We start from the raw sequence: 57,671 nt of genomic DNA, 5'->3' as shown, positions 1-57,671 counted from the left end.
TCACGCTGTGAACCTTGTTGAAATCGATACCGCTGGCGCGTGCTGCAGATGCCGCGTCAGTCGGCCCTTGCGCAGGGCCAGTGACATACGCCAGGCAGATCATGCCCAGCGCGGCAACGGGCAGGGTCCAGGCGAATGTGTCGCTGTTATGGCGGGTATTGAAGTAGTGGCGAACCAGAACCGCCAGTACCGAGATTCCGGCCAGGATCAGCCAGTTGTATTGACTGCCGTAAGTGCTAGGGAAGTGGTTGCTGATCATGATGAACAGCACGGGCAGGGTGAAGTAGTTGTTGTGCCGGGAGCGCAGTAAGCCTTTGGCGGGCAGGCTGGGGTCCGGCGTGCGGCCAGCAGCGATGGCGGCCACCAATGCGCGCTGGGCGGGCATGATGATGCGGAACACGTTGCCGACCATGATCGTGCCGATGATGGCGCCCACATGCAGGTACGCGCCGCGACCGCTGAACACTTTACTGAAACCGAACGCGGCGCCAATCAGCAGCACGAACAGAATCAGGCCGAGCAGGGCGGGGCGCTTGCCCAGTGGCGAGTCGCACAGTACGTCATAGATGAACCAGCCAGCGATCAGCGAACCGATACCGATGGCGATACCTTCGACGCCCGAAAGACTGCTGCCAGGGGCGAGCAAATAAAGCGTCGGGTTGGAGTAGAACACCACACACATCAATGCTACGCCGGACATCCAGGTGGAATAGGCTTCCCATTTGAACCAGTGCAGGTTGTCGGGCATGGTCGGCGGGGCGAGTTTGTATTTTTCCAGGTGGTAGATACCGCCACCATGAATGGCCCATAAATCGCCGGCCAGCCCGTCACGCGGGTTGACTCGGTTGAGGTTGTTTTCCAGCCAGACAAAATAGAACGACGCCCCGATCCAGGCCACGCCGGTAATCATATGAACCCAGCGCACGCTCAGGTTCAGCCATTCCATTAAATGTGCTTCCACAGAATTGACCTCTTGCCTGTCACCACTTAAGGGCGCTCAGACCTTCCTTGTTGGTGGGGGTCGAGGAACAGGCACTGGTCCTCATCGAAAAAATGCTCATCGCAGTTATTGCCAGTTCCGCTGCGATCAACCACCAGGAAATCATCCCGCTTTTCGATCGTCAGCACCGGGTGGTGCCAAACGCCGCGATGGTAATTAATGCCCTGCCTGCCATTACTGATGAAGGCGCGGACCCACTCTGATTCAGGTGCATCGCCACGTGGCGCGACCACAATCAGAAAAGGATTGCCGAGCAGCGGTATGAACGCCTGACTGCCCAGTGGATGTCGTTCCAGCATGCGCACGGTCAGTGGCATCTGCAACGCTTCGGCGCGGAAGATGCTGATGATCGCCTTGTCATCCGGCGCGGCGGTTTCAACCTCGGCCAGACGATGGAAACGCAGGGTCGAACCGTTGTTGATCATGAAGTGCGCGCTGCCATCGGTTTCAATTACGTCACCGAAGGGGGCGAAAGCTTCTTTGGTCAGGGGTTCGATCATCAGTGTGCGCATGCTATTTCTTCTGTTCTAAGGTTCACGATTAATCTGTAGGGGATTGTATTTATTTCGCGACTTTACCCAGCACGCGAAGGCGACTCACGCCCCCATCCGGGAACACATTCAGGCGGATATGAGTAATCGGGCCCAAGGCTCTTATCTGTTCGGCGAATGTGTGTTCGGCGTGCATTTCCAGCTTCTGGGCCGGCAGCAGTTCGCGCCAGAACAGGCTCTGGGTTTCGATCTGATTGTCCGTGCCGCCTTTGACGAGCGCGGCCTGAATCGAACAGGTGTCCGGGTAGTTGCCCTTGAAGTGCAGGGTGTCGACGATGACTTTTTCAATTTCGCCAGCATGGCCCAAGGCGACGATCACCCAGTCATTGCCCGGCGTGCGTCGACGCGCGGTTTCCCAACCATCGCCCATGTTGATCCCGCGGCCCGGGTTCAGGATGTTGCTCATACGCCCGTAATGCTCGTCGGAGCAGGCCAGCGCCCGGCCGCCATTGAGCGCTGCAGCAAGGTCGAGTTGTTCGTTGTCACTCACGGCCGACCAATCGCGGAACGGAACGCCATACACCCGCAGACGTGCCACGCCGCCGTCCGGGTAGATGTTGAAGCGCAAGTGGCTGAACGCTTGAGTGTTGCTGATCTCGTGGAAGTGGTGGCTGTTGCCTTGCAGTTCGACGGCCGACAGCACTTCAGTCCATGGGGTGTTTTCGTCCGGCTCGCCAGTGGTCAGGAAGCACGCTTCCAGCGAGGCCGAGGGCGGAAAGTTGCCGGTGAAAAATGAGGTGTCGATGTCCACGCCCTTGATCGAGCCCGGCACGCCCAGGCGGATCACGGCGCTGTCATAACCTTCGAAGCGTTTGCGGCGTGACTCCCAGCCGTCCATCCACTTGCCGTTGTCATCGAACACGCCCTCCTTCCAGACGGCCGGGGTCGGCTGGAACAGACGGTTGGCGTCGGCGAACCAGTCATCGGTGACCGAGATGATTTTGGTGCCCAGACGGGCGTCGGCCAGGTTGACGAACTTCTCGAACGGTGCGGCGTAAGCTTTCATTGTTCTTGTCTGCCTCTGCAAAAACTGGCGTGGGATAGGGCGACTATAAGTGCTGCAAACGGAACATCGCGATCTTGTTGATTTCCGCCAGCGCGCAGGCGAACTCGGTGTCGACCGGGTTATGAATGCGTGTTTCGAAAGCGGCGAGGATCTGATGTCGGTCACTGCCTTTCACCGCCATGATGAAGGGGAACGCGAACTTGGCCTTGTAGGCGTCGTTCAGCTCGGTGAAGCGCTGAAACTCTTCGGCCGAGCATTGGTGGATACCGGCGTCCGCTTGCTCGTACGTGCTGGCTTCAGTCAGTTGGCCCTGCACGGCGGCTTTGCCGGCAAGGTCCGGGTGGGCGTTGATCACAGCCAGTTGCCGGGCATGATCAGCGTTCAACAGAATGTCGCTCATAAGGGCATGCAAGGTTTCGACATGGTCCAAGTCTGCGCCCTGGCCCATGTCGTAGGCCTGCTCGGCCACCCACGGTGAATGTTCATAAATATCAGCGAAGGCGGCGACGAACGCTTCACGGCTCAGAGACGATGGCGTCAGTGTCTGAAAGCGGCTCATGGCGTGATCTCGGTATTCTGATAAGGATGTTCGGTGTGCCAGTGCCGGGCGATATCGACGCGCCGACTGAACCAGACCTGCTCGTGGCCCTTGGCGTACTCGATAAAGCGCTTGAGCGCTGCCAGTCGCGCCGGGCGTCCTATCAAGCGGCAGTGCAGGCCGATGGAGAGCATTTTTGGCGCCTCGGCACCTTCGGCGTACAGCACGTCGAACGCATCCTTGAGGTACTGGAAAAACTGCTCTCCATTGTTGAAGCCCTGCGCCTGGGTAAAGCGCATGTCGTTAGTGTCCAGGGTGTACGGGATCACCAGGTGCGGCTTGCCGGTGGGGGTGTTCGGTTCCCAGTAGGGCAGGTCATCGTCATAGGTATCGGAGTCGTAGAGAAAGCCACCTTCCTCCATCACCAAACGGCGGGTATTGGGCCCGGTACGGCCGGTGTACCAGCCCAGCGGGCGTTCACCGCTGATCTCGGTGAGGATGTGAATCGCCTTGAGCATGTGTTCGCGCTCCTGAGCCTCATCCATGTACTGGTAGTCGATCCAGCGATAACCGTGGCTGCAGATTTCGTGACCGGCCGCAACCATGGCGCGGATCACTTCCGGGTAACGCTGCGCGGCCATGGCCACGGCGAAAACTGTCAGCGGGATATCGAATGCTTTGAACAACTTGAGCACGCGCCACACGCCGACACGGCTGCCGTATTCGTAGAGCGATTCCATGCTCATGTTGCGCTCGCCCTGCAGCGGTTGGGCTGACACCATTTCCGACAGGAAAGATTCGGACTCTTTATCACCGTGCAGAATATTGCGCTCGCCGCCTTCTTCGTAATTGAGCACGAAGGATAGCGCGATGCGGGCATTTCCCGGCCAGTGAGGATGGGGCGGGTTGTTGCCGTATCCGATCAGGTCCCGTGGGTAGTCAGCACTCACAGCAGGCTTCCTTATGTGCGTATTGTCAGTGGCGGCGGTTGCCAGGGCAATCAAGGCCGGCGCCATCGCGATGGCTCGATTGTATACAACTCTTAAATCGTTTTGTAAGCCTGGTTTTTAGCGTTTTTCCAGGAGCTAGTGCCTGCAAGAAACTTGCCTGAGCGATCAGCTTATATCTGCAAGAGGGCTTAATCGCCTGATTGTTGGCCGAAACAGATGTCTCGATGTAATCCTCGTCATGCCGCTCTAGAAAGCGATATTTATTGTGTACAATTTTTTTAGCAAATGTCTTAATTACGGCTCGCCGCTCTCAATCCTGGCACCATAAGGGGGCAGCCTGATCTTTCAACTGACTGCGCGAGGGGCTGACGAGCAATGGGACGATTGACGACGCATGTATTGGATGCCGCCCACGGCTGCCCGGGCAGCGCTATCAAAATCGAGTTGTACCGGGTCGAAGGTGAACGCCTGGAGCGGGTTGCCACTGCGGTGACCAACGCCGATGGCCGATGCGATGGTCCTTTGTTACAGGGCGATGATTACCGTTCGGGCGTCTACCAATTGCAATTTCATGCCGGTGACTACTACCGGGCACGGGGCGTGGATTTGCCTGATCAACCGTTCCTTGATGTGGTGGTTCTGCGGTTCGGGATTGATGCCGCGCAGGACCACTATCACGTGCCGTTATTGATTTCGCCCTACAGCTACTCAACGTATCGCGGCAGTTAGTCGCTGCCGGGTAGCTTCCCTCGTCATCTCTTGCCCGCTCACGTTGCGGGCTTTTTTCTGTCCGGAAAACAGGTAGCCGATATTTATGTAGTCATTGCGCGCCGGCGGGCTTGGGCACACTTCCGGGTCTAATCAATTCTGGAATAATCCATGATTTCAATGACGCTAGCCCCCGCAGACCTCCTGACACAAGAGGGCGAAGACATTCCGTCTGTCGACGCTTTGCTGTACCGCCGGATCGTATCGTTTGGCAGTTTGCCGCCCGCGCGTTTCGTCGCCTTGTGCGAAGAGAAAGTCGCGCTGTATGGCAACCGTATTCAGGCATGGATCGGGGAGGAGGGCGAGCGCGTAAAGCCCTTGGCCGAGTACCGCCGTTTTCACGCTGCATTGCATAGCGCCTCGGTGTCGATGCAAGCAATTACGAGCACCCTGGGTGCCAGTACAGCGCAACTTATCAATGAAAACACTGCCGGGTTGATCGCGCATCGCGAGCAAGCGTTGCTCAGTGAAGCGCAGCTTCAGGCCTATGAGGGCTCGATCAGCGCTGTCGAGCTGACGCACATCCAGCAAGCGGTTGGCACGCTTGACCCTGTTGCCGAGTCAGTGCGGGTGACTGACCTGTGCATCGCTGTCGGCGAAACGGTTCATGCCTTGAGCGGCGTCCTGATTTTTACCACGCAACAGGCGCTCGATACACCTGATGCCGAAGAGTCCGCGTTGTTATTCATGCCGGGGAAAGGTGGTGGACTGCAGAAGTTCTCGTCTTTGCAGGCGCTCAAAGATGACGTGCAGTTCACCTTGCAGTCGGGCCTGGACACGCCGTTCTGGCGGCATGTGTCTGCCTCATCGCGAGGTGCGGCAATGGGCGCGGCCAGGACCGGCCCTCTGGAGTTGATTACCCGTGTCACCACTGCGCCAGCCATGACCCACAGCGTGCACGTGCAGATTGAAAGCCTTGAAGCCTCCATTCGCGCGGCCACCGATGGTCAACGATTTTTTGATGACGCCAGCAACGAGGAGGCCACGCTGAGTCGTTTGTATCTGGAGTCGGCTGACAACCTGCAGGTCCATCGCAACGACGCGCGGGACCAGGCCATCGACCGTGTGGCAGAGCAGCAGCGAACCGGTGAATTAGTTGCTCAGATGCCGCAATGGCTGTTGCACGCCCCGGTCGATATTCGCCGTGAGCATGGCCAGCGATTGAGCGCATACCATGCAGCGGCGGCCTTGCTGGAACGCGAGTTGGACGCAGTGTTGCCGTCATTCGAGGCATTCACCCGCCAGACGCTCGCGGCTCGGATCAAGGACGATCTGGGCATTGATGTCGACGCCGATCAGGTCTTTATCGATCTGCCCGAAAGCGCGACTCGGGATTTCGATATCGATCCGCAGTACGGCGTGCTTCGCCATGGCAACAGCTGGAGTGCAAGTGCCGGGCGGGTAAGGTTCTCCGTGGCTGAGTGGGCTCGTTATAACATCGATCCCAAGGATGAAGAGATGACGGCGCGACTGACCTTTGCCCGGATCGATTCGCCTGCCGGTGACCTTGGAACGGCGATTGGCCTGACAGTCGATTACATCAGCCGAATCATTCCTCTGGTCAATATCGCCGCTCAGTACCGGGCGTTGCTGGGCCGCGTGTTCCAGACGCGTACGGAGACGTCGCCGCTGATCACGCCCGATGTTTTGCTCAAACCCTATGAACTGGAAATTCTGCTGGAAGGTTTTGCTGCCCTGCAAGAAAAACGCTTGAGCGCTCATGGCTATCGCGTGCTTGAGCAGGCGGTGCAGGCACGTTCCAATGCGGACTTGCACGCAGCCCAACTGCGAATGAGCTGGGTCGTTTTAAACCCGGGTCATGCGGTAAGCGGTGAAACCAAAAGCGCGACGCTTTCAGGTCTCTGCGTTATCCATCACGAGACAACAGGGACCACATTGGTCTATTTGCCCCAGGCACCCACTGGCGTTTCGCTGATAGAAGCCATGAGTCTGCAAGAAGCCAAGGCGCGGCTGATTAACAAACTCATCAATAACCCGCCGCTGATCGAGTACCTGGTTTCGCGTGCTGGCGAAGAGGGCAGCCAAGCGGCTAATACGCGTTATATCGAACAGGCATTGCTACGCAAATTCGACGGTTTTATCACCTTCACCCCAGCTCTTTTTCTAAAAATAGCGGCTCAGCAGGTGGATGTACGTGCCTGGCTGATCCATGTACACACCAAGCTTGATGCGCGTAGCAACGCCGACATCCGCAGTGGACACGACCTTCGTGAAAGCCAGGCATATATGGCGTACTTCAAGGCAATCCTGTCGTTCTTGCCCGGTATGGGGACCCTGTTCAGCGTGCATGACGGCTGGAATGACGGCCACTCCGCAGCTGCAGCTTTCAGAGAGGGCAGAACGTTCGAGGGCGAGGTGCTGACGGCAAGCGCATCCCTGAGCGTTCTGGACATCCTGCTCTCAGTGGTGCCCGGTGTCGCCACGGTTGCCGCCTTCGCCAAGGTCGCCCGCCGCGCGACAAAATTGCGCCAGGCTGCCCGGTTGACGGGCACCCTGCCCTCGGTCACGCGCAAGCGCTACGTGCTCACGTCATTCAAAGGGTATGAGGCCGACGTTTCACCGGTCGGAGCAAGCAAACAGAACGGGGTCAACGCGGGCACGGCGTTGAAAGACGGGCAGCTCTGGATACAACGGCAAGGCAAGTTTTACAAGGTCTACAGGCGCAAAGGCGAGCAGTCACTTCGTCTGCAAAAGACGGTGGGTCAGGGGTATGAACCTCCGGTGCGTCTCGACTCGCAGGGGGACTGGGTTTATCACATGGATGTCGGCCTCAAGGGCGGGGTGAAATCGAGTATTGCCGAGACGCTGATTAGTGAAGCCCATCCCGATGGCAGCTTTACGCGCAAGCAGGCGCGCGAGTTGCTTGATCAGTTTGCGTTTCCCGTCGATCAACAACGACGGCTTGAATTGGACGTGGCCGTACATTACCAAAGCCATAGAGCAGTTCCAGGCTGGGCAGAGGCCCATCGACGCCAACCACAAGGTGAGACGGTCGCGCCCCTGCCCATTCCCGTTGCAAGCAAACGCAAGCAGCCAGCACCCTCAACCAGCGAAACCAATCGCCAGCCGCCGCAACCGGTTCCGGGTACCAGTCGGAGCATCGCTGTGCCAGCAGATAATTGGAAAGGCTGGGGCCAGGAGCTGGACGAGCTGACTGTTCTGGAGCCCATCGGGCAACAACCGCCGATCTTCCGGGTGACCGGTGCGCCTGAGCGCGAAGTCGTTGTCATCGGCCGCGAGTGTTTCGATATCCTGCCTGCCGGTTCGACACAAAGCCCGAGCATGGTATTTCTGCGCAACCCGGCAGCGGGGAACTCCAGAGGCAGCTTCGCAGAGTTGAACGAGGTCATCAGGGTCAATCCGTTCGATCAACCGGAGATGGCTTCTTTCAAGGCAGGCCAATGGACGGTTCATGGGCCTTTGTTTTCGAAAAAAATCCAGAGCCTCATTGCTGATATTCGCCCGGCATTTACCCCCATCTCCCAGCGAGTGCTGGCGGAGAAGCTTTATCAACTGGCCGACAGTACCAGCCTCAGCATGACGGCGACCCGGTTGATAAATATGAAAGCGACGCTCAATGCCTGGAGGAAGGGGCACGCTGCGCCATTGGCAAAACTCAACGATCCGCTGACCATGCTTGATGGGGCAAGGCCTACAGGCAGCACCTATCAAAGCATGAACATCAGCTATGAAAGTTCGCTCGACACCTTTCATCGGCTGGACTTCCTGCCCGGCGATCCGTCAGACCTGGCAAAGCTTAGAGGGGGGGCGGATGCGATGAGTGCCCAGGAACTGAGTGAGTTGATGACCCGCCAGTTGACGTCGAGCGGTTACGAGCTATTACCCGGCGGGGACTTGATGCACTTCACGCCCACGTTGACGTTTCAGCGGCCCGGACTGGATAAGCTGTACATGATGAGTGTGCGGCGAGTCCACAACAGTCAGGTGGCGCATGAGCTACAACCTCTACCGTTGGGATTTCCGCTGTCCAGCACGTGGCTTGATGCCTTTTTGGACCGCTATGCCGGTACGTCGGTAGCGACAAGAATCGCGGCCGCCCAAGAGCAGGGGAGTCTGATTAGGCTGGTGGGCGGGACAAACACCACGAGGGTGTCGGGTGTTAGAACACAATTGTTTGTCGTCAGGGTCGCCGATGATATTTGACGGAGGTTGATTTTCAATACGCTTTTGCGGGAACGCGTTGGCCGAGTTTGCTTTGCAATAACGCGCCGAGCTGTCGGATTTTTTGACCGCCAGCTCAGCGCCTCGCAATAAGCGAAGTCGTGATTTTGTGTACAAAAAACCTAATAATTTTTTTAAAGTTGTACGTAATGTGTTCGATGTTGTGTGCGTAAAGCTGTAGACAAGACCGCACCTATTCACCCCCCATGCACTGTGTACAATGTGGCGGTACTTTATCTGTGATTTGCACACGAGCGCCCATGAACGAACCGTTGCAGCCCCTCAAAAAACAGCCGAGAACCGTCAAGGCTGGCCGTGTCGGCACGCAGGACGACAGGGTCTACGCGCATATTTTCGAGGCGATTCTCGAACAGCGTCTGGCCCCCGGTACGAAGCTGAGCGAGGAGGCTCTCGGGGAGATTTTCGGCGTCAGCCGCACGATCATTCGTCGTGCCCTGTCACGCCTGGCCCACGAAGGAGTCGTGTTACTGCGGCCCAACCGTGGCGCGGTGGTTGCCAGTCCGAGCGTCGAGGAGGCGCGGCAGGTATTTTTTGCCCGACGCATGGTGGAAAAAGCGATCACTGAGTTGGCGGTCGAACACGCTACGCCTGAGCAGCTTGCCCAATTGCGGCAAATGGTCAGTGATGAACGCGACAGTTTTTCACGTGGAGACCGAGGTGCCGGGATTCGCTTGTCGGGCGAGTTCCATCTCACGCTGGCGGTGGCCGCGCAGAATGCGCCGCTGATCAGCTTCCAGCGCAGTCTCGTTTCCCAGACATCGTTGATCATCGCCCAGTACGAAAGCGGCAACCGCTCGCACTGCTCCTACGATGAACACACCCAGTTGATCGACGCCATCGAGGCGCGTAACACCGAGCTGGCCGTGAGCCTGATGATGCATCACATAGATCACATCGACAGCAAACTCAACCTTGACGAAGAGAGCGCCTCAGACGACTTGCACGCGGTGTTTTCGCACCTGCTGCAAAGCAAGAAAAAGCCGGGGCGCAGTCCGACGATTTAAGCGGTGGGACTGCAAGATCGCTGATGCACCAACTGCCCCGCCGAGTAGGTCTCCAGCACCGCGCGGTCGTCCCCCAGCGTCGTCAGTACAAATAACGTCTCTTCGATATCCTTGGTCTGTTTCAGGCGATAGGAGAGCAGCGGGGTGGCGTGGTAGTCGAGGATCAGGAAGTCCGCCTCATTGCCAGGGTGCAAACTGCCAATTTTGTCTTCCAGGCGCAGTGCTCGCGCGCCGCCCAATGTCGCCAGGTACAGCGACTTGAACGGGCTCAGTTTCGCCCCCTGCAACTGCATCACTTTGTACGCTTCGTTCAGCGTTTGCAGGATCGAGAAGCTGGTGCCTGCGCCGACGTCAGTACCCAGGCCAACATTGAGTTTGTGCTTCTCGGCCATTGGCAGATTGAACAGACCGCTGCCCAGAAACAGGTTCGACGTCGGGCAGAACGCCACGGCCGAACCGGTCTCTGCCAACCGCTGGCATTCGTCGTCACACAGGTGCACGCCGTGGGCGAATACCGAGCGCTCGCCGAGCAGATTGAAGTGGTCATAAACATCCAGATAGCCGCTGCGATCCGGGAACAGCGCCTTGACCCATTCGATTTCTTTCAGGTTCTCACTGATGTGGGTTTGCAGGTACACGTCGGGGTATTCACTGAGCAATTGTCCGGCCAATGCCAGCTGCTCCGGGGTGCTGGTCGGAGCGAAACGTGGGGTCACCGCGTAGTGCAGGCGACCCTTGCCATGCCAGCGCTCGATCAACGCCTTGCTATCGATGTAGCTCGATTCTGCGGTGTCGGTCAGGTAGTCCGGCGCGTTGCGATCCATCATCACCTTGCCGGCAATCATGCGCAGATTGAGCTTTTCGGCTGCGGTGAAAAACGCCTCCACCGAGGCCTTGTGCACACTGCCGAACACCAGCGCGGTGGTCGTACCGTTACGCAGTAATTCTTTAAGGAAAATGTCCGAGACTTCAGCTGCATGAGCTGGATCAGCGAACTGTTTCTCGCAGGGAAAGGTGTAGGTATTCAGCCAATCCAGCAGTTGTTCTCCATAGGAACCGACCATGCCGGTTTGTGGCAAATGGATGTGCATGTCGATGAAGCCGGGAGTAATCAGCGCGTCAGGGTATTCGGTAATATCGACATCGGCACCGAGCTGTCCCAGCAGGTCCGCGGCATGCCCAAGGGCGACAATTTTGCCATTTTCGACCACCAGCAAACCGTCTTCGAAATACTCATAGGACGCCTCGACCACCACCACCTCGGCAGGATCGGCGATGCTGTGCAGGATGGCAGCACGGTAGGCTTTGGTGACGGTGTGGCTACCGTTTTTTGCAGATACAGATGTCATAGAAATCTCATTGAACTTGGCTGCGGCGTGAAACCGGCAATAGGTGCGCAACAGGTTCGGCATGGCTGCTGTGTTGGCCGAAGCTGGCGTTGTAGGTAGCGATCACTTCAGCGGCAATGGACACGGCGATCTCGAAGGGCAATTTGCCTTTGACCTCGGCCAGGCCCATCGGGCAACGCATGCGTTGCAGCAGTGCCGCATCGAAACCGCGCTCACGCAGGCGATTCTCGAATTTGACCCGCTTGGTCTTCGAACCGATCAAGCCGAAATAAGTGAAATCATTGCGCGTGAGAATGGCTGCCGTCAGCTCGAGGTCCAGTTGATGGTTGTGGGTCATGACGATGCAATAACTGCCTGTGGGTAATTGCTCGACTTCATCCACAGGCTCTTCGTTGACGATCCGTGTAACGCCCTCCGGGATCAGCGCGGGGAACTCCTGTTCTCGCGAATCGATCCAGCGCACCCGACAGGGCAGGCTGGCAAGTAGCGGGACCAGCGCCCGGCCGACATGCCCTGCACCGAATACCGCAATCTGTGCCTGAGGCTGGCCCATGGGTTCGAACAGCAAGACGTTCACCCCACCGCAGCACTGACCCAGGCTGGCGCCCAGGCTGAAGCGCTCCAGGCGCGTGTATTGACTGCCGCTGGCGAGCATCTCGCGGGCGATCTGCATGGCCTTGTATTCCAGGTGCCCACCCCCGACGGTGTCGAAAATCCGTCCGGCAGTGACGACCATCTTCGAACCGGCATTGCGCGGCGTCGAGCCGCGCTCGTCGATGATGGTCACCAGTACGCAGGGTTCGCCCTGGTTTTGCAGTTCGGCGAGAGCGCTGATCCAGTTGTTCATGTGCGGTCTCCTAAGCTCTTGTAGGCGCGGGCTCGCCAGCGATGTGCCCAGGGTCGCGCTCGGCCGCAGCCGTCGCGCTATGCAACGTGCGCATTTGCTCGCACCCCCACAACACCCGCTCCGGGGTCGCAGGCGCGTCGATCTTCGGTTGATGTCGGTAGTCGCCAAGGCTGGCGACGGCGTCCTTGATCGCGCACCAGGCGGCGATGCCGAGCATGAACGGCGGCTCGCCCACGGCCTTGGAATGGAACACCGTGTCTTCCGGGTTTTTGCGGTTCTCCACCAGCTTGATCCGCAGGTCCAGGGGCATGTCGGCAACTGCCGGAATTTTGTAACTGGCCGGGCCGTTGGTCATCAATTTGCCCTTGGCATTCCACACCAACTCTTCCATGGTCAGCCAGCCCATGCCCTGAATGAAGCCGCCTTCGACCTGGCCCATGTCGATGGCCGGGTTCAGCGAGGCGCCCACGTCATGCAGGATGTCGGTGCGGAGCATCTTGTATTCGCCGGTCAGGGTATCGATCACCACTTCAACGCAGGCCACGCCGTAAGCGAAGTAGTAGAACGGATGACCGCGCGCCTGGCTGCGGTCGTAATAGATTTTAGGTGTCTTGTAATAGCCAGTGCTCGACAGCGATACCTGACCGACCCATGCCTGTTGCGCTAGGGATTCGAACGACAGAATGTGCTCGCCAATCCGCACGTGGACATTGTGAAACTGCACCTGATCTTCGCCGACCTTGTACTGCCGCGCAGCAAATTCCACCAACCGTTGTTTGAGAATCTCAGCAGCGTTCTGCGCAGCTTTACCGTTCAGGTCTGCACCGCTGGAAGCTGCCGTCGGCGAGGTGTTCGGCACTTTGTCGGTAGTGGTCGCAGTGATCTGGATGCGGTCGATATCAACCTGGAACACCTCGGCCACCACCTGCGCAACCTTGATGTTCAGACCCTGGCCCATCTCGGTGCCGCCATGGTTCAGGTGGATGCTGCCATCGGTGTAGATATGGATCAGCGCACCGGCTTGATTGAGGAAGCTGGCGGTGAAGGAAATGCCGAATTTCACCGGGGTCAGCGCCAGGCCTTTTTTTAGCACCGGGCTGTGTGCGTTGTAGGCACGAATCGATTTTCGCCGTTCTGCATACTGGCTGCTGGCCTCCAGTTCGGCGGTCATTTCTTCGAGCATGTTGTGCTCGACCGTCTGGTAGTAATGGGTAACGTTACGCTCGGTCTTGCCGTAGTAGTTGGCTTTGCGCACGTCCAGCGGGTCTTTGCCCAAGTGACGGGCGATGGTGTCCATCACTTCTTCGATCGCGACCATGCCTTGCGGGCCGCCGAAGCCGCGATAGGCGGTGTTTGAGGCGATATTGGTCTTGCAACGATGGCCATTGATGGTGGCGTCGCCCAGGTAGTACGCGTTATCGGCATGGAACATCGCCCGGTCGACAATAGAGTTGGACAGGTCCGGTGAGCAGCCGCAGTTGCCAGCCAACTCCAGCTGAATCCCGTGCAGGCGTCCGCTGTCATCGAAGCCGACGTCATATTCGATATAGAAGGGGTGACGCTTGCCGGTCATCAGCATGTCTTCGACCCGGGGCAGACGCATCTTGGTCGGCAGCCCGGTCAACACGGCGATCACCGCGCACAGGCACGCAGGGCTTGCCGCCTGGGTCTCCTTGCCGCCAAAACCACCGCCCATGCGGCGCATATCGACCACGATTTTGTTCATCGACACGCCGAGTACTTCCGCCACCAGCTTTTGTACTTCGGTGGGGTTTTGCGTCGAGCAATAGACAATCATGCCCCCGTCTTCGGTGGGCATCACTGACGAGACCTGGGTTTCCAGGTAAAAGTGTTCCTGCCCGCCGATGTGCAAGTTGCCTTGTAGGCGATGCGGCGCACTGGCGAGAGCGCTGGCCGAATCACCGCGTTGATGGGTATGGCTGTCGAAGACGAAATGTTTTTTGCGCAAGGCCTCCACCACGTCCAGAACGGGCTCGAGGTCCTCGTATTCGATGATCGCGGCCATTGCCGCCTTGCGCGCGGTTTCCATATCCCGTGCGGCAACCGCGATCACCGGTTGACCGACGAATTCTACAACATCGATGGCCAGCAACGGATCGCCCGGCAGCAGCGGACCAATGTCCTTGAGGCCCGGAATGTCGTCATGAGTGATGGCGATGCGCACGCCTTCAAAGGCATAGCACGGCGATGTGTCGACGCTGATGATCCGCGCGTGGGCGCGGTCGGACAGGCGTGCATACACGTGCAATTGATTCGGGAATTCCAGACGGTCGTCGATGTACACCGCCTCGCCGGACACATGCTTGTCAGCGCTGTCGTGCTTGACGCTGCGACCCACGCCCGTGCTCAGGTCCTGCTGAAACAGCGCGGCCATTTCGGCTTGGCTGTCTTCCAAGGTTTGGTCCGGGGCATGGTTAGACATAAGAGGTCACCCGCGTTTCGATGTGAGGCGTTTGCAGCTCGATGAAATATTTGCGCAGCAGGTTTTGCGCACTCAGCAGGCGGTATTCCTTGCTTGCGCGAAAGTCTGACAACGGGGTGAAATCCTCAGCCAGGGCCGCGCAGGCACGCTCCACGGTGGCCGAGGTCCAAGGTGCGCCGATCAGCGCGTGTTCACAGGCAGCGGCGCGTTTAGGGATCGCCGCCATGCCGCCGAATGCAACGCGCGCATCGACAACGGCGCCATTCTCGACCTGCAAGCGGAAGGCCGCGCACACCGCAGAAATATCGTCGTCCAGCCGTTTCGACACTTTGTAGGCGCGGAACGCCTGTCTGTCGTTGGCCTTGGGTACGATGATTTTTTCGATGAACTCGCTTTCCTGGCGTGCCGTCACGCGGTAGTCGATGAAGTAGTCTTCCAGCGCGAGGGTGCGGCGGACTTCGCCTTTGCACAGGACAATCTGCGCACCGAGGGCGATCAGCAGAGGAGGGGAGTCACCGATGGGCGAGGCGTTGCCGATGTTGCCGCCCAAGGTGCCCTGATTGCGGATCTGCAAGGAGGCGAAGCGCTGAAGCAGCTCGCCGAAGTCCTGGTATTCAGCGGTCAGTGCTGCGTAGCAGTCGGTCAACGAGGTGGCGGCGCCGATCTCGATACGGTCGTCGAAGTGCTCAATGCGTTTCATTTCTTCGATGTTGCCGACGTAGATCATCACCGGCAGCGTGCGATGGAGTTGAGTGACTTCCAGCGCCAGATCGGTACCGCCGGCCAGCAAGCGCGCTTGCGGATAGGCGTTATACAAATCGGCCAGGTTGCTGACAGTCAACGGCACCAGGCAGCGTTTGTCGCCGCTGTTGAGTTCGCCGGTTTCTTTTGGTGCGATGGCCCGCAAACGGGCGATGGTCTCTGTCTGGCGCTGATCGAACTGGTCGGGCTCGCGTTGAGTGCAGGCTTGCTCGGCGGCGGCGAGAATCGGGCGATAGCCGGTGCAACGGCACAGATTGCCGGCCAATGCTTCGTGGGCTTGATGAGTGTTGGCTTCGCTGCTGTTCTTCTGCAGCGCGAACAGCGACATGACAAACCCGGGTGTGCAGAAACCACATTGCGAACCGTGACACTCGACCATGGCTTTTTGCACGCTGTGCAGTTGGCCTTGATGCTTGAGGTCCTCGACGCTGATCAATTGTTTGCCGTGCAACGAGGCAACGAACGTCAGGCAGGCATTGATGCTGCGATAGCGCAGGTGCTCGGCGCCATCGTTATCGGTGCTCAATTCGCCGATCACCACGGTGCAGGCGCCACAATCGCCGCTGGCACAGCCCTCTTTAGTGCCGGGTTTGCCCAGATGCTCGCGCAAATAATTGAGCACGGTCAGATTCGGGTCCAGGGCGTGCTCGGTGCGTAGCGCCTGATTGAGTAAGAGTTGGATCACGGAAGGCCCCTCTGCACGTTATTTTTGTAATCGACACATGGACTGAATTTATCAGCTCTGACTTTTTGGTCAATTATTTGCTGACCCTTAAGTCAGGAAAAATCGCTTTTCCCGGTTTTGCCGATTAACGGTGTGCCTGATCGGTAACAAAATTGCCGACCAGTGCTCAAAGAATTGCTTATTTCGTGCCAGATTCAACCCCCATGGCCCTGCGCCATGGCTGCCCATTGCGATACACTGCGCGGCTTGTATGATTTAGCCGAAGTTGAAGGAAAACCATGACGTTCAAGGCGCCGGATAGCCTCGCCGAGCAAATCGCTCACCACCTCGCAGAACGGATCGTTCGTGGCGAGCTCAAGCCGGGTGAGCGCATTCAAGAGCAAAAAGTCACTCAAGCATTGAGTGTCAGTCGTGGTTCGGTGCGTGAAGCCTTGCTGATTCTCGAGCGCCGCCACCTGATCGTGATCCTGCCGCGTCGTGGCGCCCAAGTGACCGAACTTAACGCGCACAACGTTGAAAGCCTGTGCGCGCTGATGGGCGAGCTGTACATCCTGCTTGCCAATGCCGTGGCCAATCGTTGGGAAACGCATGCTGATCTTGCGCCGTTTTTGCGGGTTCAGCAGCGCCTGACCGCCAGCTACGAGCTTCAGGACGTGAAAATGTTCGTTGAAGAGAGCTTCAACGTAATGCGCGCCGCTTACCCGTTCGCCAATAACCCGTACCTGCAAGAAACAGTCGAAAACCTGCAGCCGTCCATGAGCCGTAACTATTACCTGGCGCTGGACCAACGCAAGGCGGAAATGAGCGAGTACCTGACCCTGTTCGCGCAACTGCTCGACTCGGTCGTGGCGCGCGACCATGCGCAGATTCGTAATGTGCTGAGCAGCTATGTCGAGCGCAGTTGCAAGTTGGTACTGTCCGCCCTGACTGCAGGCTGACCCTATGCGGCTCAAGTGCATCAGGCTGGCCGGGTTCAAATCCTTCGTGGACCCGACCACCGTCAACTTCCCGAGTAACATGGCGGCGGTGGTAGGCCCCAACGGCTGCGGAAAATCCAACATCATCGACGCCGTGCGTTGGGTGATGGGCGAAAGTTCGGCGAAGAACCTGCGCGGCGAATCGATGACCGACGTCATCTTCAACGGCTCAACCAGTCGCAAGCCCGTCAGTCAGGCCAGCATCGAGCTGGTATTCGACAACTCCGATGGCACCCTGGTGGGCGAATACGCCAGCTACGCGGAAATCTCCATTCGCCGAAAAGTCACCCGCGACAGCCAGAATACGTACTTCCTCAACGGCACCAAATGCCGTCGTCGTGACATCACCGACATCTTCCTCGGCACGGGGTTGGGCCCGCGCAGCTACTCGATCATTGAGCAAGGGATGATCTCCAAGCTGATCGAGTCCAAGCCTGAAGAGCTGCGTAACTTCATCGAAGAAGCCGCCGGCATCTCCAAGTACAAAGAGCGTCGGCGCGAGACTGAAAACCGTATCCGCCGCACTCATGAAAACCTGGCCCGCCTGACCGACCTGCGCGACGAACTGGAACGCCAGCTCGACCGTTTGCACCGTCAGGCGCAGGCGGCTGAGAAGTACCAGGAATACAAAGGCGAAGAGCGTCAACTCAAGGCACAACTGTCGGCTCTGCGCTGGCAGGCGTTGAATGAGCAAGTCGGCCAGCGCGAAGCGGTGATCGGCAATCAGGAAGTCGGTTTCGAAGCACTGATGGCTGAGCAACGCAATGCCGACGCCAGCATTGAACGTCTGCGCGACGGTCATCACGACCTGTCCGAGCGCTTCAATCTGGTGCAGGGCCGTTTCTATTCCGTGGGCGGCGATATTGCCAGGGTCGAGCAAAGTATCCAGCACGGCCAGCAGCGTTTGCGTCAGTTGCAGGACGACCTGCGCGAGTCGGAACGCGCGCGGCTGGAAACAGAGTCGCATCTGGGCCACGACCGCACCTTGCTGGCGACGCTAGGCGAAGAGCTGGAAATGCTCGAGCCCGAACAGGAAATCACCAGCGCAGCCGCCGAAGAATCCACCGCAGCGCTGGAGGACTCCGAAAGCACCATGCACGGCTGGCAGGAGAAGTGGGACGCGTTCAATCTGGACTCTGCCGAACCGCGGCGTCAGGCCGAAGTGCAGCAGTCGCGCATCCAGCAGCTGGAAAGCAGTATGGAGCGATTGGGCGAACGGCAACGGCGTTTGGGCGAAGAGCGACAGTTGCTCGCCGCAGACCCGGAAGACGCGGCCATTCTTGAACTCAGCGAAGAACTCGCCACCCGCGAAATGACCCTGGAAGAGTTGCACGCCAGCGAAGAACAGTTGGTCGAGCGCCTGGAACAACTGCGCGGAGAGCTGCATCAAGCCAATCAGGCACAGCAGCAGGCTCAGGGCGATCTACAGCGCCTTAACGGTCGGCTGGCCTCGCTGGAAGCCTTGCAACAAGCGGCGCTCGATCCGGGCACCGGTACTGCTGAGTGGCTGCGTGAACAGCAACTGACCGAGCACCCGCGACTGGCTGAAGGCCTGCGGGTCGAGTCGGGCTGGGAGCTGGCGGTGGAAACCGTGCTCGGTGCCGACCTGCAAGCGGTGCTGGTGGATGACTTCGCTGGACTGGATCTTGCGGGTTTCGAACAGGGCGACCTGCGCCTGCTCAGCCCGTCGGCCGACGTGATGCGAATTCCTGGCAGTTTGCTGGACAAGGTTGAAGCGTCGGTCGATTTGTCGGCGTGGCTGGGTCAGGTCAAACCGGTAGACAGTCTTGAAGACGCCTTAGCCTTGCGCGGTCAGCTTGGGGCAGGGCAGAGTCTGATCAGCCGCGACGGTTACTGGGTCGGTCGGCATTTTCTAAGGGTGCGCCGCGCCAGTGAAGCAGAAAGCGGAGTGCTCGCTCGCGGTCAGGAGTTGCAGCGCCTGGGGCTGGAGCGTGAGGAGCGCGAAGCCACCCTGGGCGCCCTTGAAGAGCAGCTTGTCACCCTGCGTGAGCAGCAGTTGCAGCAAGAAGACACCCGCGAGCAGCTGCGTCGGCGTTTACAGGATGAAGCGCGTCAGCAAGGCGAACTCAAGGCGCAGCTATCTGCTGGCAAAGCCAAGGTTGAACAATTGACCCTGCGCCGCACGCGTCTGGACGAAGAGCTGGGCGAATTGGGCGAGCAACGCGCCATCGAACACGAACAGCTCGGCGAGTCTCGCCTGCAATTGCAGGGCGCGCTGGACAGCATGGCCATCGACACCGAACAGCGTGAGTTGCTCCTGGCTCAGCGCGACAGCCTGCGCGAACGCCTCGACCGGGTGCGTCAGGAAGCCCGTCAGCATAAGGACCACGCCCATCAATTGGCGGTGCGTCTAGGGTCGCTCAAGGCGCAGCACGATTCCACCCGACAGGCCCTTGAGCGGCTGGAGTTGCAGTCCGAGCGTCTGAACGAAAAACGCGAGCAGCTAAGCCTTAATCTGGAAGAGGGCGAGGCGCCGCTCGAAGAACTGCGCCTCAAGCTCGAAGAGTTGCTGGAAAAACGCATGGCTGTCGACGACGAGATGCGTCTGGCAAAAATGGCGCTGGAAGACGCCGACCGTGAACTGCGCGATGCCGAGAAACGCCGCACTCAGGCCGAACAGCAATCGCAACTGGTGCGCGGCCAGCTCGAGCAGCAACGCATGGAATGGCAGGCGCTCACGGTGCGGCGCAAAACCCTGCAGGACCAATTGCTCGAAGACGGCTACGACCTGCATGGCGTGTTGGCTACGCTGACCAGCGAGGCCAACGAAAAACACGCGGAAGAAGAGTTGGAGCGCATTGCCCAGCGTATTCAACGCCTCGGTGCGATCAACCTCGCGGCCATCGACGAATACCAGCAACAATCCGAGCGTAAACGTTATCTGGATGCGCAGAATGCCGACTTGGTCGAAGCGCTGGATACCCTGGAAAACGTCATTCGCAAGATTGATAAGGAAACGCGTAATCGTTTCAAAGAGACCTTTGATCAGATAAATAGCGGTTTACAGGCACTTTTCCCAAAAGTTTTCGGTGGTGGCAGCGCTTACTTGGAACTGACGGGCGAAGATTTACTCGATACAGGTGTGACTATCATGGCGCGGCCACCTGGCAAGAAGAACAGCACCATCCATTTGCTGTCCGGTGGTGAAAAGGCCCTGACTGCCTTGGCGCTGGTTTTTGCCATTTTCAAGTTGAACCCGGCACCGTTTTGCATGCTCGACGAGGTTGACGCACCGCTGGACGACGCTAACGTAGGACGTTACGCCCGACTCGTGAAGGATATGTCGCAGACGGTGCAATTTATCTACATCACCCACAACAAGATTGCCATGGAGATGGCAGACCAGTTGATGGGGGTCACCATGCACGAGCCTGGGTGCTCGCGATTGGTTGCGGTAGACGTGGAGGAAGCGATGGCGCTGGTGGATGCCTAGCGTGCAGGCCTTGTACAGCAAGGGAAATGGCGTTTTAGTGGCCCCTTTGCTATGGGAATGCATGGTGTTATCAAGCGTCTGAAGCCGTTTGACCACTTTTGAGCGGCCGGCCCTTTGCAACAGACGGTGTAAAGTTATCTTTGGTCGTGCTAGTTTAATCACCACTTTTTCTTTTGCGTGGGTAAAACGCCTGTCAGAACATAGAGTTGGCGCCACGTTTTAAAGGGGTTTCGGCCCTTATTTCTCAGCATTTTTATTAGAGGCACTGGATTACATGGAAATCGGTCTGCGCGAGTGGCTGATCGTCATCGGCATTATTGTCATTGCCGGTATTCTTTTTGATGGCTGGCGCCGGATGCGCGGCGGCAAGGGTAAATTGAAATTCAGGCTGGACCGAAGCTTCTCCAATCTGCCGGATGACGACGAAGCCACTTCCGCCGAGCTCTTGGGGCCGCCGCGTGTGCTGGACAACCAGAAAGAACCGCAATTGGATGAGCACGATCTGCCGTCGGTGAACGTCACCCCGCGTGATGCCAAGCGCAAACGCAAGGACGAACCGCATCAGGGCGACCTGAATCTGAATCTCGATCTGGACGGGCCAAGCCTGCACGCCGGTCGCGACGAAGACTTTCCGGACGAGAACAAGCCTGGGCGACGTGCAGACGATACGACGCGCCGTACCGAAGATCTGCCGCCCGTTGAAGAAGTGCTGGTGATTAGTGTGATCTGCCGCGACGAAAGTGGCTTCAAGGGTCCTGCGTTGCTGCAGAACATTTTGGAAAGTGGTTTGCGTTTCGGCGAGATGGATATTTTCCATCGCCACGAGAGCATGGCCGGCAACGGCGAAGTACTGTTCTCCATGGCCAACGCGGTCAAGCCGGGCGTGTTCGATCTCGACGATATCGATCACTTCAGCACCCGCGCCGTGAGTTTCTTCCTTGGCTTGCCCGGCCCGCGTCATCCGAAACAGGCCTTCGACGTCATGGTGGCCGCTGCTCGCAAACTGGCCCACGAACTCAACGGTGAATTGAAAGATGATCAGCGCAGCGTCATGACCGCGCAGACCATTGAACACTACCGCCAGCGCATCGCCGAATTCGAACGCCGTGCATTGACCCAGCGCCGCTAAATACGCGCCGCTTAACCTGTAGGAGCGCGCTTGCCCGCGAGAAGGTCGGAACGACCTTCCTGCGGTGGCGAATCAACATTGAGCAGCTTCGGCTGCTTTTTTGCTTTTCGAGAGAACACGTATGACCGCCGTCGAAACCCGAATCCTGGAACTGCGCGCAGCACTGGAGCAGCACAACTACCGCTACCACGTCCTTGACGAGCCGAGCATCCCCGACGTCGAGTACGACCGCCTGTTCCAAGAGCTCAAGGCGCTGGAAGCCGAGAACCCGCAGCTGATAACGCCTGATTCACCGACTCAACGGGTCGGTAGCGCAGCGCTGTCGGCATTTACCCAGGTGCGTCACGAAATTCCCATGCTCAGTCTGGGTAATGCTTTCGACGAAAACGACATGCGTGAATTCGACCGCCGTGTCGTCGAAGGCCTGGACCTGCCGGTGGGCGACCTGTTCGGCGACGGCGCTCACGTTCAGTACAGCTGTGAACCGAAACTCGACGGCCTGGCGGTCAGTCTGTTGTACCAGAATGGCTCGCTGGTTCGCGGTGCGACCCGTGGTGATGGCACTACCGGCGAAGACATCAGCGTCAACGTACGTACCGTACGCAATATCCCGCTCAAGCTTCACGGCAGCGGCTGGCCGCAAACCCTGGAAGTGCGTGGCGAAGTGTTCATGTCCAAAGCAGGCTTTGAACGGCTTAATGCCGGACAGCTGGAAGTCGGCGGTAAAACCTTCGCCAACCCACGTAATGCTGCGGCCGGCAGCTTGCGTCAGCTGGACTCGAAGATCACCGCCAACCGTCCGCTGGAATTTTGCTGCTACGGCTTGGGTCAGGTGTCGGAAGAGTTCGCCGACACCCATATCGGCAACATGGAAAAGCTCAAGCAATGGGGCATCCCTGTCAGCCATGAGCTGAAGTTGGCTAACGGCATAGACGAGTGCCAGGATTACTACCGCGATATTGGCGAGCGGCGCTTGTCGCTGCCCTACGAAATCGACGGTGTAGTGTTCAAGGTCAATAACCTGGCCTCTCAGCGCGAGCTGGGTTTCCGTGCCCGCGAACCGCGTTGGGCCATCGCCCACAAATTCCCGGCCATGGAAGAACTCACCGAACTGCTTGACGTGGAATTCCAGGTTGGCCGCACCGGTGCAGTCACTCCGGTCGCGCGCCTCAAACCGGTCAAGGTTGCGGGTGTTACTGTCGCGAACGCCACGCTGCACAACATGGACGAAGTGGCGCGTCTGGGCTTGATGATCGGCGACACGGTGATCATTCGTCGCGCCGGCGACGTCATCCCGCAAGTGATGCAGGTCGTCCTGGACCGCCGCCCAGATAACGCGCGTCCGGTGCATATTCCAGAAACCTGCCCGGTCTGTGGTTCTCGGGTCGAGCGTACGCAGCTGGTCAAACGCAGCAAAGGCAAGGAAACCATCAGCGAGGGCGCCGTGTACCGTTGCGTCGGTCGACTGGCCTGCCGCGCGCAACTCAAACAAGCGATCATCCACTTCGTGTCCCGTCGGGCGATGGACATCGACGGCTTGGGTGACAAGAGCGTCGAGCAGTTGGTGGATGAAGGGCTGGTGTCATCCCCGGCTGACCTCTATACCTTGAAGTTCGAACAGATCGTCGGCCTTGAGGGGTTTGCCGAGGTCTCCAGCAACAAGCTGCTCAGGGCCATTAGCGACAGCAAAAAACCAACCCTGGCGCGTTTCATCTATGCGTTGGGCATTCCCGACGTTGGCGAAGAGACCGCCAAGGTACTGGCGCGCTCTTTGGCCTCGCTGGAGCGCATTAAACAGGCGCTGCCGGAAGTGTTGACGTATTTGCCGGATGTCGGGCTGGAAGTCGCCTATGAGATCCACAGCTTCTTCAGGGATGGCCACAACATCAAGGTCATCGAGCAATTGCTTGAGCGCGGTCTGGAATTGCAGGATCAGGGCGAGCTGGGTGCTGAATTCGCAGCCAGTACTACCTTGGCGGGCATGATCGACAAACTGCACATCCCTGCGATTGGGCCGGGTGCAGCGCAAAAACTGGCGGACAAATTTGGCTCGCTGCAAGGCATCATCGACGCCGACTGGCTGGACATGCGTCAGGCCTTGGCCGAGAAACAGGCGAAAGCCGTGCGTGATTTCTTCGACATCAAAGAGCACGTCCAGCGTGCACTGGAGATCGAGGCGCAACTCGAAGACTTCGGCATGCATTGGCAGAGCGAGAAAAAAGTCGTCGAAGGCCTGCCGCTGGCTGGGCAAACCTGGGTCCTGACCGGGTCCCTGGAGCTGATGAGCCGCGACATCGCCAAGGAAAAACTCGAAAGCCTCGGCGCTAAAGTCTCAGGCTCAGTCTCAGCAAAAACCCACACCGTCGTCGCCGGGCCTGGTGCGGGCTCGAAATTGACCAAGGCCAATGAACTGGGGCTAAAAGTGTTGGATGAAGAAGCGTTTGTGGTGTTTCTGAAGAAACACAATATTGAAGTGAGCTGACAGATCTGTAGGAGCTGACTTGTCTGCGAAGGGGGCGCCATGGTTCACCCTCATGTACACGGAATCGGTCATGCAATTCATGATCCAGTGCTAGTACGCCAAAAGGAGATCGTCATGTACCGCTTCTTCGAGCAACTCAGCTCCCGCATTGCCGCGCCGTTCGTGGGCGAGACCAAACGTAATAGCAAGGTCTGGCAGTGCCACTGTGGACAGTCGATCTTCTTCCCTAATACCCGGTGCCTGGCCTGTTCTGCAGCGCTGGGCTATTTGCCGGAGCAGGGTCGGCTGGCCGCGCTCGAGTCGGGGCCTGATCAAGGCACCTGGCGCTTGAGCGACGAACCCGGCCTGGAGCTTTACAGGCGTTGCGCCAACCTGGACACGCCTGCTGCCTGCAACTGGCTGTTTCCTGCGCACAACCAGGGTGAGTTCTGCATCGCGTGCAGCCTCAATCGAACCATTCCCGACCTGTCGATTCCGGAAAACCCGGATCGCTGGTGCAAAGTCGAAACCGCCAAACGTCGCCTTGTCGCGCAATTGATCGCGCTGGGTTTGCAGGTGATTCCAAAAGCGCAGGACGAAGATACTGGCTTGGCATTTGATTTCGTTGGCGTCGACCAGGAAGGCAAGTGCCCCTCCACCGGTCACGCCAACGGCTTGATCACTCTCAACATCGAAGAGGCCGACGACGCCCACCGCGAAGCCATGCGCGTGCAGATGCACGAGCCGTATCGGACCTTGCTCGGGCATTTTCGGCACGAAGTGGGTCACTACTATTGGGATCGTCTGATCCCCGACAGCCCATGGGAAAATGCTTATCGCACCCTGTTCGGCGACGAGCGCGCCAGTTATGCCGATGCTCTTGAGCACCACTACCAGAAAGGCGCGCCGGCTGACTGGCAACAGGGTTTTGTCAGCGCCTACGCCACCATGCATCCTTGGGAAGACTGGGCTGAAACCTGGGCCCACTACCTGCACATGATGGATGCCGTCGACACCGCCCTCGGTTTTGGCATGAGCGCACGGGATATGGACTTCGACTATCCGCCATTCACGTTGGAAGCTCTCTACGACCCCCAGCACCCCGGCGGTCCTGCGTTCCTCTCATTCGTCAACGCCTGGATCGAACTGGCGGGGATGCTCAACGAACTGTCCCGGAGCATGGGGCAACCCGACTTTTACCCATTCGTTCTGTCTCCGGCAGTCATTACCAAGCTGCACTTCATTCACTTGGTTATTCAGCAAGCCGGGGGCAGGGCGGACGAGGTGCTACAGGCGCAGTGAGGGGGCACGCACACCCCTTATAGACGCTCGGTAGCGCCATCCCGCAATGCCAACGACAGCCGCCGCTCATAACCAATCCGCCCCCGATACGCTTCCCCCGTATCGACCCAGCCCTGACCAAGATACAGGCCAAGCGCCGCCTGATTGTCCGTATCCACCGACAGCATCAACTGCGCCACATCTGGCCACACCGAGCGTGCCATGTCCGGGACCGCCTGCAAGCAGACTCTCCCCAGGCCATGACCCTGCATCCTGCGGTCGATCTGCAAGGCATGCAGGGTGGCGGCATCCTGATCTGCCCAGTGCGGTAAATACGGCCCGCGCTTTAGCATAAAAAAACCGATGGGATAGTCGTCGGCAATCAGTACAAAACCCTTGATATCGTCATTCGGTTTACCCTGCAGGGCATTCAGTGCGCTGTAGATATCCCCGGAAAAAGCCTTCTGCTCCGGCAGCACTTCAAGGTGTTGCAATTGCTGGCGTTGAACAACCGACAGGTCTTCATAACAGACCAATTTAGTTTGCATCGATCGAATCCTGCGAGGACGCATCGCGTCACGGCCGAATAGGGTAACGCAAAAGCCCCAACGTCGGGCCCACCGTACACAGCCGCCAGCCTCTGCCACACAAGTGCTTGAGCCCCCTCGGATTTTTAATCCAAAACCAACGGTTGTAACTTCTCGCCAGACCGGTACAATGGCGCCGTTCGCCGTCAGGTGAACGTCGTTATGGTGACCCCATCGGTCCCCCCGCAACGATTACCCGTGAACCTGGTCAGATCCGGAAGGAAGCAGCCACAGCGGGAACATTGTGTGCCGGGGTGTGGCTGGTGGGGTTGCCTCCATAACGCAAATCCTTGATTTTAAAAGGATTTATCAGTCAAAAATCTTGAAGTGTGACAGCGTTTAGGTACACCTAAGTGGTGCATCGTAGTCGCCATCCTAGCTCGCTCAAGTATCTGTCGCCAAGCTGGTTTTACCTCCCCCACTATTTTTAGTCGTCAGTCAGCACATTGCGTTGCCAGAAAAATGCTGTGAAATATCAGCTATTTCGTAACGGTATCAAGCAATATCTGGATTTTAGACGGCAGCCTCTTCAAGCTTCTCCGAATATCGAGTGCTTTAACGGTGCTTTTTATACTTTGTGTGAGAGGGCATAGTATGGATTGGATTTGCAGCTTGCAAGACTCTAGACGTCAGATAGCCCCCATGAAAATTGGCTTTCGTTTGATGGCAAGGCCTCCTTTCTGTTTTTCAAGAAAGCCCTAGCTTGCAGGGCTCAGGGCTCAGGGCTCACATACCGATAGGAAGCGTTACATCCTCTTAAGTGTACCGTGCTCTGCCATAAACTCAGAAAATTGAGTCCAAGTGAGATTATATTTATTTACATGGTTTCCTGATGGAAGCCATTCGATGTTGCCTTGGCTTATGAGAATAGTTCCGAGCTTGCCGCCATCTTTTTTTACATCAATTTCTACGTCTTGGCGTTGTACCAGCATAGATTGCATATTGATCTTGACTTCATGTGCCATTGGGCATCCCTTGCATTTTGTGAGGTGGCGCAATGCTATTGCTTTTTGGTATTCAAGGAAAGGCGCCGATGCATCAAGCAAGGTATTTGGCTACCAGCTATAGATGCAGGACGATTATCAAATATCTAGGGTCATAAAGACGTTCTTAAGCCGCCCCCTGCTAGGAGGTGAGTCAGGGCTTTAAACGTCTGGAAGTGTCGTAAAACGCGTGCTAATAGGCACGTCAGGCCTTGTTCCAGTGACGCTTGACAGTAGCAATGCCAAGCTTCAACTCTTGAGCTACTTGAGCTTGCGTCATGTCTCTAGCCTTGAGCTTCTGCACCAAGGTTGTGGTGTTTGTCGCTTCGGGTCTTCCCAGCTTCTTACCTTCAGCCTTTGCACGAATCAACCCTTGCTGTGTGCGTTCAATTAGCAAGTCACGTTCAAACTCAGCCACTGCCCCTAGCACCTGCATGGTCATCTTGCCTGCTGCACTAGTGAGGTCTACACCACCAAGGGCTAGGCAATGAACGCGGATGCCGGTAGATGCCAGATGCTCAACGGTCTGGCGTACATCCATTGCGTTACGCCCCAATCTATCAAGCTTGGTAACGATCAGCACATCACCCGATTCCATACGCTCCAACAGCTTCTGAAAGCCTGCTCGTTCCTTCGCAGCAACGCTACCTGATACCGTTTCTTCTACTACCCGACCGGCCTGCACATCGAAGCCAGCCGCTTTGACTTCCTGAACTTGGTTTTCAGTGAACTGAAGAGCGGTGCTTACTCGGCAGTAGAGGAAGGTGCGTGACATGATGTTAGCTCCAGTATCGTTTAACGTGGTATCAGTGTACCAAGGTATCAACAATGCTGAAAGCCTATATTTATGATTCCTTATGCCGCCCGTCAGATTGGTATCGTTTAACGGTCGTTTGATGATACCAGCTACAGCGCGAGCTCAACGAAACTTAGCGCTCAGCGGAAGTCATAAAACGGGGCGATTCCTCTCGCTTGGAAGAAAAATCTTGGCTGCACTCAAGTCGTGCCCATACGACAGCATCGCGGTAGAGCCCTGTTCATCTCTGAAGCTTGCGAACACCTGCCCGGTGATGGCACTCTGACACTCTCAAGTTATCGCAAGGAAGCTGCTATGAAGGACGGAATTATTCGGTTGAACGACTACCTGTGCTATCTCGCAATCGCCATCGCGGCTTTCGTTGGTTATGCAGGCTATGGCGTATTAGGGGGGCTGGGAGGGTTTGTCGCTGGAGCAGTTCTTGCTGGTGTCTGGCTCGTTTTGAGCGGGATTTATGACGAACTAAAGAAAATTACTGCATCGAAAGGATTGCGTTAACCAATACGCAGGGAAGTGATTGATGGACAGCCAAGAAATTGAACTTCGGCAAGACTCTGCAATGATGCTTCGCACGGATATGCATTTAAAGAAAAGAAACCTCAAGGACGCGATTGCAAAACATCGTGAAGTCGCCAGCACTATAGTGGCTGTAGGCGAAGATCTGAAGTGTGCGACCATTCGCTTAGATGATCTCCAATCCGGTAGAGGTAAGGCGCTTGCTTCAGAGCCTGATATAAAGATTTTTGAGTTTTGGTTGAGTATCCCCGGATATCAAGGGAGTATTCAGAAGGCAAAAGCCGAAATGACGATGCATGGTAGCCTCCAACATGTAAGCAACGTCAGCAGTACCAGCAAGAGTGGGTTAGGCGGCGGCATTGTCGGCGGTCTAGTTTTTGGGCCATTGGGGGCTGCCGCTGGGGTATTGGCTACGCGTAAAAGCAAAGTTAGCACACACGTCCAACGTATAGACACGCGGCAAGTGGAGTTGCAAATCACGGGACCTGGCTATGCTTGGTCAGCCTTGGCTCACTCGGGTTATGCTGACAAATTCAGGGAGCTTAGAGATTTGATAAATGCTTATGGATCAAACCCCAAGAGCATTCAAGACTCTTTTCGCGAACAAACCACAATTGTAAATACTCTACAGAAAAAGTTGACCAAGCTAAAAGCGCAACATCAAGTCGCCACCCTGGAAGCTGAAGAGCGAAAGCTCGCTTATGAAGCAACGAAAAAAGATTTTACAGCTATTCGATTGCCGCTCTTCACGGATTTTAAATTTAGATGGGAGTGCCTATCCAGTTTTTGGCAATGGCTGGCGATATTATGTGGTCCGGCCCTACTAGTTATACTCGCCGGGGTAACTGTGTATGCTCGTATCACGGCCCAACCATGGCTAAGTCAAGCGATTGGTCTAGCGGTAGGAGAAATCTTGCTTTGGTGCGCGTTATTCATAGTCTATCTGATGCGCTACCGTGTTTAATTATTCACAATGGGCTAAGGGCGCCTGCGCATAAGTGAGTGCATATCCATCTACGAATGCAGGAAATGCCTCCCGCCTCCAAGGTGCCCGACCGGTTAACCATTAACGGCAACAGCGCTATTTATCCAGCAACGAGATGCCGACGCGAGTCTGTCAATAACCCTATGGCTAGTGACCTTACTCCACCAATGACCTCAGAGAGTTATCGTAAGCACGTTTCGCCTCGACCTCGCGGTCACGTTTATCCTGTGCGGCTTGCTGCCTGTCTTCCAGTGCCCGTTGACGGGCTTCTGCTTTCATCTGTTCGCGCACTTTTGCGAAATGTGGGGATAGATCCTCGACCGACTTTTTGATCACCTCATCCCGCCATGCGTATGGTGTCAAGCCACGATTGAAGTCGTCAGGAAAACATTGCTTAGCGACAAGGGCGAGTTCTCGCTCGCTTAGGTGATAGTTACCCAGTACACAGCCTTCGGTAATCTTCAGTAACTTCGGAAAATCTTGGTCAAATTTTGACCGCTTGTCGTCCAATGCTTTAGCTTGCTTAGCCTTGGTATCGGCCAAAAAACCTCGTACGTTATGGGTTTGTGCAAAGTGGGACTGATCGTATTCGTTAATATCTACCCTAACGCCGGAAGCTCGAATCAGCGACTCGTCGCGTTGCTTAGCGTTGAAATCATCCATTGCCCTATCTGAACGAGTTTTTAAGCCGCACCCCGCAAGCAAGGCCCCAGCAAGTAGCAACACCATTAGCTTTTCCATAGCTTTTAAGTCCTTGGTACGTAGTACGCTTGAAGTTTGTTTTTTCGAATACGTATGAGAGATATAGATTTCGCCACTGATCCGTCTGAATTGCGGATAAATTGAGCGCCAATCGATACATAATCGGTGTCAGCTTTCAAGCGCCCGCAATGTTTACTATCGGCTAGCTCATCAATACCCTCCATAAAATAATGGGCCTGCTCCATGGCAGACGTAAGGGTGTCGCAGACTACCTCACCCTTGGGCAAAATAGGCCAGTCGGCTAGGGCATGGATGGAAATAGAATAGGCCGCTAGGCTGAAACAGACAATCCATATGTTTTTCAATCCTTTCACCTTGTGGAACTGAACGAAGCGCTAGATTTAAGCGGTCGATTATAGCGACGGACCAAAGAGAGGGATAGGTGATTCCTGATGGACGTTGCTTCCTTTTTAAAGCGCATCGCTCAGATCGGATGCAGGACTTACGGCCTGCCAACTGGCTCCACCGTTCCAAAAAACAGCCCCAGCGATCTGATCCCTCTAAATACTGTCGCCACTCAGAGAGTGGCGAGAAAGCCTCAATGGAAGGTTTGGGGTGACGCGTTATTATCAGCAACGCTCCGAAGGATAAACCAATAATAAGTCATTGGCTGTATCCTTGTAAGGGTTTGATTCGAGAATCTAAAATCCTAATGTGTGCTCCCATATCGTCATTTATCCTATCCTATCCTATCCTATCCTATCTTGTCTTTCAGCAGTGTTGTTGGTTTTTTGCTCTGTGTAAATTCACGAGTGAAACCATTTTGTAACGAATTGCATTTTTGTCATCGCTATCAACTATTGCTGTAAGCAATGCAGGCGTCAGCAATAAAATGCAAATGACTCTCGCTAGGGTGGGCGGTTTTAGGGTAACTATACAGTGTTATTCAAGCGCAAGAATCTTTGTTATTTGTTATTTGTTATTTGTTAAAATCATAAGCATTATAATTTTTTAATTTTTAGAGGGGGGATGCATCCTGCTTAGTGTGTGATCTGAATTCACCAGTAATCATGGGCCTCACCAGGGGGTGAGAGGACTCGCACCCTCCAAATCCTTGTGTTTATGTATCCTGCTACACCTTCGTTTTGATAGCGTATCTTTCTTCAAGAGTTTTACGAGTTGGATCTGTGCTACCTTGTTGCTTATAAAACGGCTGTGAAGCTTTTAGCAGGATGTTAATGTGCATTTGAATCTATTCCTCTGACAGTTTTGCCGATTCCACTTGGTTAGAATCATCCAGCTTAGGAAGCTCTGCCTTATTGAAATAGACTTGGCTTTGTTGTAAGTATATTATAGGGTCTATTGCATGTGCTTCAGTTGATATGCATTTTTTTGCAATTTTGAGTTTGAATCTATAAGTTAGAAGGGTAGGAGGGTGTTAGCGTAAGCTGGAACTAACGTACCCGCCTGTTGATACTTGTTATCGGTGGGAAGAAAGTTGCGGCCCTCGATGCGATACCACTTGCCACCTTTAACATTGTGGATGACAATTCGCTTTTCGGCATCTTGTACGAAAAAACTGTTCTCTTCCAACCAATCCAGCGCCACGTCACTAAAATCACCATTAGGTTTGTAAGCTCTGGCCGGGAAGTCTTCACCGACCACGTTTTCTATTTTGGCGTTGGTGTGGTCCGTGATATTGTCTTCTATCTCAATAGGAGACGGTTGGGGGGTTGTTTTGCTAAGCGAATCGAAGTCTCCATATTGCACGTTGCCGCTGTATTCCACCTCGGCCTCATACTGAATGCCTAGACGATCATCCCAGTCAGGTATGACTTCAGTTGCCCAGTTCATCCCTGCCCCTGGAAGATCGTCGTGTTCCAGCACATCGGACACGTCAATGCCTACTGAACCCTTAGCTTGAGCATCTGCTAATGCGTGTCCTGTTAGCGCTGGTACGGCCTCTGGTAGCGGCTTTGCCTTCTTGATGGGTTGGATTAGTACAAGGTCAGCTGAAATCGTGTAGGAATTTGATTTGTGCCCACTGACACGCGTTTGGAAAACAGTAATGTAACCTTCATCTTTGAGTTTTTTAATAAAACGCTTTATCGTGGATTCGCTAATATTTGTCGCTGCCGAAATATCAATTTGGTTATCGAACCATTCACGACCACTTTCCTTAAAAAACTGATAGCGGTCCAGCATCCACAGCCATAGGATTTTTTGTTCAGCAGTGAAAGGTTTAATTTCTTGCCCTGTTGTTTTCCCGACCCAACCTTCAGCAGAAAGCAGTTCGCGATAACCAGCAATGTAGGGACTGAGTTGTTTTGGATCAGTTGTGAAGAGCTGCGATTTCATATGTGTTATCCTCGACTGTTGATTGAGACTGACTTTGTTGTTTCAAGAGAAGCGTAATGATTGTTTGAATGGTATGGGTAGGGCTGTTGTGTTTAAGTTTATCCATCAAGATTTCAAGCTCTCTTGACGACCGATCGTTTAGGTTTATACGCATTACTAATCTCGACTAATGTTTGAACCATAGGTCATCGTGACCCTTGGCTATTGATGTTTCTACGATCTTGCGATCTCTGCACCAAAAACAAATATAATGGGCCTTTGGCCCTTGCACGGATAAAGACGCTGAATACGAAAATCAGATCATCGCTTTTGCTTTTGTATATTGTGTCTGCGTGTGAAGGTCGTAGACCGAGGCGTAGCGGATACAAGCAGTAGATTTTAAATTCGTATGCTTGTCTTTTTTATTGCATCATTGTTTATACATCATTATTACTATAGGGTCATAGTGACCTATGCCATAGATCATGGTGACCTTTGGCAAAGGTCGTCACGACCTTGTACCACAGTATCTCTACCTAAGCTTCGCCATTTCTTCTCGTATCTCTTTGTGCAGGTAATGCTGTCTCACAATAGTGTTCAATAACTGAGTAAAGCTTGAATAATTTACAGCGTCATTTTCAAGTTTTTCAATCAAGCCAAGATCCATAGGGATTTTCAGTACGCGAAAGTTCTTCATTACAACGCATCCTCAGTGATTAGTGACTTTACCTTGTCCTGAAATTCAAAAACTTCCGCCGGGGTGTTTAAAGACATAACAATCTCTTTGACCAATAGTTTTGCTTTCTTACGAGCATTGTAAAGATTGACATTGCATAGATTTGAACAAAATACGTGTTTGCGGTTTGTTGGTTCAAATAGTTCGTGACAGATCAAGCATTCTTGCATTGGTGTTTCCTCGATGGTTACATTTAAGTTATACGGCGGTTACTTCATCAGGGTGATGAATTGAGTGTTGCTCATTTGGATGGTCGCCTTTGGCAAGGCAGTCATCTATAAGCTTGAAGGCCATAGCGGGGGCAAGCCCAGGCATTGTTTTATGTCGCCAATAATGCATCTGGTTATGGCATTTCTGAGAACAGAGAATCTTGGAGCTTCGTGTGGTTAGCATTTCACTCCCGCACCATTTACATTGCTTTACTAATTTCATAGGCGTTGAAAAGCCCTCCAGTGTTGTTTGGAATATTCAAGATTAAGGAACTTAAAACAACAACAAACCACAATTCAGACTAAATCTATAGCGCGAATTGTGGTTTGAAACTTCAGAAGTTTTTTGATGGCAGCTATTGTAAAGAAGGAAACAACATCTGCATTGACCTAACGAGGAAACTCTAATAACACCATTAGGTCGAATGTTTTTAACGAGATGGTACGCGAGAGGGAGAAGCTGAAGAAAATCCTAACTCGTAGTTTTTTCTTATGGAGAGATTTTAGCAAATTTCATGTTCAAATTGCAAGCTTTTGGAAATATAATTAAGTTTATTTCGCTATATATATGTAACAACTTATTACTTGCTATCGAGTTGTGTTTGTTATTGCTTGCTCTCTCATAACTTATGCAAAATTTAACTTTTTTAACGACATACAATTCAGCCCATATGCCCATATGGAGTGATCTAGTGATTATATTTAGATTTGTCTATAATGATTACTAATTATCAAAATGGGTTACAGGAGAACTTCGGTAAAAGCTACCCTTACCCATGGCCATACAAAGCAAACGCTCTGCCTAAGACCGGGTAGGAGCCTTTAACCTGAAGTCCTTCCTGATTCCATACCCGTAGAAGCAATAAATGCCATCAAAATTGGGAACGAGGTAGATCGAATCCAAACATCGGATTCAGTACGGTCTACCACGGGTAGGGGTAGCCGCCTTCGGAACTGGGACACTGATAACGCCCAATCTAGTCAGGTAGAGTTCACACAGCTTTAGCAGAGCTGCTGGGGGGTGCTGACTTGAAGCTCACCCATCGACCTTTCCCATCTCACAGTAGGTCGCTTGTTTAAGATTGTTGCTGCCAGTTCATGCGGGAAGCTTCCACCACCACACTAGCCGACCACTTAGCCAATTAAGGACAATCCGATTTTCGCTAGGAGAAGCGACAACGGGAAATCATACACTTAAAATTTTAGTATTTCAAATAACTGTAAGAAACCAATATAAGTTTATTTGTAGCGGGAAAAAGGGATGAGAAAACGCCGTTAGCCTGAACCCTGGCATAGACAAGGGTTTGAGCTGGAAACGTCTCCAGCCCCTCTGTAGCCCCTTAACTGACGGCTTTTACTACGAATATGGATAACTAACGTGAGGTTAGTCATAGGTTAATATCGGGTAGCCCCCGTATTGCTTCCAACATTGCTTTTACAGGTGTCCGGCTTCCATAGATGCCAAATGTAGTTGAGGAGTCAGTGTGTCCAACCATGCGTTTTACCAAAGAATCTTGAACGCCTAGCTCTCGCATATCATCAATAAAGCTATGACGAAAGCTGTGAAAAGTTTTCTTTGGGTCAGTAATGCCGAGCTTGTGTCTGTATCTGCTGAACCACTTGCTTGGTGCGTGACCAAGTTTATCTCGTGTTGGCGCCAGCTCTGGAAATAGCCGAATACTGCCCTCTGCTTTGATCGTGTTCGCATACTCCAAAAGCCCTAGTTCTATCAGCGCTGGGTGAATGGGAATGATACGGCGACTACTTTCGTTTTTCAGTTTTTGGCCCTCATGGCTATCGTCTATCCGAATGCAAGGAACTCCGTGCACCTCTGAGATATCGCCGACGTGCAATTGGCAAAGCTCCTCCAGACGAGCACCTGTATATCTTCCTAGCAGCGGTAACCAATAACGCCAAGGATGCTTACGTGCCTCAGCTTTCAGTGCGTTCAAATCGAGCACCTTATGGATGTCTTCAATTTCAAAAGACAGTCGGGCGTCTTTTGCTGCGCCCGTCATCATCTTTAGTCCGGACAGCGGATTATCTTGAATATATCCGTTGGTCTTGCACCAGTTAAGAAAGGCAGAAAGTTTACGTAGCCGGTTGTTGACGGTCACAGCACTGATGGTCTTGTATGTTTTTGCTGAAGCGACAACCTGACTGAGTGTCATGTCTTCAAATTCAGGGCGTAGGCCGAAGTATTGCGGGCAACGGCTTAACCGATCCTTGAGGGTCCGTGCTTGGTTTACGTCGAAGGCTTCAGCTGGCATATCGCCCATTAGCTCGAAGAGATCGCGTAGGGCACGTTCCACCTCGAAGGTGCTGACAGTTCGCCATGTACCCCCACGTTTGCCTTCTTCTATATACCGCTTGGACAGGGCGGCTAGAGTAGGCCCGTCGCTGCTCTGCTTTGGAGCGTGGGCTAACGTCTTCCTCGTAATGGGCTGGATCGTTGGCGTGGGGATAGAGTCTCGCCACCCCGAACACAGGGTACGGAGCGTCTGAAGGTCAGCCACAGGGTGTTCAATCAGGTGGCTAAGTACTTGTTGGGCCAGTGAACTGGCGAGAAACAAAGCAGGCTGACGCTCTCGTAGGTTGAGGCTCAGACGCAATGTGTGACAGTTTGGGAATAGGTGCTTGGGTAGCCTGAGGTTCAGGTAATAGAAGGGGCTGCGACGGATAATGTAGGCCATGTGTGACACCGATGTGTGACAGCAAAGTGTGACAGTGCTGGCTACACCCCGAATTTCTGACACTCCTTATCGGCGTTTTCTATTGCCGTATCAGAACACGGATTTAACCCGTCAACAGCCTGAAAGCCCCGTGTTACATAGTCCGCAACGATTACCCGAGCATGCTTGCATGCCTACCTGGTCAGATCCGGAAGGAAGCAGCCACAGCGGGAACATTGTGTGCCGGGGTGTGGCTGGTGGGGTTGCCTCCATAACGCAAAATTCCTCGATTAAAACAGCTAACCACTCTTTCGCTACAAGGCGATTCAAAGGGTGTTTTCTCACGTCCAGAATTCCTTCCTCGAATCGCACTCGCTGGACAGGTCAGCGTGTCGGTCCGGGTGGCGTCGCCGGGACTGTGCGCCACGGTTCAGGGCACTGATGTACATAAGGGTAGTAGCCTTTGGCCGAGTCGCAGTAGTACCAATTGGGCGCGGGTGGAGGGCTTGATGGCGCCCCCGTCGTTATCCTCTCGGGCGGCATCGACGGTGTTGGCTCAATCACCACCGTGGACGGCCTGTAAGGGTAGTAGTAAGCAGGGGCGGGATAGTAATAGACCGGGTAAGCAGGGTAGTAGTAAGGGCCGGCAATGTGCGCGGCTTCCCAGCCCAGGCCCAAACCAATTCCTATGCCCCACCATGCGGGGCCGCCGCTGTGCCAGCCGCCACCATGACCGCCTCCATGCGAGTCGGCGGTGGCCGGTAATGAAAGACTCGTACCGATCAGAACCACGCCAATAAGCGTGCAACGTTTTATCGAGTCAATGTTCATGATGTCTACCTAATAGACTGTGCAATGCAGCTTATTCTTCGTGTGTTCGGCTTTGGTTTTCTTCCATCATGGGGCTCGACATGGGCATGTGTGTGCCCCAGCCGCCGTACCCGTGCATTCTGCGGTGCATCCCGTTCCAGAACAGATCGAATATGGTTTTTTGGTCAGTGCTCAACGTGTCATAAAACGTTTTGGTGCGAGCTTGAGCCGCTTCCAGACGAGCTACGTGTGCTTGCATCCAGGTGATTTGTGCGTGTAAACGCTCTATTCCTTGTGCCATTCTTTCCGGCGTTGTTTCGTCAATCACCGGTTTCGCCGTGCTCCCTTTTTCCTCATGTCCGGGTTTGTCTTTTTCCAGTTGCTGATGGGCATCCGTCATCAAGCCGGCGGACCATGTCTCCCACGCAGGCATTTGCGCTGGTGTTAGATTCAGCTTGCCCTTGAGTTCGTCCAGAGTCTGTTGCGTGTGCTTGACCCAGTCAAAATTCTGACGGTATTCGGCCACGCCCCCTGAAGGTGGCGTTTCCGGGTTAGCAAAGACGTTGGTTGATGGCAGCAGTAAAGCACTTGCTGCCATCAGTATGTATTGGCCGATCAGGCCTGCTTTTTTCATCTTCAGCTCCTATCAACGTCGTGAGTGCCGTTTTAAGAATAGGAGTCGGTGTTAAGGGGGGGTTGATCTACATCAGAAAGTAGGCATACAGAGGGGCGAGCAGGCAGGTTCTGATCTTAGTTCATTCTCGACTATTGACGGTGCCGCATAGTCTTAACTGTTACTGCCATCCAATCGCCGCCACGCCGTGCGCTGCCTAAACTTGACGTTAAAGATATCGGCTCTGCCCTTCCGTGCAGGGCGTGGAGGTGCATCATGCGTATGGCAAAAACGGTACAACGTAGCCTGGAACAGGCGCGCTGTGATTATGACATCGTGGCTCACCCGCACTCGGCGACGAGTCTGGAGTCCGCGCGGGTGGCCAGCGTTCCGGCGGAGCGCTTGGCTAAATCAGTGATTCTCGATGATCAACACGGGCATTACATGATGGCTGTGTTGCCCGCTGATCGGCATTTGGATTTGAGCAAAATACAAACCAGTGGGGATTGGCAGCTCACTCGCGAAAGTGGCTTGCCGCACCTGTTCGGCGACTGTGAGCGTGGCGCGATCCCGGCACTGGGTGAGGCCTATGGAATCAAGATGCTGCTCGATCCGATGTTGACCCGCCAGGAGGACATCTACCTGGAAGCTGGTAACCACCACTATTTGGTCCACATGCGCATGGACCAATACCTGAAACTGGTGCCGCATGCCGAGGTGCGTGAGGTCTGCCAGTAATGAGCGTCAATGATCGAGCCAGGTTGTGCCGCGTGCGTTCAACCTGGCTCAAGGAGTGACTCATGGAATTACCTGTGCATAGTTTGCCGGCTCTTTTTCAACAGTTGGGGCTTGCGGCCGACCCGGTCAGCATTGACGCCTTCCTCGCCACTCATTCACCCCTCAAGGCCGACCTTGCGTTAGAGGACGCTTTTTTCTGGACCCCCGCACAGGCCTCTTTTCTGCGCGAGGAGATCCTTGAAGACGCCGACTGGGCCGAGGTGGTCGATCAACTTAATCTCCTGCTGCGAAAGAGGGGATGAATGTCGCCGATCATTCGGTGCAGGCGTTGCTATGCCTCGAAAAACTGCAACGCCTTGGTTAAATCCCCCATGGGCTCCTGGCCTCTGGTCAGCATTTCTTCATCCCGCTCTTTCAGCCCATCCAGCTTCTCCAGCCCGTGTATTCGAGTGATCAAACGCAGGATTGAGGCGGTGTCATAGATGGTGTGGTCAACAACCCCTTTGCGGGCAAAGGGTGAGACGACCAGCGCCGGAATACGTGTGCCAGGGCCCCAGCGGTCGCCTTTTGGCGGCGCGACGTGGTCCCACCAGCCGCCGTTTTCGTCGACCGCAATGACGATGACCATGTTTTTCCATTGCGGGCTGTTGCGCAGGACTTTGATGGCGCGAGTGATGTGGCGGTCTCCAGAGGCAACGTCGGCGTAACCGGCGTGCATGTTGAGGTTGCCTTGGGGCTTGTAGAAAGTGACGGCGGGCAGCTTGCCAGCTTCGGCGTCGGCGAAGAATTTGTTGGTTCTGGACTCTTCACCCAAACCTGCGTCGCGCAGGCGTTTGCTGCGTTCTGCGGGGTTGTCGGGGCCGAGCTTTTTGAAGTAGTTGAGCGGTTGGTGGTGATACTGAAAATTCGGGATTTTCGGGATGCCGGGAGAGTCTTTGAACTGGTCGATGGTGGCCTGCCATCCGCCGGCGTACCACGCCCAGTCGATGTTCTTCTTCGACAGTTTGTCGCCGATATGGTCATGGGTTTGCGGCACCAATACGTTGGCCAGACCCGGTTTTGAGTAGTCCGGGCGCTCGGGGTCACGCAGCCAGGTCGGCCAGTATGGTGGGGCCAGGGTGTTGACCGCATAACCGTCGGGCGTCAATGCGCTTGGACCGAATTGCGGTGGGCCGGTCATGGCGCTGGCGGGAGACTTCTCCAGAGGCTTGAGCCGCGTATCGTGCGGATTATCGCTCTGTAGTGTGGCGATTTGCTGTTTGGCCGGTGAGTTCGCGGCGTCAGGGTAAAACGGCACAGTAGCGGACACCAGGTACTGGTGATTGAGAAACGAGCCGCCGAAAGCGCCCTGAAAGAAGTTGTCACACAGCACGAACTCCGTTGCCACGTCCCACAGGCGCAGGGAGTACTGGGTTTGCGCGTAATGGCCCATGGTCAGGCCACCCGAGTCTGCCCAGGCGACGAAGCTGTCGTTCTTGCCGCCATTGATTTGCATCTGGTTCTGATAAAACACATGCCACAGGTCGCGGGTGACCAAGCCTAGCGGCAGATCTTCGCCATTGGGCCCCTCAAGGGCGAAGGGCGCGTTGATCAGGTGCTCTTGAAACTGGGTTTCGGCGGGGTAGGTCACGCCGTCTACGGTTTGTGGGCCAATCTGCAATATACCGCCCCATACCGGGGGCAGGGATTCCAGAATGCTGCCGTCGCGGTCGCGTTGCTGATAATCGTTTGTGGTGAGCGCAGCCAGCGGCTTTTCGACACCCGGGAAGTCACCGAACAAATTGTTGAAACTACGGTTTTCGGCGTAGATGACCACCACCGTTTTCACGTTATCGCGCAGTGCCTGATCCAGCGCGGCACCGGTTAAAGGCTTGTCGTCGGGCTTGGCTGGCGGCTCGTTGCCTGAAACGTAAGCGCTGAGGGTCGCGCCGACGCCAAGCGCCGCGACGCCACCAAGGAAACGTCTTCTACCCGCATCGGGTGGGTTATCGCCAGCAGGCGGCTGCAACGCGTCGTCGTCTTTGTTGTTCATGGCGGTTACCTGCGTGTTTGGCTGAGTTCGTAACAAATGATTTCGGAGGAGGGTAGTCAGGCAGTGTGACGCTGATGCTACAAGGTAGGCGTGAAGGGTTTGGCGATTAACGCCGCGGTCCGGGTGCTAGCGAGTCGCTGGCTAATTCCGTTCAAGCGAGAGTGATGCCTGAGTGCCGTAGCGCTCGATGATCCGATCAATCTCCCCTGACATTTTCATGCGCAACAAAGCACGTAGAATGGTCTGTACCGGCAGGTTCGGGTCGTTACGCACGATGCAGCCTACCGCTTGTTCTTCGACGATGGAAACACTGTGCAATTGTTTGTCCGGTGGCAGTTGGCGGTTGTACCAGTTCATCGACCATTCATTGGCCACGGCATAGCGATAACGGCCTGCCCCAAGTTTTTGCAGGACTTGTTCCTGGCTACGGGCGTCTTCACGGTGTAATTGGTGGGTGTCGAACAGGGGTTGCAGGTGCGGATACGTATAACCCAGAACGGTGCCGATCATCTGTTCATTAAGCTGGTCGACGCGGATCGGAGCTGTGTTGTCAGCGGTACTGATCAATAGGTCGCGTTGGGTCATCAGCGGCAGGCTCCAGGTGTAGTCACCGGAGAAGTTGGGTACCCAGGATTGCGCGGCGTAACAACGAACATCGACTTCGCCACGGTCCAGCGCGTTTTGCACGCGCAGACGGGCTAATACATGGTATTCCGCGGGGCGGCCGACCTGTCGGGCCAGGCTCTGCATGATGTCGAACAGGAATCCGGCAGTTGGCTGAGCGCCGTCGATCTGTACCAATGGCATCGACCAGCTGTCGGCAATCGAAAAGCGCAAAGGTGCCTCAGCGGCGTAGCTGAAGCACGAGCATAAGCAGCTGAGTGACAACAAAGTGCTCAAGAGCGGCCGCATTCGGTTCCTTTGCGTGGGCAATACGATGCGATTCAGGATGAATTTGATGCCGAAGTTTCCTCCATTTCAACAGCGTAGTCATATTAGAGAATGACACCGGATGCAATTTTGCCCTTGCTCCGCTAGCATTGGCGGTCTTCCGCTTCCCAGTTGCGACGGTTTTCGATGAGTTATCAGGTTCTTGCACGTAAATGGCGTCCGCGCTCGTTCCGCGAAATGGTCGGCCAGACCCATGTGCTCAAGGCCTTGATCAACGCGCTGGACAGCCAACGGCTGCACCATGCTTATTTGTTTACCGGCACCCGTGGCGTGGGCAAAACCACGATTGCGCGGATTATCGCCAAATGCCTGAATTGTGAGACGGGCATCACGTCGACGCCTTGTGGGACTTGTTCGGTCTGCCGGGAGATCGACGAGGGGCGTTTCGTCGACCTGATCGAGATCGACGCCGCGAGCCGGACCAAGGTCGAAGACACCCGTGAGCTGCTTGATAATGTGCAGTACGCACCAAGCCGCGGGCGCTTCAAGGTCTACCTGATCGACGAAGTGCACATGCTGTCCACTCACTCGTTCAACGCCCTGTTGAAGACCCTGGAAGAGCCGCCGCCCTACGTCAAGTTCATCCTGGCAACCACCGATCCGCAGAAGTTGCCGGCGACCATTCTGTCGCGCTGCCTGCAGTTTTCCCTGAAGAACATGACTCCCGAGCGTGTGGTCGAGCATTTGACCCACGTGCTCACGGTCGAAAATGTACCGTTCGAAGACGACGCGCTGTGGCTCTTGGGCCGCGCTGCCGATGGGTCTATGCGCGATGCCATGAGCCTGACCGATCAGGCGATTGCGTTCGGCGAAGGCAAGGTCATGGCGGCGGACGTTCGCGCCATGCTGGGCACGCTGGATCATGGCCAGGTGTACGACGTGCTGCATGCGCTGCTTGATGGCGATGCGCGCGGGGTGCTTGAAGCCGTGCGACATCTGGCCGAGCAAGGGCCGGACTGGAATGGTGTGCTCTCGGAAATTCTCAACGTGTTGCACCGCGTGGCCATTGCCCAGGCGTTGCCCGAAGGCGTCGATAACGGTCATGGCGACCGGGATCGGGTGCTGGCACTGGCTCAGGCGTTACCCGCCGAAGACGTGCAGTTCTACTATCAGATGGGCCTGATCGGCCGCCGTGATTTACCGCTGGCGCCAGACCCTCGGGGTGGCTTCGAGATGGTTCTGCTGAGGATGCTGGCCTTCCGCCCCGCTGACAGCAGTGATGCGCCGAGGCAGCCGCTAAAGCCAGTGGGGATCAACCAGGCCACAGTTGATTCCAGGCAACCAGTGGCCGGCGCGACTTCCGTTGCGCCGGTAGTTGCAGCCGCCCCGGTAGCTGCCGTTGTGCCTGCACCTATGGATAAGCCGGTTGTTCAGCCTGTTGCCGCGCCGATCATGCCTGAACCTGCTCCGGCAGAAGAAGTCGATTTACCCTGGAATGAGCCCAGGGCCGTGCAGCCGGTAATTGAGCCTGAACCAGAGCTACAAGCCGACGTTGAGTCGATCTCTGAGCCGGAATCCGATTCCGAGCCGGTCGTAGAAACCGTTCCCGAGCCGATGCTCGATACCGTGGCCGAACAGCCGGACCTGACGCCCATGCCGATACCGGCACCCGCAAGCCCGGTTCCCGACGCGCCTGACGTAGTTAAGCCTGAGGACGTACAGGCTGCTACGGAGGTGGCGACGCCGGCCATGGTTGAGCCGGTTCCAGAGTCAGTGGCATTCGTTCCTGCGCCCATGGACCGTGATGACGAGCCGCCGGACGATGATGATTTCTTCGATGTGGAGGTGGACATTGACCCCGCATCTTATAGCTACCTGGACGAACTGGCCCACGACAGTGTGACCGAGGTCGTTGAGCCCGAGCCGTTACCGGCCTTGATGCCGGCGACAGGGCTGGCGCTGGAGTGGCTGAATCTGTTTCCGAAGCTGCCGGTGTCGGGCATGACGGGCAGTATCGCTGCCAATTGCACCTTGATGGCCGTGGAGGGCGATAACTGGCTGCTGCACCTGGACCCGGCCCACAGCGCGCTGTTCAATACAACGCAACTGCGCCGACTCAACGATGCCCTGAATCAATACCACGGGCGGACCTTGAACTTGAGCATCGAGCTGATCAAACCCGAGCAGGAAACCCCGGCTCAGGCGGGTTCGCGCCGCCGTGCCGAGCGCCAGAGCGAAGCAGAAGCATCGATCCACGCCGATCCGTTCATCCAGCAAATGCTGCAACAGTTTGGCGCGGTGATTCGAGAGGATACGATTGAACCTGTTGATGCTCCGGCGGCTCAGACTCTTTAACTGACGTGCGTGGCGCCTGTGTGGCGCTACGCAAAAATGACCCATCAATACTTGAGGTGAATTCCCATGATGAAAGGTGGCATGGCCGGCCTGATGAAGCAGGCACAGCAGATGCAAGAGAAAATGGCCAAGGCGCAGGAAGAACTGGCCAATGCCGAAGTCACCGGGCAGTCGGGCGCAGGCCTGGTCAGCGTCGTGATGACCGGTCGTCATGACGTCAAACGGATCAGCCTGGATGACAGCCTGATGCAGGAAGACAAGGAGATCCTTGAAGACCTGATCGCTGCCGCGGTGAACGACGCTGTGCGCAAGATCGAGCAGAACAGCCAGGAAAAGATGTCTGGCATGACGGCGGGCATGCAATTGCCACCGGGCATGAAACTGCCATTCTAAAACGTTTTAGCGTGACCGGAAGCCAGGCCCCGTGCCTGGCTTTTTTTTGCTGCGAAGAAGGTCCTGCGGGTCGAGCGCGTCCCCGGCTTATCGTGGGCAAGACCATGCCTGCACGGGTTGCTTTATTGGATATCGACCGAACGCCTGCCGAGCAAAACGGTCTGCTCTGTATTAGCCTGAATTTATCGATTAAGGAACTGCTCTATGGCGCAAGAATTGATCCTCAACCAACGCATCGTTCTGGCCTCTCGTCCCAAAGGCGCACCCATGCCAGAGAATTTTCGTCTGGAGCGTGAGGCGCTGCCTGATCTGGAAGAGGGTCAGGTGTTGCTGCGTACGCTCTATCTGTCCCTCGACCCCTATATGCGTGGGCGCATGAGCGACGCGCCGTCTTATGCGGAACCGGTGCAGGTCAATGACGTCATGACGGGCGGGGCGGTGAGCCGCGTCGAGCAGTCACGCAATGCCCATTTCAAGCCGGGCGATCTGGTCGTAGGCATGACCGGTTGGCAAACCCACAGCATCTGCGATGGTACGCAAGTGGTGTCGGTGCCCAAGGATCTGCCCAGCCCTTCAATGGCCGTCGGCGTGCTGGGTATGCCAGGGATGACCGCGTACATGGGCCTGATGGACATCGGCAAGCCCAAAGCCGGGGAGACCCTGGTGGTGGCTGCGGCGTCCGGTGCGGTCGGGTCGGTGGTAGGGCAGGTGGCCAAACTCAAGGGTTTGCGCGTGGTGGGCATCGCTGGCGGTGCCAAAAAATGCCGGTACGTGGTCGATGAGTTGGGGTTTGACGCGTGTATCGATCACAAAAGTGAACATTTCGCCGATGAGCTGGCGAAAGCCTGTGGCAATGGCATCGACATCTATTTTGAATTGGTTGGCGGAAAGGTGTTCGACGCGGTGCTACCACTGCTCAATGCCCGTGCGCGGATTCCTTTATGCGGTTTGATCGCCCAATACAACGCGCAGTCGCTGCCGGAAGGGACCGATCATTTGCCATTGCTGATGCGCACGTTGCTGACCAAGCGCGCACGGATTCAGGGTTTTATCGTGTTCGAGGAGTATGGCGATCGCCACGCGGAGTTTCTCGCTGCCATGGTCCCGTGGGTTAAAGAGGGCAAGATCAAGTTTCGTGAAGATATAGTCGAAGGGCTCGAACAGGCGCCCGAGGCCTTTATCGGTCTGCTGGAAGGACGCAACTTTGGCAAGCTGGTCGTCCGTGTCGCTGATGCTTGAATTGACGCTAACCGGAGGCGCGGGTATAAACCGCGTCTCGTTGTTTTGTCGGACCTTTCTCATGAGCTTCAGCCCCCTGATTCGCCAATTGATCGATGCTCTGCGTACATTGCCCGGCGTCGGTCAAAAAACTGCCCAGCGCATGGCCCTGCAATTGCTTGAGCGTGATCGCAGCGGCGGTTCGCGCCTGGCGCTGGCATTGAGTCAGGCCATGGAGGGCGTCGGCCATTGCCGGCTCTGCCGCACCCTTACCGAAGACGATCTTTGCCCGCAATGTTCGGATGTTCGTCGTGACGACACACTGCTGTGCGTGGTCGAAGGGCCGATGGATGTCTATGCGGTGGAGCAGACGGGCTACCGTGGTCGCTACTTTGTACTCAAGGGGCACTTGTCGCCGCTGGACGGTCTCGGGCCGGAAGCCATTGGCATTCCGCAATTGGTGACGCGCATCGAGCAGCAGGGCACCTTCACCGAAATTATTCTCGCCACCAACCCGACCGTCGAAGGCGAAGCCACCGCGCATTACATCGCCCAGTTGCTGAGCAACAAAGGCCTGATCACCTCCCGCATCGCCCACGGCGTACCGCTGGGGGGTGAGCTGGAGCTGGTGGACGGCGGTACATTGGCGCATTCGTTTGCAGGGCGTAAGCCAATAGCATTGTGATGGATCGTTCCTCGGCGCCGGTTCGAGGCTTCGGCGTGAGGAACGATTAGCGCTTGTAAACCAAGCAAGCGCTCGGTAAGTTCGCTGAACCTCTCAGTGGAGCGCGCCGATGTCCGACTTTCAGCAATACTTCGACCCCAACCACCAATTGATCCGCGACGCCGTGCGGCGCTTTGTCGAGCGAGAGATACTGCCTTTCGTCGATGAGTGGGAGGAGGCCGAAGGCTTTCCGCGTGAGCTCTACCTGAAGGCGGGCGCTGCCGGGATTTTGGGCATTGGTTATCCCGAAGCGCTGGGCGGCAGCCATGAAGGTGATGTATTTGCCAAGGTTGCGGCCAGCGAAGAGCTGATGCGTTGCGGGTCTGCCGGGCTGGTCGCCGGTTTGGGTTCGCTGGACATTGGTTTGCCGCCGGTGGTCAAGTGGGGGCAGCCGGCGCTACGCGAACGTGTTGTCCCGCAGGTGCTGAGCGGGGAAAAGATCATGGCGCTGGCGATCACTGAGCCCGGGGGTGGTTCTGATGTGGCGAACCTGCAAACCCGTGCGGTGCGAGACGGTGACGGCTATCGGGTCAACGGCAGCAAAACATTTATCACCAGCGGCATACGCGCCGACTTTTATACCGTAGCAGTGCGCACCGGTGAGCCTGGGTTTGCGGGCATCAGTCTGTTGCTGATAGAGAAGGGCACTCCGGGTTTTAGTGTCGGTCGGCAGCTGAAGAAAATGGGCTGGTGGGCGTCGGACACGGCTGAGCTGTTTTTCGAGGACTGTCGGGTGCCGATGGCCAATTTGATTGGCGCGGAGAACATGGGGTTTGCCTGCATCATGGGCAACTTTCAGTATGAGCGCCTGGCACTGGCGCTGATGGCGAATATGACCTCACAACTGGCGCTTGAACAGAGCCTGAGTTGGGCCAAGCAGCGTGAGGCATTTGGCAAACCGATTGGCAAGTTCCAGGTGCTCAAGCATCGGTTGGCAGAAATGGCCACGCAGTTGGAAGTGTCACGCGAATTCACCTACCGCCAGGCGGCAAAAATGGCAGCGGGGCAGAGCGTGATCAAAGAGATTTCCATGGCGAAGAACTTCGCCACCGACACCGCCGACCGCATCACTTACGACGCGGTGCAGATCCTTGGCGGTTCGGGTTATATGCGCGATAGCCTGGTGGAGCGCCTGTACCGCGATAACCGCATCCTTTCAATCGGAGGCGGTACGCGTGAGGTAATGAACGAGATCATTGCCAAGCAGATGGGGCTTTGATTGTGTATTTTCGAAAACCTGCAGGCGCTTGATTCCCCCCTGTCGCTATCTATCGCTCAGCGCAAAGTTGGTCAGGCAGAAGGTCGGGATGGACATGTCTTCCAGGCGCTGTGAGCCGCCGAGTTCCGGGAGGTCGATGATCGCCGCGGCTTCGTAGACATGGGCGCCCATGCGGCGTACCAGGTTGGCGGCCGCGACCAGCGTGCCACCGGTGGCAATCAGATCATCGAACATCACGATGGCATCGCCCTCACACAGGCTGTCGGCATGCACTTCCAGCCATGCTTCGCCGTACTCGGTCTGGTAGGGCTCGGACAACACGTCTGCCGGTAGTTTGCCTTGCTTGCGGAACAGGATCAGTGGCTTGTTCAGCTCATAAGCGACGATTGAGCCAATCAAGAAGCCGCGAGCATCCATGGCGCCAATGTGGCTGAATTCGGCGTCGATATAGCGCTGCACGAAGCTGTCGATCACCAGGCGCAGGGCCTTTGGCGATTGAAACAGCGGGGTAATATCGCGAAAAACAACGCCAGGTTTAGGGAAGTCCATGACCGGGCGAATAAGGGATTTGAAACTGAATTCGTCGAAAATCATCAAGAGGATCCTGAGGCGTATTGGCTGACGCTAGTCTACAGCGCAGCCGCCATGGATAGCATGCCTCAGCCTTCGATTGAGCCGCCCGCCAGCGCGCAGAGTTGGATAGGATCGAGGATCTGGATTTCCTTGCCTTCGGCTGCGATCAGCTCGCTCGACTGGAAACGGGTGAACACCCGCGACACTGTCTCCACGGCTAAACCCAGGAAGTTGCCAATTTCATTGCGCGACATGCTCAAGCGAAACTGATTGGCCGAAAAACCGCGAGCGCGGAAACGGGCCGACAGGTTGACCAGAAACGTGGCGATGCGTTCGTCGGCAGTTTTTTTCGAGAGCAGCAGCATCATTTGCTGATCGTCACGAATTTCCCGGCTCATGATCCGCATCAATTGCCGACGCAGTTGTGGGAGTTGAACCGACAGGTCATCAAGACGCTCAAACGGGATTTCACACACGGATGTGGTTTCCAGTGCCTGAGCCGATACCGGGTAGGCTTCGCTGTCCATGCCGGACAGACCCACCAACTCGCTCGGCAGATGGAAACCGGTGAGCTGTTCTTCACCGCCATCGCTGAGATTGAAGGTTTTCAGCGCACCGGAGCGCACCGCATACACCGAACCAAATGCATCGCCCTGTCGAAACAGAAACTCGCCTTTTTTCAGTGGACGACCGCGCTTGACGATGTCATCGAGTGCATCCATGTCTTCCAGATTCAAAGAAAGCGGCAGGCACAGCGGGGCCAAACTGCAATCCTTGCAATGGGCCTGGTTAGGTGCGCGCAGTTTGACTGGCTCAGACATGACTTCAATCCTTGTGGGAAAACACACAGAAGACATAAGGGTAACCCAGCGCAAGCTGTTCCGGCCAGTGCCAGCAGATTTAACGCAAGACGATAAAGCTCTTCGCACGACTGCCGATAACAAGTGGTGGCCTAACTGACTCAGGAGCGCCGTTCATGTTGTCCGTCAACCTCAGTGCGTCCAGCAGCACTGGCTTTCAAGCCACAACCCCGCAAACCAGAGCGGTTGCTGCAGCCGCGTCGACCGACGAAGAGGGTACCGGCAAAGCGCCGGTAAGCGTGAAGGTCGAGCTGTCCACCGCTGCAATAGAAAAGGCCAAGGCCGCAGCTAGCGACAGCGCTGACAGCACCGACCCCATCAAAATGCTCCAAAAACGGATCAAAGAACTGCAAAAGCAGATCGCCGAGGCGCAGGCACGATTGCAGGCGGTGATGTCGAACAAAAGCCTGAGCCCGGAGCAGAAGCAGACACAGGCGAGCAGTATTCAGTCGGAGTTGGCGCAATTGACTGCAGCACTGTTTACGGCCTCCGCCAGCTTGATCAAGCTTATCGAGAAAAACGCCAAAACCGCTGCAAAGTAACCGATGTGTATTGCCCTCCTTCAATCGGTAAAGGGGGGCTATATCGGGTTAGATCACCCGTGAAAAGCGTTGGCGATTTTGGTGGTTCAGGTAGGCATCAAACACCATGCACACTGAGCGCACCAGCAGACGACCCGCTGGTAGCACGGTTATCCCCGTCTCATCGATTTCGATCAGGCCGTCATTGACCATCGTCAGGAGTTGCGGCCATTCCTCTTTGAAATAGCCCCTGAAATCAATATTGAACGCGTATTCGATACCAGCAAAGTTCAGGCTGAAATGGCAGATCAGTTGCTGGATCACTGCTCGGCGCACGCGGTCGTCGGCATTGCATAGCAGGCCGCGCTTGGTGGCAAGTTGGTCGCCGGCCAGCAAGGTCTGGTAATCATTCAGGTCGCTGCTGTTCTGGCTGTACAGGTCGCCAATCTGGCTGATTGCCGAGACGCCGAGGCCGATCAGATCGCAATGGCCGTGGGTGGTATAGCCCTGGAAATTGCGTTGCAACGTTGACTCTTCCTGGGCGATGGCCAGTTCGTCATCGGGCAGGGCAAAGTGGTCCATTCCGATGTAGCGGTAACCGGCATCCGTCAGCTGTTCGATGGTCCGTTCGAGCATTTCAAGTTTTTGCTCTGGCGCCGGCAGTTCATCCGCATTGATCCGCCGCTGGGGCATGAAGCGCTCCGGCAGGTGGGCGTAGTTGAACACGGACAGGCGATCCGGTTGCAGCGTGATGATTTCATCGACGGTGCGGGCGAAGGACTCAGGCGTTTGCTTGGGCAGGCCGTAGATCAGGTCGATATTCACCGAGCGAAATTGCAGGGTGTGTGCCGCTTCGATGATGGCGCGGGTCTCTTCAAGGCTTTGCAGGCGATTGACGGCGCGCTGTACCTGCGGGTCGAGATCCTGGACACCGATGCTGACCCGATTGAAGCCCAGTTCGCGAAGCAGGCCCATGGTCGACCAGTCGGCTTCGCGAGGATCGATCTCGATGCCGTAGTCACCGGAGTCGTCGTCGAGCAAATTGAAATGCTTGCGCAGATGCGCCATCAACTGGCGCAATTCGTCATGACTCAGGAACGTCGGGGTGCCGCCGCCCAGGTGCAACTGTTCGACCTGTTGCTTCGGGTCGAGGTGGCAGGCAATCATCTGGATTTCTTGCTCCAGACGTTGCAGGTAGGGCAGAGCCCGCCCTCGATCCTTGGTGATGACCTTATTGCACGCGCAGTAATAGCAAATGTTCGCGCAGAACGGTATGTGCACATACAGTGATAGAGGCCGTAGAGCCTTGCGGCTGTCGCGCAGAGCATGCAGCAGGTCAAATGCCCCTACCTTGGTCTGGAATTGCACCGCAGTGGGGTATGAAGTGTAGCGTGGCCCCGCCAGGTCATAGCGGCGGATGAGATCGGAATCCCAACGAATGGCGTCGAGCATGCGGGTATTTCCCGAATAGGCTGGCAATGTCGTTGAGTCTAGGGAGGTGTGCTCAGGGCGGTGTTGATTTGCGTCAACGGCCTGCGTTCTGGCGGCAAATCGTTGACGGAGGGTCGGTTTATTCCTGGTGATGAGGGCTTAGTGACCCATCAACCAATGCTGGTGAGGACCAGGCATCGTCCAGATACCGAACAGGATAACCAGCAGGCCGCCGGCCATGCGCACACCGCGTTTGCGCAGCAGGGCAGTGGTGCGCTCGGCAGCAAGCCCGGTGGCGAGTAGCACAGGCCAGGTGCCCAAGCCAAAGGCGAGCATCAGCAGCGCGCTGTCGAGGGCGTTGCCTTGGCTGGCCGACCACAGCAGGGTGCTGTAGACCAGGCCGCAGGGCAGCCAACCCCAGAGCGCCCCAAGCAGTAATGCGCGAGGCATGCTCGACACCGGAAGCAAGCGGCTGGCAAACGGCTGTATATGCCGCCACAGGCCGCGCCCCAGGCTTTCGATGCGGGTCAGGCCGCTCCACCATCCTGCGAGATACAGACCCATCGCAATTAATAGCAGCGACGCGATCACGCGCATGATCATCGCGCCTGGACTGTTGGCCACTGCCCAGCCCGCGAGGCCAATCAGCAAGCCAGCGGTGGCGTAGCTGAGAATTCGCCCCAGGTTGTACGCCAGCAGCAGGCGAAAGCGCCGGCTACGTTGTTCTTTGGGGATTGCCAGGGTCAGCGCGCCCATCAAGCCGCCGCACATGCCCAGGCAATGGCCGCCGCCAAGCAGACCGAGGATGATTGCCGACACCAGCAGGGGGGCCAGTTCAAGCATGGGGCGGGGCCTGGTCTTTGTTTTCGGCCTGAGGTACCGGTTTGTGGCCGGTGGCTTCTTCCATGGCGGCCAGATGTTGAGGGTCCTGATCGTCGAACAGAACGCTGTGTGCCGGACCGTCGAGGTCATCGTACTGGCCGCTGTCCACCGCCCAGAAGAATATGTAGATGGCGATTGCGACGATCAACAGCGCCGCTGGAATCATTATGTATAGAGCCGGCATGGAGCCTCCGAAGCCGGCCGCCGATTCATGTTGGCAGCGGGCGGGTGTTGAGAAGGGTGGCGTCTTGCAGGCCTTTCATGCGGGTCAGACGCAAGGCGTTCAGTACCACAGTCAACGAACTGATGGACATGCCGATCGCTGCCCAGATGGGGGTGATCCAGCCGAGCGCTGCGAAGGGCAGCATGAGGCCATTGTACAGGCCTGCCCACAGCAGGTTCTCAATGATTACCCGGCGGGTGCGCCGCGCCAGGCTGAACGCGTGCACCAGCGCTTGCAAGCGGTTGGACAGCAGCACTGCGTCGGCGGTGGTCTTGGCCAAGTCGGTGGCTGAACCCATGGCGACACTGATATCTGCTGCGGCCAGTACCGGTACGTCGTTGACCCCGTCACCGAGCATCAACACTTTGCGACCTTGCTGGTGCAGCGCTTGCAGCACCTGAAGTTTATCGTCCGGGCGCAGACCGCCACGGGCTTCGTCGATTCCCAGCTCGGCTGCTACGCTGGCGACCATCGGAGACGTGTCGCCGGAGAGCAGCAGGGTCTTCCAGCCGCGCGCCTTGCACGCTAGCAGCAGTGCGGGAGCATCGGCACGCAGGCGATCATCGAGGACGAACCATGCCAGGGCACCCTGAGTGTCGCCAAGCAGTAGCCACTGGCCGGCTTCGTCGGGCGTCGATGGCAGTGCGCAGGCGCTGAGCTCGCAGACAAATCCCGGCTGGCCGATGCGCAAGCGCTGTTCGCCGACCAGGCCTTCCAGGCCAAGGCCCGGCGTGCTGTGGACATCTTCAGCGGCCACCGGCGCGCGCCCAAATGCCCGTGCAATAGGGTGTTCGGAGCGATTTTCCAGGGCTGCGGCCAGGCTCAGGCAACGATCCGCATCCAGTTCCCCCAGAGGGCGGATGGTGCGCAGTGCCAATCGACCTTCGGTGAGCGTACCGGTCTTGTCGAAAATCACGGTGTCGATCTGGTTCAGACCTTCCAGCACATGACCGCGGGTTAACAATAGGCCCAGTTTGTGCAGAGTGCCGGTGGCGGCGGTCAGCGCCGTGGGCGTTGCCAGCGACAGCGCGCACGGACAGGTAGCGACCAGCATGGCTAGCACGATCCAGAAGGCCCGAGATGAGTCGAGTTCCCACCAGATCAGACCGATAACGGCGGCGGCAATCAGCGACAGCAGCAGAAACCATTGGGCGGCGCGGTCGGCAATTTCCGCTAAACGGGGTTTTTCAGCTTGGGCGCGTTCCAGCAGGCGGACAATGGCTGACAGGCGTGTGTCGTGACCCAAGGCCAGAACTTGCACGGTCAGCGCGCCTTCGACATTGAGTGTGCCTGCGGTGACCGCGTCGCCTACGGTTCGCGGCTGCGGCAGGTATTCGCCGGTCAGCAGTGATTCATCGATGCTGGACTGGCCCTCGAGAATCTTGCCATCAGCTGGCAATATGGCGCCGGGATGCACCAGCACCCGGTCGGTCAGGCGCAGTTCGCTGAGCAGGATTCGCTCGCTTTGACCGTCGGCGCTGAGCCTCAGGCAAGAGGCGGGCAGTAAATTGACCAGCTGTGCCGTGGCTGCCGCCGTGCGTTCGCGTGCGCGGCGTTCCAGGTAGCGGCCGGCCAAGAGGAAGAGGGCGAACATGCCGACTGCATCGAAGTACAGTTCGCCAACGCCAGTGATCGACGTCCAGATACCGGCGATATAGGCGCTGCCGATGGCGAGGGAAACCGAAACATCCATGGTCAAGTGGCGCGTACGTAGATCGCGCACGGCACCCTTAAAGAACGGTGTACAGCTGTAAAACACGATAGGCGTGGTGAGGAACATCGCGACCCAGCGCAGGATGGTGTGCATCTGCGGGCTGAGGTCGATATTGAATTCCGGCCAGGTGGCCATGGTTGCCATCATCGCCTGGAACCATAGCAACCCGGCAACGCCGAGTTGGCGCAAGGCCAGACGGTTTTCGCTGGCCAGTTGCTCGGTGGCGCGGTCGGACTGATAAGGGTGTGCGGCATAGCCGATGCTGCGTAATTCGCTGAGTACCTGGCTCAGCGCCAGCTGGCTATCGGCCCATCGCACATGCAAGCGATGGTTGGACAGGTTCAGTCGGGCTTCGGCCACGGCAGGTAAACTGCGCAGATGACGCTCGATCAGCCAGCCACAGGCGGCACAGCTGATACCTTCCATGAGCAAAGTCGCTTCGGCCTGTTCGCCTTCATGGCGCACAAAGGGTGCCTGTACGTCAGGGCGATCGTACAGGGCCAGTTCGTCGACCAATTGCACGGGCAACGTTTCCGGGTTGGCCGACGCTTCACTGCGATGGCTGTAATAGCTTTCCAGGCCGCCAGCGACAATAGCCTCTGCCACTGCCTGACAACCTGGGCAGCACAGCTCGCGGGTTTCCCCGAGCACGACAGCCGTGAAGCGGCTGCCAGCAGGAACCGGCAGCGCGCAATGGTAGCAGGGGGTTGGCGTGGTCATTGCGTCAGATCAGTTTTTCAGGTCTTCCGCGCCCTGGAGTGGCTCGTCGCCCAGCAACAGCTGTTTCCCGTTGAGGACTTGCTCTTCTTCGAACATGCGCCAGGTTTGGCCATTCTGCACGCCGAGGAGTTCGACAAAGCGCCGACCTTCGACCTTGTCGCTCAATTGGCCGATGTAGCGGCCAGGCTCGGACGCACTGCGGGCCAGGATGATCTTGCGATCCTTTTCCGGTTGCGTCGGCGAGATCAGGTTGAGTTCCACGGTTTCCGGCTGGCTGTCACCCGTCAGCCGCAGCTCGGTTTCACCTGTCAGCTCATCCAGGTGCACCGCGGCGCGCAAGTTGAGGCTCTTGGCTAACAGTTCACGGTCCAGCGAGCGATTGATGCCTTTGCCAGCCTCGTAATAATTATCGTTGACCAGGTTATCCGGGTTATTGATGGCGATCGTCACCATCGACAAGGTCAGCGTCACCGAACAGGCGAGGATGCCGATGATTATCCATGGCCAAAGGTGCTTGTACCAAGGGCTAGAGGCGTTTGCTACGGACATGACTAACTTCTCTTAGCGAATTTGCGGGCCGATGAAACGGCTCTTGGCTTGAACGTGGGTGCCACTGTTGTCAGCATCCTTGAGGGTGAAAGTCACCTCGTTGGTACTCGACGGCAGTTGCTCCGGTGCGCTCGATAATTCGACCGGCACGCTGATGATCTCACCCGCCTGCACCTTGAATTCGCGACGACCTTGCAGTTTCAGGTCAGGCAAGCCAGAGGCATCGAGAGTGTAGGTGTGATCGACCTGATCCTTGTTCATGACCTTGAGGCTATAAACGTTTTCGATCCGGCCTTCTGCGTTCTCGCGATATAGCACGCGGTCCTTGCTGACGTCGAAACCAACCAGCGGACGCATGAAAAAGGCGGTCGCCAGCAAGCTCATCATCACCAGCAGCACCACAGCATAACCAATCAGGCGCGGACGCAGTTTGTGCGTTGTCTGCCCGGACAGGTTGTGTTCAGTGGTGTAGCTGATCAACCCGCGTGGGTAGTTCATCTTGTCCATGATGGTATCGCATGCATCGATACAGGCTGCACAACCGATGCATTCGATCTGCAGGCCGTCGCGGATGTCGATGCCGGTCGGGCAGACTTGTACGCACATCGTACAGTCGATGCAATCCCCCAGACCCTGTGCTTTGTAATCGATATCCTTTTTCCGTGTGCCACGTTTTTCGCCGCGACGTGGGTCGTAGGACACGATCAGGGTGTCTTTGTCGAACATCACGCTCTGGAAACGCGCATACGGGCACATGTAAATGCACACTTGTTCGCGCAGCCAGCCCGCGTTGCCATACGTGGCGAGGGTGAGGAAGCCGACCCAGAAATACGCCCAGCCATCAGCCTGCCCAGTGAAAAAATCAATGGTCAGGTCACGGATAGGGGCGAAATAGCCGACGAAGGTCAGGCCCGTGGCGAAGCCAATGATTAGCCACAAGCTGTGCTTGCTGAGCTTGCGCAAGAACTTGTTGCCGGACATCGGCGCTTTGTCGAGCTTGATGCGCTGATTACGATCACCTTCGGTGACCTTCTCGCACCACATGAAAATCCAGGTCCAGACGCTTTGCGGGCAGGTATACCCGCACCACACGCGCCCGGCGAATACGGTAATGAAGAACAGGCCAAAGGCACTGACGATCAAAATGCCGGAGAGCAGGATGAAATCCTGCGGCCAGAAGGTGGCGCCGAAAATGTAGAACTTACGCTCTGGCAGGTTCCACCAGACGGCCTGATGGCCCGCCCAGTTCAGCCAGACCGTACCGAAGTACAGCAGGAATAGCCCGGCACCGCCCATCATCCGCAAATTGCGAAACAGGCCGGTGAAGGCACGGGTATAGATTTTTTCACGGGAAGCATAGAGATCGACACCGCTGCTGTCTTTTTTAGGCGGCGGAGTGACATTGTGTACCGGAATCTGGTTGCTCATTAGTGCGTCCCACGGCAGTGGAAAAAGCCTCAGCCAGTGCGTGCCGACTGTGGTCAAAAGAGTGTCGCTAAGGCGCCAATGATACGCCTCTCGCTCTGGCCCGGGGGTGCGACCTTTGGTCGCGTTGGGTGAAAGCGAATGTTGGTGTAATGACCTGAATCAATTGACTTATGGATTATGGTCGGTTTTGACGGGTAGGGCGTAATGACAGAGGGGAATATACCGCGATTTCGCGAATGTGTTCGCTCCCGCAGATTACTCACCCGTACGCGAATTTATTCTCGAAGGGGTCTGTATGGCTAAATCATCAGACAGCTAAAACCAAAACGGCCCCGCCAGTTTTCACTGGCGGGGCCGTTGTGTGTTGCGGTCACGCGTTCGCTTTACTCAGCGGCAGCAGCCTTGTCTCCATGGGAGAGGCTGTAGACGTAAGCAGCCAGCAGGTGAACCTTGTCATTGCCTTGCAGCAATGCCTGAGCAGGCATCTGGCCCTGACGGCCGTAACGGATGGTCTGCTGCAGTTGCGCGAAGCTCGAACCGTAGATGAATGCCGCCGGGTGAGTCAGGTTAGGTGCGCCCATTGCAGCGGTGCCTTTACCTTCCGGACCGTGGCATGCCACGCAGTTGGTAGCGAACAGTTTCTGGCCTGCAACCGGATCGGCGTTAGCGTCTTCAGGCAGCTTGCGGCCATCCAGTTGGGTGGTAACGAACGCTGCGACGTCGCGTACGCCCTGGTCACCAATGACCGGACCCCAAGCAGGCATGACCGCATGGCGGCCACCCATGATGGTGGTCTTGATGGTTTCCGGTTCACCACCCCAACGCCAGTCTTCGTCGGTCAGGTTCGGGAAGCCGTAAGCACCTTTGGCGTCGGAGCCATGGCAAACTGAGCAGTTGGAGGCGAACAGTCGGCCCCCCATCTTCAAAGCTTGCGGGTCTTTGGCGACTTCTTCGATCGGCATGGATGCGAATTTGGCAAAAATCGGACCAAATCGAGCATCCGATTTAGCCATTTCTTTTTCCCATTCGTGCACGCCAGTCCAACCGGATTGGCCATTGGCGAATTCGGTTTTCTTGTCGTTGTCCAGGTAGGAATAGCCAGGCAGCAGGCCTTTCCAGTTACCCAGACCCGGGTAAAGCACCAGATAGCCCAGCGCGAAGATGATGGTGCCCACGAACAGCATGAACCACCATTTTGGCAGTGGGTTGTCGTATTCCTCGATACCGTCGAAGGAATGGCCCACTTTTTCTTCTGTCGCTTCGCTGCGCTGGCCCTTGCGGGTGGACAGCAGCAGCCAGGTCAGGGCGAAGATGGTACCCAAACTGAGGACTGTGACGTACAGACTCCAGAAAGTAGTCATTCTTTGTTACTCCTAGAAGCTTGCTCTTGCTCAACGTGCTTGATGGCTTCGGGGTCATCCGCGAAGGGCAGCAAAGTTGCTTCGTCGAACTCTGCCTTGCGTCGTCCGCTGAATACCCACAATGCCAGGCCGATAAAAGCCACCATCACTACGACGGTGCCCAGGCCGCGAATCATCCCCATATCCATCAATATCACCGTTTGCTTTTGATGATGGTGCCCAGACCTTGCAGGTAGGCGACCAACGCATCCATTTCAGTTTTGCCTTTCACAGCAGCACTTGCACCGGCGATGTCTTCGTCGGTGTAAGGGACGCCGAGCGTACGCAAGACTTCCATTTTTTTCGGGGTGTCCTTGCCGTCGAGCTTGTTTTCTACCAAGAACGGGTAGGCAGGCATTTTCGACTCGGGCACTACGTTGCGCGGGTTGTACAAGTGCGCGCGC

The 57,671-nt window shown here is 56.3% G+C and carries 48 protein-coding genes and 1 other RNA gene (2 of these 49 cut by a window edge); 19 read left to right on the top strand and 30 right to left on the bottom strand.

The genetic code is table 11. The features are described from left to right. The 5 genes in view from QN399_RS02840 to puuE are tightly spaced (at most 49 nt apart) and all read right to left on the bottom strand, a layout consistent with a single transcriptional unit that may run on beyond the window. A protein-coding gene (locus tag QN399_RS02840) for a urate hydroxylase PuuD (RefSeq protein WP_330200531.1) crosses the window boundary here: on the bottom strand, positions 1–961 show its 5' portion. It extends 233 nt beyond the left edge of the window; only the first 961 of its 1,194 coding nucleotides appear in the window; the start codon lies at positions 959–961; its stop codon lies off the left edge, out of view. A gap of 26 nt (positions 962–987) precedes the next feature. Then, positions 988–1,512: an ureidoglycolate lyase gene (locus QN399_RS02835; RefSeq protein WP_322215505.1), complete on the bottom strand. Its 525-nt coding sequence runs from the start codon at positions 1,510–1,512 to the stop codon at positions 988–990. Positions 1,513–1,561: 49 nt separating this feature from the next. After that, entirely contained in the window at positions 1,562–2,557 is a 996-nt protein-coding gene (gene alc / locus QN399_RS02830; protein WP_322215507.1) for an allantoicase, read from the bottom strand. 43 nt (positions 2,558–2,600) lie between these two features. Then, positions 2,601–3,116 (bottom strand): 2-oxo-4-hydroxy-4-carboxy-5-ureidoimidazoline decarboxylase, encoded by a 516-nt coding sequence (gene uraD / locus QN399_RS02825; RefSeq protein ID WP_322179937.1) that lies wholly within the window; start codon positions 3,114–3,116, stop codon positions 2,601–2,603. Next, complete coding sequence (gene puuE, locus QN399_RS02820; RefSeq protein WP_330200530.1) at positions 3,113–4,045, bottom strand: allantoinase PuuE; 933 nt, start codon at positions 4,043–4,045, stop codon at positions 3,113–3,115. The genes uraD and puuE overlap by 4 nt, the downstream gene beginning before the upstream one ends. A gap of 375 nt (positions 4,046–4,420) precedes the next feature. Between puuE and uraH the strand changes: the two genes are divergently transcribed. The 3 genes from uraH (at position 4,421) to QN399_RS02805 (ending at position 10,041) form a co-directional block, all read left to right on the top strand. After that, positions 4,421–4,774, top strand: coding sequence for a hydroxyisourate hydrolase (uraH, locus tag QN399_RS02815; protein ID WP_322179933.1), 354 nt, complete (start codon positions 4,421–4,423; stop codon positions 4,772–4,774). Between the two features lie 150 nt (positions 4,775–4,924). Beyond that, positions 4,925–8,998 carry a DUF6543 domain-containing protein gene (locus tag QN399_RS02810; protein ID WP_330200529.1) on the top strand — a complete coding sequence of 1,358 codons (4,074 nt, stop codon included), beginning with the start codon at positions 4,925–4,927 and terminating at the stop codon, positions 8,996–8,998. A gap of 278 nt (positions 8,999–9,276) precedes the next feature. After that, complete coding sequence (locus QN399_RS02805; RefSeq protein ID WP_322179927.1) at positions 9,277–10,041, top strand: GntR family transcriptional regulator; 765 nt, start codon at positions 9,277–9,279, stop codon at positions 10,039–10,041. Here the strand turns inward: QN399_RS02805 and guaD are convergent. The 4 genes from guaD to xdhA are packed head-to-tail and all read right to left on the bottom strand — an operon-like array spanning position 10,038 to position 16,127. Beyond that, positions 10,038–11,390 carry a guanine deaminase gene (gene guaD, locus QN399_RS02800; RefSeq protein WP_322179925.1) on the bottom strand — a complete coding sequence of 451 codons (1,353 nt, stop codon included), beginning with the start codon at positions 11,388–11,390 and terminating at the stop codon, positions 10,038–10,040. The two genes, QN399_RS02805 and guaD, sit on opposite strands and share 4 nt — an antisense overlap. A gap of 7 nt (positions 11,391–11,397) precedes the next feature. After that, on the bottom strand, positions 11,398–12,237 hold the full coding sequence (gene xdhC / locus QN399_RS02795; RefSeq protein WP_322179923.1) for a xanthine dehydrogenase accessory protein XdhC: 840 nt from the start codon (positions 12,235–12,237) through the stop codon (positions 11,398–11,400). A 10-nt stretch (positions 12,238–12,247) separates the two neighbouring features. Further along, positions 12,248–14,680, bottom strand: a complete 2,433-nt coding sequence (xdhB, locus tag QN399_RS02790; protein ID WP_330200528.1) for a xanthine dehydrogenase molybdopterin binding subunit — start codon at positions 14,678–14,680, stop codon at positions 12,248–12,250. Further along, the gene (xdhA, locus tag QN399_RS02785) at positions 14,673–16,127 is read right to left on the bottom strand and encodes a xanthine dehydrogenase small subunit (protein ID WP_322179919.1); all 1,455 of its coding nucleotides are present in this window, start codon (positions 16,125–16,127) and stop codon (positions 14,673–14,675) included. Before xdhA ends, xdhB begins: the two co-directional genes overlap by 8 nt. A gap of 278 nt (positions 16,128–16,405) precedes the next feature. Between xdhA and QN399_RS02780 the strand changes: the two genes are divergently transcribed. The 5 genes from QN399_RS02780 (at position 16,406) to QN399_RS02760 (ending at position 25,450) form a co-directional block, all read left to right on the top strand. Further along, positions 16,406–17,065: a GntR family transcriptional regulator gene (locus QN399_RS02780; RefSeq protein WP_322179917.1), complete on the top strand. Its 660-nt coding sequence runs from the start codon at positions 16,406–16,408 to the stop codon at positions 17,063–17,065. Positions 17,066–17,069: 4 nt separating this feature from the next. Next, the gene (smc, locus tag QN399_RS02775) at positions 17,070–20,558 is read left to right on the top strand and encodes a chromosome segregation protein SMC (RefSeq protein ID WP_330200527.1); all 3,489 of its coding nucleotides are present in this window, start codon (positions 17,070–17,072) and stop codon (positions 20,556–20,558) included. A gap of 274 nt (positions 20,559–20,832) precedes the next feature. Next, positions 20,833–21,687: a cell division protein ZipA gene (zipA, locus tag QN399_RS02770; protein WP_322215526.1), complete on the top strand. Its 855-nt coding sequence runs from the start codon at positions 20,833–20,835 to the stop codon at positions 21,685–21,687. Positions 21,688–21,808: 121 nt separating this feature from the next. Beyond that, positions 21,809–24,169 (top strand): NAD-dependent DNA ligase LigA, encoded by a 2,361-nt coding sequence (gene ligA, locus QN399_RS02765; RefSeq protein ID WP_322179911.1) that lies wholly within the window; start codon positions 21,809–21,811, stop codon positions 24,167–24,169. Positions 24,170–24,283: 114 nt separating this feature from the next. Continuing rightward, a complete protein-coding gene (locus QN399_RS02760; protein WP_330200526.1) occupies positions 24,284–25,450 on the top strand; it encodes a putative zinc-binding metallopeptidase in 1,167 nt (388 codons plus the stop codon). A gap of 17 nt (positions 25,451–25,467) precedes the next feature. Here the strand turns inward: QN399_RS02760 and QN399_RS02755 are convergent, their stop codons facing one another. Then, positions 25,468–25,977 carry a GNAT family N-acetyltransferase gene (locus tag QN399_RS02755; RefSeq protein ID WP_322179907.1) on the bottom strand — a complete coding sequence of 170 codons (510 nt, stop codon included), beginning with the start codon at positions 25,975–25,977 and terminating at the stop codon, positions 25,468–25,470. A gap of 211 nt (positions 25,978–26,188) precedes the next feature. On the opposite strand from QN399_RS02755, the gene ffs reads away from it, so the two are divergent. Continuing rightward, an RNA gene (gene ffs / locus QN399_RS02750) (signal recognition particle sRNA small type) lies at positions 26,189–26,285 on the top strand. Between the two features lie 477 nt (positions 26,286–26,762). Here the strand turns inward: ffs and QN399_RS02745 are convergent. Together QN399_RS02745 and QN399_RS02740 are read right to left on the bottom strand one after the other, a co-directional pair. Beyond that, positions 26,763–26,981: a hypothetical protein gene (locus tag QN399_RS02745; RefSeq protein WP_330200525.1), complete on the bottom strand. Its 219-nt coding sequence runs from the start codon at positions 26,979–26,981 to the stop codon at positions 26,763–26,765. Positions 26,982–27,204: 223 nt separating this feature from the next. Next, the gene (locus QN399_RS02740) at positions 27,205–27,774 is read right to left on the bottom strand and encodes a recombinase family protein (RefSeq protein WP_330200524.1); all 570 of its coding nucleotides are present in this window, start codon (positions 27,772–27,774) and stop codon (positions 27,205–27,207) included. A 336-nt stretch (positions 27,775–28,110) separates the two neighbouring features. Here QN399_RS02740 and QN399_RS02735 point away from each other — a divergent pair, with 336 nt between their 5' ends. Together QN399_RS02735 and QN399_RS02730 are read left to right on the top strand one after the other, a co-directional pair. Continuing rightward, positions 28,111–28,314: a hypothetical protein gene (locus tag QN399_RS02735; protein ID WP_330200523.1), complete on the top strand. Its 204-nt coding sequence runs from the start codon at positions 28,111–28,113 to the stop codon at positions 28,312–28,314. Positions 28,315–28,336: 22 nt separating this feature from the next. Then, positions 28,337–29,296, top strand: a complete 960-nt coding sequence (locus QN399_RS02730) for a hypothetical protein (RefSeq protein ID WP_330200522.1) — start codon at positions 28,337–28,339, stop codon at positions 29,294–29,296. A gap of 177 nt (positions 29,297–29,473) precedes the next feature. Here the strand turns inward: QN399_RS02730 and QN399_RS02725 are convergent, their stop codons facing one another. From QN399_RS02725 to QN399_RS02705, 5 genes are all read right to left on the bottom strand, one after another. Further along, positions 29,474–30,058 (bottom strand): hypothetical protein, encoded by a 585-nt coding sequence (locus QN399_RS02725; protein ID WP_330200521.1) that lies wholly within the window; start codon positions 30,056–30,058, stop codon positions 29,474–29,476. Between the two features lie 1,380 nt (positions 30,059–31,438). Continuing rightward, positions 31,439–32,377, bottom strand: coding sequence for a winged helix-turn-helix transcriptional regulator (locus QN399_RS02720; RefSeq protein WP_330200520.1), 939 nt, complete (start codon positions 32,375–32,377; stop codon positions 31,439–31,441). A 2,312-nt stretch (positions 32,378–34,689) separates the two neighbouring features. Further along, the gene (locus tag QN399_RS02715) at positions 34,690–35,994 is read right to left on the bottom strand and encodes a site-specific integrase (RefSeq protein ID WP_330200519.1); all 1,305 of its coding nucleotides are present in this window, start codon (positions 35,992–35,994) and stop codon (positions 34,690–34,692) included. Positions 35,995–36,357: 363 nt separating this feature from the next. Beyond that, on the bottom strand, positions 36,358–36,804 hold the full coding sequence (locus QN399_RS02710; RefSeq protein WP_330200518.1) for a hypothetical protein: 447 nt from the start codon (positions 36,802–36,804) through the stop codon (positions 36,358–36,360). Between the two features lie 31 nt (positions 36,805–36,835). Then, the gene (locus QN399_RS02705; protein ID WP_322179905.1) at positions 36,836–37,417 is read right to left on the bottom strand and encodes a Spy/CpxP family protein refolding chaperone; all 582 of its coding nucleotides are present in this window, start codon (positions 37,415–37,417) and stop codon (positions 36,836–36,838) included. A 255-nt stretch (positions 37,418–37,672) separates the two neighbouring features. Here QN399_RS02705 and QN399_RS02700 point away from each other — a divergent pair, with 255 nt between their 5' ends. Next, positions 37,673–38,134, top strand: coding sequence for an aminoacyl-tRNA deacylase (locus QN399_RS02700; protein WP_219060504.1), 462 nt, complete (start codon positions 37,673–37,675; stop codon positions 38,132–38,134). Positions 38,135–38,196: 62 nt separating this feature from the next. After that, positions 38,197–38,436 carry a DUF2789 domain-containing protein gene (locus tag QN399_RS02695; RefSeq protein WP_322179904.1) on the top strand — a complete coding sequence of 80 codons (240 nt, stop codon included), beginning with the start codon at positions 38,197–38,199 and terminating at the stop codon, positions 38,434–38,436. 29 nt (positions 38,437–38,465) lie between these two features. On the opposite strand, the gene QN399_RS02690 is transcribed toward QN399_RS02695, so the two are convergent. Together QN399_RS02690 and QN399_RS02685 are read right to left on the bottom strand one after the other, a co-directional pair. After that, entirely contained in the window at positions 38,466–40,166 is a 1,701-nt protein-coding gene (locus tag QN399_RS02690; RefSeq protein ID WP_330200517.1) for an acid phosphatase, read from the bottom strand. Positions 40,167–40,307: 141 nt separating this feature from the next. Next, positions 40,308–41,078, bottom strand: coding sequence for a transporter substrate-binding domain-containing protein (locus tag QN399_RS02685; protein WP_330200516.1), 771 nt, complete (start codon positions 41,076–41,078; stop codon positions 40,308–40,310). Positions 41,079–41,243: 165 nt separating this feature from the next. Here QN399_RS02685 and dnaX point away from each other — a divergent pair, with 165 nt between their 5' ends. From dnaX to QN399_RS02660, 5 genes are all read left to right on the top strand, one after another. Then, positions 41,244–43,412: a DNA polymerase III subunit gamma/tau gene (gene dnaX / locus QN399_RS02680; RefSeq protein ID WP_330200515.1), complete on the top strand. Its 2,169-nt coding sequence runs from the start codon at positions 41,244–41,246 to the stop codon at positions 43,410–43,412. Between the two features lie 66 nt (positions 43,413–43,478). Next, positions 43,479–43,805 (top strand): YbaB/EbfC family nucleoid-associated protein, encoded by a 327-nt coding sequence (locus QN399_RS02675; protein ID WP_219060509.1) that lies wholly within the window; start codon positions 43,479–43,481, stop codon positions 43,803–43,805. A gap of 204 nt (positions 43,806–44,009) precedes the next feature. Continuing rightward, on the top strand, positions 44,010–45,044 hold the full coding sequence (locus QN399_RS02670) for an NADP-dependent oxidoreductase (RefSeq protein WP_322179900.1): 1,035 nt from the start codon (positions 44,010–44,012) through the stop codon (positions 45,042–45,044). A 61-nt stretch (positions 45,045–45,105) separates the two neighbouring features. Beyond that, positions 45,106–45,708, top strand: a complete 603-nt coding sequence (gene recR / locus QN399_RS02665; protein ID WP_322179899.1) for a recombination mediator RecR — start codon at positions 45,106–45,108, stop codon at positions 45,706–45,708. Between the two features lie 109 nt (positions 45,709–45,817). Then, positions 45,818–46,966: an acyl-CoA dehydrogenase family protein gene (locus tag QN399_RS02660; protein ID WP_322179898.1), complete on the top strand. Its 1,149-nt coding sequence runs from the start codon at positions 45,818–45,820 to the stop codon at positions 46,964–46,966. 45 nt (positions 46,967–47,011) lie between these two features. Here the strand turns inward: QN399_RS02660 and QN399_RS02655 are convergent, their stop codons facing one another. Next, positions 47,012–47,560 (bottom strand): adenine phosphoribosyltransferase, encoded by a 549-nt coding sequence (locus QN399_RS02655; RefSeq protein WP_322179897.1) that lies wholly within the window; start codon positions 47,558–47,560, stop codon positions 47,012–47,014. Positions 47,561–47,625: 65 nt separating this feature from the next. After that, complete coding sequence (gene fnr / locus QN399_RS02650) at positions 47,626–48,360, bottom strand: fumarate/nitrate reduction transcriptional regulator Fnr (protein ID WP_219060514.1); 735 nt, start codon at positions 48,358–48,360, stop codon at positions 47,626–47,628. Positions 48,361–48,515: 155 nt separating this feature from the next. On the opposite strand from fnr, the gene QN399_RS02645 reads away from it, so the two are divergent. Then, positions 48,516–48,941, top strand: a complete 426-nt coding sequence (locus tag QN399_RS02645; protein WP_322179896.1) for a hypothetical protein — start codon at positions 48,516–48,518, stop codon at positions 48,939–48,941. A gap of 48 nt (positions 48,942–48,989) precedes the next feature. Here QN399_RS02645 and hemN read toward each other — a convergent pair whose 3' ends face one another. The 9 genes from hemN to ccoO all read right to left on the bottom strand — a co-directional run. Beyond that, entirely contained in the window at positions 48,990–50,372 is a 1,383-nt protein-coding gene (gene hemN / locus QN399_RS02640; protein WP_322215547.1) for an oxygen-independent coproporphyrinogen III oxidase, read from the bottom strand. A gap of 138 nt (positions 50,373–50,510) precedes the next feature. After that, positions 50,511–51,194 carry a sulfite exporter TauE/SafE family protein gene (locus QN399_RS02635; protein WP_219060517.1) on the bottom strand — a complete coding sequence of 228 codons (684 nt, stop codon included), beginning with the start codon at positions 51,192–51,194 and terminating at the stop codon, positions 50,511–50,513. Beyond that, positions 51,187–51,417, bottom strand: coding sequence for a cbb3-type cytochrome oxidase assembly protein CcoS (ccoS, locus tag QN399_RS02630; protein WP_322179894.1), 231 nt, complete (start codon positions 51,415–51,417; stop codon positions 51,187–51,189). The genes QN399_RS02635 and ccoS overlap by 8 nt, the downstream gene beginning before the upstream one ends. Before the next feature lie 25 nt (positions 51,418–51,442). Then, positions 51,443–53,890, bottom strand: a complete 2,448-nt coding sequence (locus QN399_RS02625) for a heavy metal translocating P-type ATPase (RefSeq protein ID WP_330200514.1) — start codon at positions 53,888–53,890, stop codon at positions 51,443–51,445. A 9-nt stretch (positions 53,891–53,899) separates the two neighbouring features. Further along, the gene (locus QN399_RS02620; RefSeq protein WP_322179892.1) at positions 53,900–54,439 is read right to left on the bottom strand and encodes a FixH family protein; all 540 of its coding nucleotides are present in this window, start codon (positions 54,437–54,439) and stop codon (positions 53,900–53,902) included. Between the two features lie 12 nt (positions 54,440–54,451). Next, positions 54,452–55,867, bottom strand: coding sequence for a cytochrome c oxidase accessory protein CcoG (ccoG, locus tag QN399_RS02615; protein ID WP_330200513.1), 1,416 nt, complete (start codon positions 55,865–55,867; stop codon positions 54,452–54,454). Positions 55,868–56,250: 383 nt separating this feature from the next. Then, positions 56,251–57,228 carry a cytochrome-c oxidase, cbb3-type subunit III gene (gene ccoP / locus QN399_RS02610; RefSeq protein ID WP_322179890.1) on the bottom strand — a complete coding sequence of 326 codons (978 nt, stop codon included), beginning with the start codon at positions 57,226–57,228 and terminating at the stop codon, positions 56,251–56,253. Then, positions 57,225–57,416 (bottom strand): cbb3-type cytochrome c oxidase subunit 3, encoded by a 192-nt coding sequence (locus QN399_RS02605; protein WP_219060523.1) that lies wholly within the window; start codon positions 57,414–57,416, stop codon positions 57,225–57,227. Before QN399_RS02605 ends, ccoP begins: the two co-directional genes overlap by 4 nt. A gap of 5 nt (positions 57,417–57,421) precedes the next feature. After that, positions 57,422–57,671 carry the 3' end of a cytochrome-c oxidase, cbb3-type subunit II gene (ccoO, locus tag QN399_RS02600; protein WP_322179888.1) on the bottom strand. It continues 359 nt past the right edge of the window, so 250 of the gene's 609 nt are visible here — the last part of the coding sequence; its start codon lies off the right edge, out of view; it ends in the stop codon at positions 57,422–57,424.

It is taken from the genome of Pseudomonas sp. 10C3, assembly GCF_036346185.1.
In the GTDB taxonomy this organism is placed as follows: domain Bacteria; phylum Pseudomonadota; class Gammaproteobacteria; order Pseudomonadales; family Pseudomonadaceae; genus Aquipseudomonas.
Note: the sequence above shows the minus strand (reverse complement) of the source record. Positions and strands in the feature narration are given on the sequence as shown.

Bases quoted from the DNA above. Each gene is read 5' to 3' on its own strand.
- QN399_RS02655 (WP_322179897.1), bottom strand. From the start codon at position 47,560: ATGATTTTCGACGAATTCAGTTTCAAATCCCTTATTCGCCCGGTCATG.
- ligA (WP_322179911.1), top strand. From the start codon at position 21,809: ATGACCGCCGTCGAAACCCGAATCCTGGAACTGCGCGCAGCACTGGAG.
- smc (WP_330200527.1), top strand. From the start codon at position 17,070: ATGCGGCTCAAGTGCATCAGGCTGGCCGGGTTCAAATCCTTCGTGGAC.
- ccoG (WP_330200513.1), bottom strand. From the start codon at position 55,867: ATGAGCAACCAGATTCCGGTACACAATGTCACTCCGCCGCCTAAAAAA.
- QN399_RS02670 (WP_322179900.1), top strand. From the start codon at position 44,010: ATGGCGCAAGAATTGATCCTCAACCAACGCATCGTTCTGGCCTCTCGT.
- QN399_RS02720 (WP_330200520.1), bottom strand. From the start codon at position 32,377: ATGAAATCGCAGCTCTTCACAACTGATCCAAAACAACTCAGTCCCTAC.
- QN399_RS02700 (WP_219060504.1), top strand. From the start codon at position 37,673: ATGCGTATGGCAAAAACGGTACAACGTAGCCTGGAACAGGCGCGCTGT.
- ccoS (WP_322179894.1), bottom strand. From the start codon at position 51,417: ATGCCGGCTCTATACATAATGATTCCAGCGGCGCTGTTGATCGTCGCA.
- ccoP (WP_322179890.1), bottom strand. From the start codon at position 57,228: ATGACTACTTTCTGGAGTCTGTACGTCACAGTCCTCAGTTTGGGTACC.
- alc (WP_322215507.1), bottom strand. From the start codon at position 2,557: ATGAAAGCTTACGCCGCACCGTTCGAGAAGTTCGTCAACCTGGCCGAC.
- QN399_RS02645 (WP_322179896.1), top strand. From the start codon at position 48,516: ATGTTGTCCGTCAACCTCAGTGCGTCCAGCAGCACTGGCTTTCAAGCC.
- QN399_RS02705 (WP_322179905.1), bottom strand. From the start codon at position 37,417: ATGAAAAAAGCAGGCCTGATCGGCCAATACATACTGATGGCAGCAAGT.
- QN399_RS02635 (WP_219060517.1), bottom strand. From the start codon at position 51,194: ATGCTTGAACTGGCCCCCCTGCTGGTGTCGGCAATCATCCTCGGTCTG.
- QN399_RS02760 (WP_330200526.1), top strand. From the start codon at position 24,284: ATGTACCGCTTCTTCGAGCAACTCAGCTCCCGCATTGCCGCGCCGTTC.
- QN399_RS02740 (WP_330200524.1), bottom strand. From the start codon at position 27,774: ATGTCACGCACCTTCCTCTACTGCCGAGTAAGCACCGCTCTTCAGTTC.
- QN399_RS02780 (WP_322179917.1), top strand. From the start codon at position 16,406: ATGACGTTCAAGGCGCCGGATAGCCTCGCCGAGCAAATCGCTCACCAC.
- uraD (WP_322179937.1), bottom strand. From the start codon at position 3,116: ATGAGCCGCTTTCAGACACTGACGCCATCGTCTCTGAGCCGTGAAGCG.
- QN399_RS02605 (WP_219060523.1), bottom strand. From the start codon at position 57,416: ATGGATATGGGGATGATTCGCGGCCTGGGCACCGTCGTAGTGATGGTG.
- QN399_RS02805 (WP_322179927.1), top strand. From the start codon at position 9,277: ATGAACGAACCGTTGCAGCCCCTCAAAAAACAGCCGAGAACCGTCAAG.
- QN399_RS02620 (WP_322179892.1), bottom strand. From the start codon at position 54,439: ATGTCCGTAGCAAACGCCTCTAGCCCTTGGTACAAGCACCTTTGGCCA.
- hemN (WP_322215547.1), bottom strand. From the start codon at position 50,372: ATGCTCGACGCCATTCGTTGGGATTCCGATCTCATCCGCCGCTATGAC.
- xdhC (WP_322179923.1), bottom strand. From the start codon at position 12,237: ATGAACAACTGGATCAGCGCTCTCGCCGAACTGCAAAACCAGGGCGAA.
- QN399_RS02685 (WP_330200516.1), bottom strand. From the start codon at position 41,078: ATGCGGCCGCTCTTGAGCACTTTGTTGTCACTCAGCTGCTTATGCTCG.
- QN399_RS02695 (WP_322179904.1), top strand. From the start codon at position 38,197: ATGGAATTACCTGTGCATAGTTTGCCGGCTCTTTTTCAACAGTTGGGG.
- QN399_RS02715 (WP_330200519.1), bottom strand. From the start codon at position 35,994: ATGGCCTACATTATCCGTCGCAGCCCCTTCTATTACCTGAACCTCAGG.
- QN399_RS02835 (WP_322215505.1), bottom strand. From the start codon at position 1,512: ATGCGCACACTGATGATCGAACCCCTGACCAAAGAAGCTTTCGCCCCC.
- zipA (WP_322215526.1), top strand. From the start codon at position 20,833: ATGGAAATCGGTCTGCGCGAGTGGCTGATCGTCATCGGCATTATTGTC.
- QN399_RS02810 (WP_330200529.1), top strand. From the start codon at position 4,925: ATGATTTCAATGACGCTAGCCCCCGCAGACCTCCTGACACAAGAGGGC.
- QN399_RS02710 (WP_330200518.1), bottom strand. From the start codon at position 36,804: ATGAACATTGACTCGATAAAACGTTGCACGCTTATTGGCGTGGTTCTG.
- QN399_RS02735 (WP_330200523.1), top strand. From the start codon at position 28,111: ATGAAGGACGGAATTATTCGGTTGAACGACTACCTGTGCTATCTCGCA.
- QN399_RS02755 (WP_322179907.1), bottom strand. From the start codon at position 25,977: ATGCAAACTAAATTGGTCTGTTATGAAGACCTGTCGGTTGTTCAACGC.
- QN399_RS02660 (WP_322179898.1), top strand. From the start codon at position 45,818: ATGTCCGACTTTCAGCAATACTTCGACCCCAACCACCAATTGATCCGC.
- recR (WP_322179899.1), top strand. From the start codon at position 45,106: ATGAGCTTCAGCCCCCTGATTCGCCAATTGATCGATGCTCTGCGTACA.
- QN399_RS02725 (WP_330200521.1), bottom strand. From the start codon at position 30,058: ATGGAAAAGCTAATGGTGTTGCTACTTGCTGGGGCCTTGCTTGCGGGG.
- QN399_RS02625 (WP_330200514.1), bottom strand. From the start codon at position 53,890: ATGACCACGCCAACCCCCTGCTACCATTGCGCGCTGCCGGTTCCTGCT.
- uraH (WP_322179933.1), top strand. From the start codon at position 4,421: ATGGGACGATTGACGACGCATGTATTGGATGCCGCCCACGGCTGCCCG.
- guaD (WP_322179925.1), bottom strand. From the start codon at position 11,390: ATGACATCTGTATCTGCAAAAAACGGTAGCCACACCGTCACCAAAGCC.
- xdhB (WP_330200528.1), bottom strand. From the start codon at position 14,680: ATGTCTAACCATGCCCCGGACCAAACCTTGGAAGACAGCCAAGCCGAA.
- fnr (WP_219060514.1), bottom strand. From the start codon at position 48,360: ATGTCTGAGCCAGTCAAACTGCGCGCACCTAACCAGGCCCATTGCAAG.
- QN399_RS02675 (WP_219060509.1), top strand. From the start codon at position 43,479: ATGATGAAAGGTGGCATGGCCGGCCTGATGAAGCAGGCACAGCAGATG.
- QN399_RS02745 (WP_330200525.1), bottom strand. From the start codon at position 26,981: ATGGCACATGAAGTCAAGATCAATATGCAATCTATGCTGGTACAACGC.
- QN399_RS02730 (WP_330200522.1), top strand. From the start codon at position 28,337: ATGGACAGCCAAGAAATTGAACTTCGGCAAGACTCTGCAATGATGCTT.
- QN399_RS02690 (WP_330200517.1), bottom strand. From the start codon at position 40,166: ATGAACAACAAAGACGACGACGCGTTGCAGCCGCCTGCTGGCGATAAC.
- dnaX (WP_330200515.1), top strand. From the start codon at position 41,244: ATGAGTTATCAGGTTCTTGCACGTAAATGGCGTCCGCGCTCGTTCCGC.